Source organism: Marinobacter pelagius (assembly GCF_900114925.1).
GTDB lineage: Bacteria > Pseudomonadota > Gammaproteobacteria > Pseudomonadales > Oleiphilaceae > Marinobacter > Marinobacter pelagius.
In genome coordinates this window covers 112,856-168,954 of the sequence record NZ_FOUR01000008.1, presented here as the reverse complement: position 1 = coordinate 168,954, position 56,099 = coordinate 112,856, and the positions used below count along the sequence as shown (strand labels likewise).

Genomic DNA, 56,099 nt, shown 5'->3' with positions numbered 1-56,099 from the left:
CCATGATCAAACTCTTCAGTTTAAATCATACAAGAATCCGAAGATTCTCTATTCTTGCTCAAGACAAAACTCAATTTCGACGAGTCACTGTCCTGATATTTCGTGTCCGAAATACCTCGGCCAGCGCCCACACGAATTACTTGGTTAACTTTTTAAAGAGCGTTGAGCGTCTGCTCAATCAAGGCCGCGTATTCTACATCGAATCCCGACCCTGTCAACCGTTAATTTTCAGCGTTTTCAAATCTCTCAAATCCGCTAAAAACCGTCCGGCTTACTGCTTCAAACGAGGCGCGCATTCTACACTGAACCGCCACCTTGTCAACCGCTTTCTGAAGAAATCTGAAAACCATTTTCTTCAAAGCTTTCAAGCAGTTACCCCCTCGGGCCGCCCCTGTCTCAGTGGCTTGTCCCTCAGAAGTGGTGCGCATTCTACAGCCCTCAGGAAAACTGTCAACGACCAATTTCGGTTTATTTTCCCGGCCTTCGGTTTCCACCTACTCGGCTGCTCAAATGCCACCCAATCCGGTCAACTAATAACCTTTTTCAGCGTCTTTTGGCCGCTCTCAGCGGAACCAGGGAATGCCAGCCGAACCAATACCCTCTTATGGCAAGCAAAAAGACCACCACCAACCCATAAATCACCATTTCGGTGATATCGCTCCTGGCCTGGAAGATAAAATGCAACCACACCAGAGCAACAGCCGGATAGATCAAACGGTGCAGCGGTTTCCACCGCCGCCCCAACCTGCGCACCATCGCTTTGGTGGAGGTGGCCGCCAGGGGGATCAACAGCAGAAATGCCAGACTTCCGAAGATAATGTAGGGGCGTTTGGTGAACGTCGCCCACAGATCGGTCCACCCCAGGATGAACTGCAAAAACGCCATCAGGTGGAGGGCTGCATAAAAGAACGCAAACAAACCGACCATCCTGCGCACCTTTATCCACCCGGACCAATGGGTCCAGCGGGCCAGGGGAGTCATGAACAGAGTTACGATCAGCAACTGAAGTGCCGACAGGCCGAGCGTCTCGGTCACCGTCTGCCCCGGATCGGGGCCGAGGGAGCCCGTGGCGATATCGAGGAGCAGTAATGCAAGTGGCACACAGGACAGCAGGAAGACCAGTATTCTGAACGGCAACATCGGAATGGTCATGGTTGGTCGTACATTCCCTTAATAGTACTTGGTCAGGTCCATACCCTTGTACAGGTGGGCAACCTGCTCGCCATAACCGTTGAACTTCCGTGTTTCCATCCAGTTGGGGCTTAACAGTCCTGACGGCAACCGGCGCTCACGCTTCTGGCTCCAGCGCGGATGGTCCACCTCCGGGTTCACGTTGGCGTAGAAGCCGTACTCCTGCGGAGCAATCATCTCCCAGGTGGTTTTCGGCCGCTCTTCCTGGAAACGGATCTTCACGATGGATTTGATACTCTTGAAGCCGTATTTCCAGGGCACAACCAGCCGCATGGGCGCACCATTCTGCTTCGGCAGGGTTTTACCGTAGAGTCCGACCGCCATGAAGCTCAGCTCGTTCATGGCTTCATCCATCCTCAGACCTTCCTGGTAGGGCCAGTCGATGGTACTGAACAGTGAACGCTGGGCCCTCATCTGGTCCGGGTCGTGGAGCGTCTCAAAATAGACGTATTTGGCCCGGGAGTTCGGTTCGAAACGCTTGAGCATGTCCGCCAGGGGGATCCCGATCCAGGGAATCACCATGGACCAGGCTTCAACACAGCGCAGCCGATAGATGCGTTCCTGGTAGTCATGGGGACGGACCAGATCTTCCAGGGCATAGGTTCCGGGCCTGTCGCACTCCCCCTCGACGATCACCGACCATGGATCCACGGACATCTCGTCCGCGTACTGGGCGGGATCGCCCTTCCCGGTTCCAAACTCGTAGAAGTTGTTGTAGCGGGTTACATCTTCATACGGGGTTTTCTCCTCGTCAGTGGAGAAGCCCGGCATGGCTGTAAATTCGAGGGATTCGCCCTGTATCGGCAAGGCTGCGGCGTCCACAAGGCGAGGCACTCCGGCGCCAGCAAGGGCAGCCGCAACCATGCCACCCATGAAACGGCGGCGGTCGAGGTAGACCGATTCGGGCGTGACGTCAGAATGGGAAAGTGCCCAGGACGGGCGTTTCTTGATAAGCATCGGGAATCTCCGGTTAACCAGAAGCCTGATTGGTTGACCGGAGTATCCCGTCAGAATTCCCCGGGCGCCGGGCCCGGGGCAATAACTGCAGGGTTGTTACGCCTTATTGACGGCGTGGCTTGCCGCGAAACAGGGCGCGGGCAGGTCCGGACAACGCATAGAGCAGGAACACGGTAAACAATACGGTTGCCGGGTCCAGGGCGATCACCACAAGGATAAGGACCACGAGCAAGATGGCAGCGAACGGCACGCGGCCCCGCATGTCCAGATCCTTGAAGCTCCGATAGAGAATATTGCTGACCATCAGCACCCCGGTACCGCCGACCACGATGACTGTCAGCATGGTCAGCCAGGTGGAGGGCTCGAACTGGTGGAAGCACCAGACCAGACCGGCAACACAGGCGGCCGCGGACGGACTGGCCAGCCCGACAAAGAACTTCTTGTCCACTGAACCGATCTGCGTATTGAAGCGGGCCAACCGCAAGGCAGCGCCGGCAACATAGATGAACGTGATGGCCCAGCCGAACTTGCCAAGGCCGTTCAGGGACCAGAAAAAGGCCACCAGCCCCGGCGCCACGCCGAAGGCCACCATGTCTGCGAGACTGTCGTACTCCTCGCCGAACTTGCTCTGGGTGTTGGTCATCCGTGCGACACGGCCATCCAGGCCGTCGAGGATCATGGAAACAAAGATCGCAATCGCCGCGTTATCAAAGACACCGTTGGCGGCCGAGACAATCGCATAAAACCCCGAAAACAAGGACGCGGTAGTCAGCGCGTTCGGCAGCAGATAAATACCCTTGCGACGGACGGGCGCTCCTTCGACCAGCTCCTCTTCCACGACCTCACCGGAATCGATCTCAGGGTCCTGGGTCTCTGGCTGTTCATTCTTGAAGGTGGCTTCTGCGTCGACAGATTTTTTCTCTTCAGTCATTCCTGGAACTCCGGAAAGCATTTGGGCGGAGTATATACGAAAAACGCGGCCACCCGGGCCGCGTTTTCGAAAACTGTGCCGGGAATCCGGATCAGTTCTTGTCTTTGTCCACGATCTTGTTGGCAGTGATCCACGGCATCATGGAACGCAGCTTCTCACCAACCACTTCGATCTGGTGGGCGGCGTTATCACGACGGCGCGCGGTCATGGACGGGTAGTTCAGGCTGCCTTCGGAAATGAACATCTTGGCGTACTCACCGCTCTGGATGCGCTTCAGAGCATTGCGCATGGCTTCGCGGGACTGCTCGTTGATGATCTCCGGGCCAGTCACGTACTCGCCGTACTCCGCGTTGTTGGAGATGGAGTAGTTCATGTTGGCGATGCCGCCCTCGTACATCAGGTCCACGATCAGCTTCAGCTCGTGCAGACACTCGAAGTAGGCCATTTCCGGTGCATAACCGGCTTCAACCAGGGTCTCGAAACCGGCCTTGACCAGCTCAACGGTACCGCCACACAGAACGGCCTGCTCGCCGAACAGGTCGGTTTCGGTCTCGTCCTTGAAGCTGGTTTCGATGATGCCGGTACGGCCGCCACCGATGCCGCTGGCGTAGGACAGGGCCAGGTTCTTGGCGTTGCCGGAAGCGTCCTGGAAGATGGCGATCAGGTCAGGGATACCGCCACCGTTGGCAAATTCGGTGCGAACAGTGTGGCCCGGAGCCTTCGGAGCCACCATGATCACGTCCAGATCCTTGCGCGGAACGATCTGGTTGTAGTGGATGGCGAAACCGTGGGCGAAAGCCAGGGTTGCACCCTCTTTCAGGTTCGGCTCGATCTCGGCCTTGTACAGCTGAGACTGGTACTCGTCAGGAGTCAGGACCATGACCACGTCAGCGGCGGCGACGGCAGACGGCACGTCGCTGGTCTTCAGGCCATAAGCTTCGGCCTTGGCGATGGAAGAAGAGCCCGGACGCAGACCGACGGTCACGTCAACACCGGATTCTTTCAGGTTGCACGCATGGGCGTGGCCCTGGGAACCGAAACCGATGATGGCAACTTTCTTGCCCTGGATGATGGAAAGATCACAATCCTTATCGTAATAAACCTGCATGAGAAACCTCTGTTATTTGTGATGGCCCCGCAGGGCCATGATGTTCGAACTTGTCAATTCTGGCCGTTACAGGCTCAGCACCTTCTCGCCGCGGGCAATACCGGACACCCCGGTACGGACCACTTCCAGAACTCCGGAAGTACCGACTGCCTGGATAAAGCCGTCGAGCTTGTCGCTGTCGCCCGCCAGCTGAACCGTGTACACCGAGCTGGTGACGTCCACGATCTGGCCGCGGAAGATATCCACCGTGCGCTTGATCTCGGCGCGCTGGGAACCGGTGGCCTTCAGCTTCACCAGCATCAGCTCGCGCTCGATGTGGGCGCCTTCGGTCAGATCCACCAGCTTCACCACTTCAATCAGCTTGTTCAGCTGTTTGGTGATCTGTTCGATGACCTTGTCAGAACCGGTGGTGGTAACGGTCAGACGGGACAGGGTCTCGTCTTCGGTCGGCGCCACGGTCAGTGTTTCAATGTTGTAGTTGCGCTGGGAAAACAGGCCAACCACCCGTGACAGCGCACCCGGCTCGTTTTCCAGCAAAACAGAAATGATTCGACGCATGATCACACCCTCTCCGTCTTGCTGAGCCACATGTCTTTCATGGAACCGCGGGCTACCTGCATCGGGTAGACATGCTCGAAGCGGTCGACATAGATGTCGACAAACACCAGCTTGTCTTTCATCGCCAGGACTTCCTTGAGCTTGGACTCAAGGTCCTCCTTCTTCTCGATGCGCACGCCCACGTGGCCATAGGCTTCCGCCAGCTTGATGAAGTCCGGCAGGGACTCCATGTAGGACTGGGAGTGACGGGACTCGTAGTTCATGTCCTGCCACTGCTTCACCATGCCCAGGGCCTGGTTGTTCAGGTTGATGATCTTCACCGGCAGGTTGTACTGCTTGCAGGTGGACAGTTCCTGGATGTTCATCTGGATACTGCCCTCACCGGTGATGCACAGCACCTCGTCGTCCGGATGGGTAAGCTTGACACCCATCGCCGCCGGCAGGCCGAAGCCCATGGTGCCGAGGCCACCGGAGTTGATCCAGCGATTGGGCTTGTCGAACTTGTAGTACTGGGCCGCAAACATCTGGTGCTGGCCCACGTCGGAGGTGACAAACGCCTCGCCGTTGGTCAGCTTGCAAAGCAGTTCGATCACTTCCTGCGGCTTGATGACATCCGGGCTGGTTTCGTAACGCATGCCGTGGAACGCCCGCCACTCGTCGATCTGCTTCCACCAGGAAGCCAGCGCGTCGGCATCGGGCTTGTCCTTGCTCTCTTTCACCAGGGCAAGCATCTCCTTGAGCACCGCATCCACGGGGCCGACGATGGGCACATCCGCTTCCACGGTCTTGGAGATGGAGGCCGGATCGATGTCGATGTGGATGATCCGGGCACCCGGACAGAACTTCTCGGTGGCGTTGGTTACCCGGTCGTCAAAACGGGCGCCGACACAGAGAATCAGATCCGAGTGGTGCATGGCCATGTTGGCTTCGTAGGTGCCATGCATGCCCAGCCAGCCCAGATGCTGCTTGTCGGATGCCGGGTAACAGCCGATACCCATCAGGGTATTGGTGAGCGGATAACCCAGCATGCGGGTCAGCTCGGTCAGCTGGTTCGAGGCCTTGCCCAGGATCACACCGCCGCCGGCATAGATAACCGGGCGCTTGGCCGCCAGCAGCATATCGACCGCTTTCTTGATCTGGCCAGCGTGGCCACGAATGGCCGGATTGTAAGAGCGCAGCTTGACCTTCTTCGGATAGGAATACTCATAGCGCTCGTTCGGCGTGGTCATATCCTTGGGGATATCCACCACCACCGGGCCGGGACGGCCGGTCGCGGCAATGTAGTAGGCCTTGCGAATGACTTCAGGAATTTCCTCGGGGTGGCGCACGCTCAGGTTGTGCTTCACCACGGGACGGGAAACACCGATCATGTCGGTTTCCTGGAAGGCATCCTCACCAATGAGGTGGGAGGCAACCTGACCACACAGAACCACCATGGGGATGGAATCCATGAACGCGGTGGCAATGCCGGTAATGGTGTTGGTGGCTCCAGGACCCGAGGTCACCAGTACGGTACCTGGTTTTCCGGTCGCGCGGGCGTAGCCGTCGGCCATATGGACCGCCGCCTGCTCGTGCCGTACCAGAATATGCTTGACTTTGTCCTGCCTGAACAGCGCATCATAAATATGAAGGGCTGCACCACCCGGATAGCCGTATATGTATTCGATACCTTCATCCTGAAGGGACCGGATCAGCATATCGGCGCCAGACAATAACTCCACGATTTTCTACCCTCTTCTACGAGTGAATGAGCCGGGTTTCGCCCCGGTTGCCTGGATTCACGGTCTCCCTGCTTCTTGTGAAAGCGGAACCGGCTTGCTCCTCCACACCTGCAAAATAAGAGGTTGTCTCCTGGCCAGCCGCCCTCCTGAGGGTTGCGGAGAACGACCAATCAACGGGTTGCACGTAAGCAACAACCAGCGCACATCGGGACCCGATGTGTTCAGTGTGGTGATTAACGGGGGATACTCGCTCGGGATTGCCTGCCGAATTAACCCCAGTTTCAGGCAATCGCCAATTCTGACAGCGCGAAACTCCCTGTCAATAGCCGCCGGCCGTTAATCCACCCAATATGACCGAAGGTCTGCCATACTTGGAGAATCCGGGCCCCGAGATTTGAACCAGACGAAAGAAAATCGGCGTTCCGGATGGCATGATAGACTTCACCAATAATTCCAACCGGCAGCGGAATCTGACCGGTAGCAAACCACGGCGAGTAGATCCATGAACAGAAAAATCCTGATGTTGACCCTGTTAATGGCTTTGGTACCGGGCATTGCCCACAGCGGTTCCGTCTACAAATGGACGGACGAAAACGGCGTTACCCATTTTGGTGACCGCCAGCCCACGGGCAGCAAGGCCGAGCAGGTCAGTGTCCGTTCCGGCAAGGGTTCCACCAACGCGTCCAACCGAACCAGCCCCCAGGAGCAGGTGCAGGCCATGGAGCAGGAAGCGGAAAAGCGCGAACTGACCGAGCGTGAACGGGCCGAGATGGAAGCGATCCGCAAGCAGCGCGAGGCCAATTGTGCGACTGCCCAGTCCAACCTGAGAATCATCGACAGCAATGCGCGGATCCAGGTGGAGGAAGACGGCGAGCGGCGGTACCTGTCACCGGAAGAGATTGCCGAGCAGCGGATGCGGTTTGAGGAGATTGCCGAAGAGAATTGTGGGCCGATGGAAGAATGAGGGGTGAAGGTGGGGTCAGATGAAGGCTTTCATCTGACCCCGTCTTAGATGTAACCCCGAGTCAGGCTTGAAAATGGGGTCAGAAGAAAGCTTTCTTCTGACCCCGACTTCAAATCCCGGCTCTGTCCGATACCGATCAGGCCTTCTCGAACACCAGCTGGTGATCCTTCACCGTGCCGCGAATGGTATCCCCGGACACAAACTCTCCCTGCAGCAGCTTCTGCGCCAGCGGATTCTCGATGTTGCGCTGGATCGCCCGCTTCAGCGGCCGTGCACCGTAAACCGGGTCGTAGCCCACTTCCGCCAGCAGATCCATGGCCACGTCGTCCAGCTCCAGCTTCATGTCCTGTTCCTTCAGGCGCTTGCTCAGACCGGCGATCTGGATCTTGGCGATGCCTCGGATCTGGTCTTCCGCCAGCGGATGGAACACCACCACTTCGTCCACGCGGTTGATGAATTCAGGGCGGAAATGGGTGCCTACCACTTCCATCACCGCATTCTTCATGGCCTCGTAGTTCTCCTCACCCGCTTTCTGCTGGATGATGTCGGAGCCCAGGTTCGAGGTCATCACGATAACGGTGTTGCGGAAGTCCACCGTGCGGCCCTGGCCATCGGTGAGGCGACCATCCTCAAGTACCTGCAGGAGGATGTTGAAGACATCCGGGTGCGCCTTCTCCACCTCATCCAGCAGCAGCACTGAATACGGGCGGCGGCGTACCGCTTCGGTCAGGTAACCACCTTCCTCATAACCGACATAGCCGGGAGGCGCACCGATCAGGCGAGCCACGGAGTGCTTCTCCATGAACTCGGACATGTCGATTCGCACCATGGCTTCCTCGGTATCGAACAGGAAGGATGCCAGGGACTTGCACAGCTCGGTCTTGCCCACCCCGGTCGGGCCGAGGAACAGGAACGAACCGTTGGGCCGGTTCGGATCGGACAGGCCAGCGCGTGAACGGCGGACCGCGTTGGAAACAGCTTCCACCGCCTCGTCCTGACCGATTACGCGGCCATGGAGGGCCTCTTCCATGCGCATGAGCTTGTCACGCTCGCCTTCGAGCATCTTGGATACCGGGATGCCGGTCCACTTGGAAACCACCTCCGCGATCTCCTCGTCGGTGACGCGGTTACGCAGCAGCTCCATTTTCTTCATCTCGGCCTGACCAGCCATTTCCAGCTGGCGCTCCAGCTCCGGAATCTTGCCGTACTGCAGCTCGGACATGCGGCCGAGATCGCCGGCACGGCGGGCATTTTCCAGATCGATCCGCGCCTGCTCCAGGTCGCTCTTGATCTTCTGGGAGCCGTGCAGCGCCGCCTTCTCGGAATTCCAGACTTCCTCCAGGTCGGCGTACTCGCGCTCGACACCGGAAATCACGTCAGACAGTTCTGACAACCGCTTTTTGGACGCCTCGTCCTTCTCTTTCTTCAGGGCCTCGCGTTCGATCTTCAGCTGGATCAGCCGACGCTCGAGACGGTCCAGTGCCTCGGGCTTGGAGTCCATCTCCATGCGGATCTGACTGGCGGCTTCGTCCACCAGATCGATTGCCTTGTCCGGGAGCTGCCGGTCGGTGATGTACCGGTGGGACAGCTTCGCTGCCGCGATGATGGCACCGTCGGTGACTTCAACACCGTGGTGAACCTCGTAGCGCTCTTTCAGGCCACGCAGGATAGCGATGGTGTCCTCTTCACTCGGCTCGCTGACCAGGACCTTCTGGAACCGGCGCTCGAGGGCGGCATCCTTCTCGATGTTCTCGCGGTACTCGTCCAGGGTGGTGGCGCCAACGCAATGCAGCTCACCCCGGGCCAGAGCCGGCTTGAGCATGTTACCGGCGTCCATGGAGCCTTCGGCCTTGCCAGCGCCGACCATGGTGTGGATCTCGTCGATGAACAGGATGATCTGCCCTTCCTGCTTGGACAGCTCGTTCAGCAGGGCCTTCAGGCGCTCCTCGAACTCACCGCGGAACTTGGCACCGGCGATCAGTGAGCCCATGTCCAGGGACAGCACCTTCTTGTCCTTCAGGCCATCGGGCACTTCGCCGTTGACGATGCGCTGGGCCAGACCTTCGACAATGGCGGTCTTACCCACGCCCGGCTCACCGATCAGTACCGGGTTGTTCTTGCGCCGGCGCTGCAGCACCTGGATGGTGCGACGGATCTCGTCGTCACGGCCAATCACCGGGTCGAGCTTGCCTTCGGCGGCACGCTCGGTCAGATCGATGGTGTACTTGGACAGGGCCTGGCGGTTTTCCTCGGCACCCGGATCGGTGACGGCCTCACCACCACGAACCTCGTCGATGGCCTTTTCCAGGGCGGCCTTGTCCACGCCCTGCTCCCGCAGTACCCGGCCGAGGGAGCCCCGGTCTTCCAGGGCGGCCAGCAGCATCAGCTCACTGGAGATGAACTGGTCCTTGCGCTTCTGGGACAGTTTGTCAGCCATGTTGAGCAGGCGGCCCATGTCGTTGGACATGGAGACATCGCCGGCAGAGCCTTTCACTTCCGGAAGGTTCTCGATTTCCTGGGCGATGGCCTGGCGGATGCGTGCAGGGTCGGCGCCGGCCTGTTTCAGCAACGGTTTAATGGAGCTGCCTTCCTGGTCGAGCAGTGCCTGCATCAGGTGCAGGGGCTCAATGAAGTTGTGGTCCTTGCCAACCGCGAGCGACTGCGCGTCCGCCAGTGCGGTCTGCAGTTTGCTGGTGAGCTTGTCGATTCTCATGTTTCCGTTTCCCCAAATCAGTTAGCGGATATCTGGCGAACCCTTTGGCGGTTCGGTTATATCCAAATTGCTTTGCATTTAAATGTAGGGGCGGCGGGAGGGACTTCAAGCTGGGGTGGTTTTATTTTGGGCTAAATTGACCACCGTCATGTGTGTTCGGAGCAAGCGATGGGCTGGTGGAGCTTCCCGGAACACGCCGTAAATACATCCATGTAGGCTTGACTGCAGCATCCATGCTGCAGACAGTTCCGGGAAGCTCCACCAGCCCATCGCCCGAACATTCGCGGGTAGACTCGCAGGCGCTAGTTCATCCAGATCAGCGTCGCCATACGCCCTGTCTTACCATCACGCCGATAGGAGAAAAACCAGTCACGGTCGCGAACGGTGCAGAGGCTGCCGCCGGAGACGGAGCGGACGCCGGCACTGGCCAGGCGTTGACGGGCCAGTTGGTAGATGTCGGCCAGGTAGTGACCAGCGCGCGCGCCCTCTTCTTTGAATGCCCTTGCGGCGTCCGGGTCGTGTGATAGGAATGCGTCACGCACTTCCGGGCCGACTTCGAATTGTTTGGGGCCGATGGCCGGGCCGAGCCAGGCGATCAGTTCATCGCCGGGCACGGCCATGGCGCTGATCAGGTTTTCCAGCACGCCGCCGCACAGGCTTCGCCATCCAGCGTGGGCGGCACCGACAACACTCCCGGTTCGGTCGCACAACACCACCGGCAGGCAGTCGGCGGTGAGGATGGCGCAGGCAATTCCCGGTTCCCGGGTAAAGCTGGCATCCGCCTCCGGGACCGTGGCGACGTTGTCGGCGGTGATCTCCACCACTTCGGTGCCGTGGACCTGGTTCAGCCAGGCGATACGGGAGGCGTCCAGGCCGGTGAATTCGGCCAGGCGCTGTCGATTGGACTGAACATGGTCGGGGTTGTCCCCGACATGACTACCCAGGTTAAGAGTGTTCCAGGGTGGCTGGCTGACACCGCCCTGGCGGGTGGTGCACAGCGTCTGGACATTTCTGGGTGCGGACCAGTCGGGGCGAAGGACGAGCTGCTCAGAAATCATGGCTCTCGAGTTCCCGGACGTGTTTGCGCAGGGCTTCGATCAGATGAACCATGTCCTCCGGCAGCGGCACTTCCCAGCTGAGGATTTCACCGGTTTCCGGATGCTCGAGAGTCAGCTGCCGGGCGTGGAGCGCCTGGCGATTGAAGCCGGAGAGCACTTCCCGCAATTCCTCTGTCGAGCCTTTGGGCAGGCGCATGCGGCCACCGTAGAGCTGATCGCCCACCAGGGGATGCTTCACATGGGCCATGTGCACCCGGATCTGGTGGGTTCGGCCGCTTTCAAGCTTGCAGCGGATATGGGTATGGGCGGCGAAGCGCTCTACCAGGCGGTAATGGGTGACGGCCGGTTTGCCGCTGGAGACCACGGCCATTTTCTTGCGCTCGCGGGGGTGTCGGCCAATGGGGGCGTCAACCGTGGCGCCGCCGGTGAGTGTGCCCACCACGACGGCGTCATACTCGCGCCCCATGGTGCGGGTCTGGAGCTGGTCGACCAGCGAGGTGTGAGCAATCAGGCTCCGGGCCACGACCATGATGCCGGAGGTGTCTTTGTCCAGCCGGTGGACGATGCCTGCGCGGGGCAGGTTTTCCACTTCCGGGGCGTAACTGAGGACGGCATTGACCAGGGTACCTGCCGCGTGACCGGCCGCCGGATGCACCACCAGCCCCGCTGGCTTGTTGATCACCAGCAGGTGTTCGTCCTCGTACACGATATCCAGCTGGATATCTTCCGCTTCCCAACTGACCTGCACTTCCGGCTCGGCATCCAGTTCGATGACGTCATCGAGCATGACCTTGTCCCGGGGCTTTCGGGCCTCGCCGTTGACGGTCAGGGTGCCGTCCTTGATCCAGCCCTGCAGGCGGGAACGGGAATGCTCGGGCATCAGTGCGGCAGCAGCCTGGTCGAGCCTGCGGTCGCTCAGATCGGGTGGAACAACAAATCGTGCGGTAATTCGGTTTTCAGATGACATCAAGCCCCCGGGGCCGGTGTGTTACGTTTTGATCAGATTCTGGCAATCGGGCGAGGTAACCTCTGCACATGGGCCGACTTCCCCGCTACAATGGCCGCTGCTCAAAAACTTTTCGACATTATACGGGATTCCGGCATGAGATCAGTTGTTCGTTTGCTGTTGCTGTCCACCCTGGTGGTCATGATCAGCGCCTGCGCCAGTAACAAACAGGAGGAAGTCCTGCCGGAACAGACCTATTACGAGAATGCCCGCCAGGCGATGGACTCCGGCAACTTCAATGAAGCCGAGGAGAGTCTGGATGCCCTGGAGACCTATTACCCGTTCGGCCGGTACGCCGAACAGGCCCAGTTGGACCTGATCTACGCCCGCTACCAGAACCTCGATCTGGAAGGCGCCCGGGCCGCGGCGGACCGTTTCCTGCGGCTGAATCCGCAGAGCGACCATGCCGACTATGCCCTGTATATGCGTGGACTGGCTTCCTACAACCTGGATCTCGGCCTGGCGGCCCGCTACTTCCCCATCGATGTAGCCGCCCGCAACCCCGGTGAACAGACCCAGGCGTTCCGGGATTTCTCGCAACTGCTGAACCGCTACCCGGACAGCCCCTATGCCAGCGACGCCCGCCAGCGCATGATCGCCATCCGCAATCGCATGGCCGAACTGGAGCTGCACGCCGCCAACTATTACATCAAGCGCGAGGCCTATCTGGCGGCCAATAACCGGGCGCGCTATGTGGTCGAGAACTATCCCTCCGCCCCGGCCGTGGAAGAAGCCCTGATCATCATGGCCGAGACCTACCAGTTCCTGGACCTGAAAAAAGGCGCGCGGGACAGCATTGCCCTGCTTCGGGAGAATTTCCCGGACAGTGAGGCGTTCAATGAGGACGGGGAGTTTGTGGCGGACCGGTTGAAAGGGGAGAACCGGTCGTTGATGAATGTGGTGACGTTCGGGTTGATGGGGGACGAGTGAAGTTGGAGCCGGACGCTAAATTGGGGTCAGATGAAGGCTTTCATCAGACCCCTGAGTTGGACCCCGGAGTTGACGCCTGGCTCAGAAGATTGACCTGAAGATGGGGTCAGATGAAAACCTTCATCTGACCCCTGCCTGGCGGCCGGACTCCCGAGCTTGACCCGAACCCGGGGTCTGAAGAACGCTTTCTTCTGACCCCATTTTCAATCACACCGCTACTTCCCACTCTTCCAGCCATTGGTAATCGGATACCGCCGATCCTTACCAAACCCGCGCTCGGTAATCCGCACGCCGATCGGCGCCTGCCGGCGTTTGTACTCGTTGATATCCACCAGCCGAATCACCCTCGCCACATCAGTGGCATCAAACCCCTCCGCTACTATGGCCTCGGCGCTGAAATCCCGCTCGACATAGAGATTGAGAATCTGGTCCAGCACATCGTATCCCGGCAGGCTGTCTTCATCCTTCTGGTCCGGGGCCAGTTCCGCTGAGGGCGGGCGAGTGATGACCCGTTCCGGGATCACCGGGGAAACGGTGTTGCGGTAGCGGGCCAGTCGGAACACCAGAGTCTTGGGCACATCCTTCAGCACATCAAAGCCGCCAGCCATGTCCCCATACAGCGTTGAATATCCCACTGCCATCTCGCTCTTGTTGCCGGTAGTCAGCACCAGGGAGCCAAACTTGTTGGACAGAGACATCAGCAGCACACCGCGCAGTCGCGCCTGCAGGTTCTCCTCGGTGGTGTCCGGCTTTGTGCCCTCGAACGGCTTCGCGAGGGTCGCCATGAAGGCATCGTACATCGGCTCGATGGAGAACACGTCGTACTGCACGCCCAGGGCGTTGGCCTGGGCCTCGGCGTCCTCCAGGCTCATGCTGGAGGTGTAGCGGAACGGCATCATCACGGCTCGCACCCGGTCCTTGCCCAGGGCATCCACCGCGACCGCCAGAGTGACAGCCGAATCGATTCCGCCGGACAGCCCCAGTACCACGGATTTGAACCCGTTCTTGTTCACGTAGTCCCGGACCCCGGTGACCAGGGCACTGTAGACATTAGATTCAAGAGACGGCTCCTCGGGCAAGGACTGGGACACCGGCTGGCAATGGTGATCACAGATAAAGTCGACCGGGTACAGTCCCTCGCTGAACTGCGGCGCTTCGGCCATCAACGCACCGGAGTGGTCGTAGACCATGGAGCCGCCGTCGAACACCAGTTCATCCTGCCCGCCGATCAGGTTCACGTAGACAATACTGACGGTATTCTCCCGAGACTTGCGCTCCAGCAGAGCCTTGCGGCTCGCCTGCTTGTCGATGTCGTAGGGCGACGCATTCAGGTTCAGGATCAGCCGGGCGCCGGCTGCGGCGCAATCCTCCACCGGCCCGTCCTTCCAGATGTCTTCACAGACGGTGATGCCGACCGGAATACCCCGGATATCCAGGGTTAGCACGTCCCTGCCCTCGGCAAAGTAGCGCTTTTCATCAAATACCTGGTAATTGGGCGGGAAGCGCTTGAAGTAGCGGCCGGTGATCTCACCCCTCTCGATCACCACGGCACCGTTGTAGAGCAGCCCGTGGTGGCGCAGAGGTGCTCCAATGACGATCGCCGGCCCCAGGTCCGCGCCCCGGATCTCCTCCAGAGCCTCATCCACCCGCAGGTCCAGGCTCGGGCGCAGCAGCAAATCTTCGGGCGGATAGCCGGTCAGGCAGAGTTCCGGGAACACTACAATGTCCGCCTGGTGCTCGGTAGCCGCCTTACGGGTGGCGTCAATCACCAGCCGGGCATTGCCGGGAATATCCCCTACCAGGAAATCCAGCTGGGCCATGACGACCCGCAGCTTCCGGGCAGGCGATTGGGAGGACGGGGCGTTCCCGGACACGGACATAAATCGGCTCCTGTAACTCATTGCCATGAAAAGGCTATTATAACCCCGCGAGGGCGAGAATTTCTTCCGACCAACAAAGACAAAAGGCAACCATGACAGGCAGTACGTCACCAACCGGCAGCGCACAGGCACTGAACCTGCCGGGCAACTGGCAGCAAGTGAAGCTGTTCCGGATCTACAACCATTACCGGCTGGTGGTCAGTTTGATGCTGGTGGGGTTGCTGTTTATTGATCCGGTCGCCATGGAGCCCCGTTTCCGCTGGCAGGATTACTACCAGGCTGGCGTGGTGTCCTACCTGGCCCTGAATGCCTTTATCGGGATGACATTGTTCGCCGGCTTCCAGCCCAGTCAGCGGCACATCACCCTGTCCATCCTACTGGACATCCTGATCATGCATGGCCTGCTGATAAGCAGTACCGGCATTACCAACGGCCTGGCCAATCTCGTCATCATTTCGGTCGCCGCCGGCAACATCCTGACCCCGAGTCGCATGGGCACCTTCTATGCCGCCCTGGCCGCGCTCTGCTCCCTGGGCATTTCCAGCTGGGCGGTCCTGGTACTGGATGAAAGTGGTGACGATATTGTCCGCGCCGGCTCCCTCGGCATTCTCTATTTCGCGGCTGCGTTTATCCTGCAGAACATCTCCCGGCGGATGATGCGAAGCGAAGCCCTGGCCTCGAGCCGCGCCCGCAGCATCGCCGAATTGGAGCAGATCAACCAGCAGATCATCCAGCGCATGCGCACCGGTATCCTGGTACTGGATCGCACCGGGCAGATCCGCCTGGCCAACGCGGCGGCCGAGGAACTGCTGTTCGGCACGCCAGGTGCGGAGGATTCAGGCCAGGTGCAAAACCGGGTACTGCCCCAGCCCCTCAAGCTCGGCCTGGAAGACTGGCTCAAGGATCCGCGCAAGCGCGTTGCGCCATTCCAGTCCGCTTCCACCTCGCCCCTGCTGCAGGCCAATTTTACCCAACTGGACCAGGAACAGGGGGACCTGATCCTGGTGTTCGTGGACGACATGAGCAAGGTGACCCAGCAGGCGCAGCAGATGAAACTGGCTTCACTCGGCCGACTGACCGCCGGCATCGCCCACGAGATCCGTAATCCCCTGGGCGCCATCAGCCACGCCGCACAGCTGATGGAGGAGTCCCCGTCCCTCGATGAGGGCGACAAGCGCATGCTGGACATCATCCGCCGCCACTCCCGACGGGTAAACGGCATTATCGAGAATGTCCTGGAGTTGTCCCGGCGCAAGGCAGCGAATGCCGAGTTAGTGGATATTCCCGTGTGGCTGCAGGAGTTCCGGCGGGATTTCCTGCAAACCCAGGATGACCAGTCCAGCCCGGTCCGGATCGATCTCGTCATAGACCCGGACGTACCGGCGGCACGGTTCGACAAGAGCCAGATCGAGCAGGTTCTGGTCAACCTGTGTGACAACGGGCTTCGCTACAGCCAGCAGCAATGTGGCGAGAAGCATATAAAACTTAGCGCGGGCACCACGGAGGATGGAGAACGGGCCTATCTGGATGTTCGGGACTACGGCCCAGGCATCTCGAAAGAACACCGCAGCTCGGTGTTTGAGCCGTTCTTCACAACCGACAAAAGTGGCACCGGCCTGGGCCTTTATCTGGCCCGGGAACTGTGCGAGTCTAACCAGGCGCACCTGTCGCTGGTGGAGGATGACCAGCCAGGGTGCTGTTTCCGCATTACCTTTGCCCCACCCGGGCGCATGATCTGATCTAGAAACTTTCTGACCCCGGGGCCCGCACAACGAGATGGAACCAACACGAGACAATGACCACGCATACCGCACTGATCGTTGATGACGAGCCGGATATCCGGGACCTGCTGGAAATCACCCTCACCCGGATGGGCATTGAAACCCTGACCGCGCCGGACCTCACCACCGCCCGGCAGCTGCTGGAAAAACATCAGCCCCAGCTGTGCCTGACCGACATGAACCTGCCGGACGGCAACGGCATTGACCTGGTGCACTGGATCCAGCAGCACGCCCCGGCCACGCCGGTGGCGGTGATTACCGCCTACGGCAACATGGACACCGCCATCGAATCCCTGAAAGCCGGCGCCTTCGATTTTGTCTCCAAACCGGTGGAACTGCCCAGGCTGCGGGAGCTGGTCAACAGCGCACTGAGACTTTCCGAGGCAGAACCCGACGCCGACCCGGATACCGACGAGCCGGGCCTTCTGCTGGGCAACTCGCCCCAGATCCGCAAGCTGCGCAACCAGACCCGCAAACTCGCCCGCAGCCAGGCGCCAGTGTTCATCAGTGGCGAATCCGGCAGCGGCAAGGAACTGGTGGCCCGGATGATCCACCTGCAGGGCCCTCGACGGGAAGGTCCCTTCGTGGCCGTCAACTGCGGCGCCATCCCCTCCGAGCTGATGGAAAGCGAATTCTTCGGCCACAAGAAAGGCAGCTTCACCGGGGCCGTCGAAAACAAGGAAGGCCTGTTCCGCTCCGCCAACGGCGGCACCCTGTTCCTGGACGAAGTAGCCGACCTGCCCCTGGCCATGCAGGTGAAACTGCTGCGGGCCATCCAGGAAAAGGCCGTACGCCCGGTGGGCGACACCAGGGAAGTACCGGTAGACATCCGGGTACTGAGCGCCACCCACAAGAACCTGCCGGAGCTGGTGCAGGAAGGCAACTTCCGCCAGGACCTGTTCTATCGGATCAACGTGATCGAACTGGCAGTTCCGCCACTGCGGGAGCGGGCCGATGACATTCCCCTGCTCGCCAGCCATATCCTCGGGCGCATCGCCCGGGAATACGAATGCGACCCGGCCGCCCTCACCCCGGATGCCATCGAACGGCTCAAGGCCTATGACTTCCCCGGCAACGTGCGGGAGTTGGAGAACATTCTGGAACGGGCCTTTACCCTGTGCGATGAGGACCGCATCAGTGCCGACGACTTGCACCTGGGCAACGGGGTGCAGCCCGCAGGGTCAGCCTCTGGCCCGGCCAATCCCGGCACCGATGCCCCCAGCGTACCGGAGGGGGAGATTGACCTTGAAGGGTTCCTGGAAACCATTGAGCGCCAGGCGATTGAGAAGGCCCTGGAGGCTACCCGCTGGAACAAGACGGCCGCGGCCAAACGGCTGGGGATCAGTTTTCGGGCTTTGCGGTATCGGTTGAAGAAGTTGGGGATGGAGTAAAGCGAAGAGCCGCACATACGCGTAAACCGGAACCCTATACAATTAGATGCGCTCCCTGGCAGGAAGCCGGGGCGTTCATGGATGAACACCTAACAAGGAGAGTTATTCAAAATGCAGGTCGTGCAGCGACCAGCGGGCTTTACTCTGCCCGAACTGGTCATCACCATCGCCATTCTCGCCATTGTTTCAGGTCTGGCCGTCCAAGGCTGGAATACTGTTGTAGAACGTAGCAGACATCGAACCATTATCGATACCTACCATAGCCTGTTTGCCTTTGCCCGCTGGGCTGCGGCCAGCAACCATTCCCTTGTTACGATTTGCCCTCTGTCCGAAAAGAACGAATGCGTGGACGACTGGCAACAGCCAGTATCGGTTTTCGTCGATGTAAATAACGATAAACAGCCTGACAACGGGGAAATTCTACGAGTGCAGGAACCGGTCAGTCACCCCTTCACTATGTACTCAAGAACCGCCGGGAGGGGGTACTTTCAGTTCAATGAAAAAGGCTTTGCTTACGGCTCCCTCGGAAGCCTTGTACTGTGCCCGGCAGAACCGGAAACCGGCACGATGACCTATATGGCGGTTAACATGGTGGGACGATTTCGCGTTCAGTCTGACAAGGACGGGGACGGAACTATCAAGCTGCGCTGGGGTGCCGAAATAACCTGCTGAATAAAAAGCCGGTCATTGGACCGGCTTTCATCAGATCATTTGTTCCAGGTATTCTCACCAGTATCGAAAGAGGTGCTGGCATCGCTGTCCCATCTCCGGGCGCCGGTGGAGTCCAGCTCCAACATCCCGTCACCGGCCTGAGCCCCCTTCGGTGTGGCACGCAGAGTGAATGAAGTCGCATCGGCAGCCTGGATAGTCAGGTCATAATACTTGGTATTACCATCGAGGGGCGCCTCGTCCGCGTAAATGGCCGGCGAACCGGTATCGGCACCGCCACTTGCGGCATCCTCATAGCTATTATTGGTCGCATAATGGCGCTCCATCGCCGCCGCCAAGCCCATGAGAGCCCCCTGAGCATCGGAACGCCGGGTTTTCTCGACATAATCCGTATAACTGGGGTAAGCGATCGCAGCAATAATGCCTATGATCGCCACCACAATCATCAACTCGATAAGGGTAAAACCTCTCTGCTCCTTACCTGGATTCATCTGGATCAGTCCTCATACCAGTAGGTTTCGACGACGCCTTTCACTGTTTCAATGGTTTGACACTCCGTGCCTATGCATATGACATCAGTGTCATCAACCCGCATCCTTTGCGGAGTCGGAGGCAGACCCGCTGTGCTGAGCTCTACGTAACGGTCCTCCCTGGTGAGCTCGCTATCACTGCCTACACCATCGTAATTGCGTACCGCCGTCCCATTGAACGCTGACAGGTGGTACATCCGGGATGTTCCGGTTGGCGGGAAGCAGGGATTGGTACTTGCCTTCGGCTCATAGGTTGTAATGTAGATTTCATTGTTGACCGTAGTGCTTTCGGACAGCACTTTTTCTCCATCATTGGTGAGGCGAATATACCAGCCTTTCTTGCCCGCCAGCTTTGTAGCTTCCTCTGTCCTCACTGTCTCGCTGTCGTCTTGCTGAATCTTGTTATCGGTGGCGTCATAGAGGTCTGATTCAGTCAACGTCTGGTAAAGAACCGTTGTTTCCGTTTCGTCGTCGGGATCGATTGGCGCCGAACTTACAGCCTCAATCTTCATCATGTAGATCCGATCTTCCACCGTAGTATCCAATGGGTGCGCCTGGTAACCAGAGCCCATAACGAGACCCAGATAACGCTTGCCGCCAATCTTCAGGCCAAACAAATCCGGAGTGTGGTAAAAGCGCCGGTTGCTGGCGGCAGTATCTCCGGCCAGGTTCGCGATCCGTCCTCCAGTCACGTGCAAGCTGTCATTTTTACCGGTCACACCAATGTCAAACCGGAAAATCTGTCCTCCCATATCACCGACATATACCTGGTCAGCTGCACCATCGCCGTTCACATCCAGAACTTTAGGTGAGGCAGGAATGCTGTACTGCATTTCTGACAGCTCCAGATCGGCACCACTGTCAGTTGCTCCGGCCCACCAGATCAGGGACCCGTCATTCGCATTAACGATATACAACGCACGTCCCTCATCATCCGCTGTCCGGACCGTTGCATCGTCCTGGTCGACGTCATAGCCGCCTGCAAAAATCAGCACATCAGTAAGCGAGTTACCTTGACGGATCCTCGTTTTTACGGGAGTAGACCAGGTTTGAGCCAATTCCTCGAATCCAGATGTGCCTCCAGATCCCCCGGTAATAGACCACATCAGACTCGGCGAAGTCGGCGTTGTAACGTCCAACGCGTAGTAACTCTTCCCACCACGGCGCATGCCCGAAAAGATGTGGACAAAATCGCTGTCAGAGCTGTTTATAGCACCATCGACATCCTCATCGTGAACCCACTTAACCACGGATCCGTCCATGCCATAAACTTTGCTGGAGGTATCGGTACTGTTCATCATGGCCGGTTGGTTCTTCAACAGTTCCCTGGGAATAAAGGAAAACTGGCTATCACCGGTACGGCCATCAACCGCGTGGATGAATCCCTGATTGTCCCCGTAGTAAATAGTTGTCGCCTGGGGAGTAGCCGTTGCATCGTAGATCACAAGTTGCGGGACAGAGTGCAAAGGATCAGCCAGAAGCTTTCTCGCATCAGTTGTATCCGAATCACCGTCCTCATCGTTCACATCGACGCCACGAGTCCAGTTGACGACTTTTTCGAGCTCGACGCCGGTCAAACTGGTATCGCCGAAGTCTGCACCGGTAACGTTGTCCACGATAACGTGGTTTTTTGAATTGGTGAGGTCAGATCTACGCGAATCCAGGTTCGAGTATACCTTGCGGTTTTCTGTAATCGCAGGTAGCTGAGAAGCGGCTCCACCGAGACTTACGTCAGGTCCATCAGCAACCGGGCTCCACCAGCTTCTTGCTGTTTCCTTGAAAAAGCCGGTGGTGTTGTCGATGGCAGCATTGCCATTGGCGTCTACGATAACCGCAACGTTTTTACCAGCCGAGTCTTTGCGAATCTCAAGCTTATAGCGCTTGAGGTTACCGTCCCAGATTGCCCCTTTATCCGACTGAAAAAGCGCGTAGTACAGCGTATTCAGGTGGTTAAGACGATCAAAGGTATTGATGGCAACACCCGGAGATACGTAGGTCGTGCCCTGGGCACGCACTGCCTCATAGATCTTGTCAAAGGCAGCTTCCAGCCCTTCCTGCTCATCTGCACGATAATAATTTCCCTTACCTGCTTCAGCAGTGTCTGACAATAGCGCTTGCGAAGTAGCAAAACCCACAGTGTTAGTGATCAGGTATTGGTTACCCTCATGGGTGCTGCTAAGGTCTCCGTTTGCCAAAAAGCCCGCCACTTCATCCAGGCAACTATCATTTGGATCGTCGGAGTTTGCGCTACCGCATTTTTCCCCTATGTAATTTCCGATGTCTGTATCGGTATCATCCGCCGTTGGAGCACCATCCGTCAGGAAAACCGCATAATTCCTTTGGCATTGATACTCGACCGGCGACTGATAGGCATCCGATGAAGCAAGCGCCGAATCAATAGGCTCATCATCATAGAAGGGACTATCGCCACGAAAATAACGGGCGAGTTCAGCCAGTGTTTCTGCCAATGGAGTGTTACCCACTGGCTTAAGTTCATCAACCAACTTTTTCAGTTCTACCTTGTTATCATCATCCAACGGTACTGGCGGGGACATGATATGCCCACCACTTTCTGTGGACTCCCAACAGGATCCGTGATAGTTGCAAGATTTCTGTACATTGAACTTCATCAACCCAATATTGACATCTTCCATCCGGTCGATGAGGTTCATGGTCACGGATTTGACGACCTCCATTCGTGTCATGTCGCTGTCGCCCACATCTGTATCCATACTTCCCGAGTTATCAATGATGAACATGATGTTGGGCTTCACGATCTGTGAAGTTCCCGGCGGGGTGAAGAATATCTCGGTATCATCCGCATGGAGAGGACTCGTCGCCGTTGCTCCAAATACGGTCGCCGCAGCCGCCAGAATCAAGCGCAAATTAAGGGATACTCTCATTGCTCACCACCTCCGGATGAAAGGACGCCAGGAAAGGACACCCGATAAGCCATACCGTTTGGCTGGTAAATGTGAATTACACCAGGCACACCATTGAGGTATTTTACTTCCGTACCATCAATCTGACGCTCTCCAGCCTCAATCACCAGATCGGCAGAAGGCAGGATCGTTGAAGATGGACAGCCGGGGCAGCCTTTAGCACGAATTCCCACCACATCACCACTGGCATTCAGAACGAGCTCAATTGCTCTTGCCTCGACAGCTTCATATTGGGTGTCAATCAGCTGGCCAGCGGGCTCTTCAGCCCAAGCAGGCGAGGAAACAATCACGAGGATCAATATCAGCGCTGCTGAAAGCGCTGTCGAGCAATAGGAATAGACTCTACTCATTTCTGCCTCCGGGGACTGAGCCCCCTCTATCAAGATCAGTAATACTCAATACCCTTGAAAACCCGAGCAGCAGCACCTGTATTTGCCACCCCGGCCTCACCTTCAAGCTCGTATCGGAACCCCTTCAACTGATTGGAGCTCTCATCGGCATCCATGGAACTTCCGCTGGTGATAATGACCTCTCCAAGAAAGCGGGCCTGATAACTGCCCGTTACACCGTTATCCTCGTCGACGGTTACCGTCACCCGATCGCTCTCCCTGGAAGTCTCCTGCATTGACTGGCGCAACAAATCCAGGTTGTTTGCATAAACTTCATCCAGCAATGACCTCAATGTGCTTTCTGCCGCCTGAAAAGCCCGATTCGAGTTTTGGGAATTCACGGCCATTCGCTCTTGCATTACCGATGTATTCATACCGGCAACGCCAATCAGCGTCAGCACCAACAAGACGATCAAGGATACGATGAGCGTTGCCCCACGCTCTTTCTTCAATGAAACCACTCTGCTGTGTTTGTTCATCATTCGATCACCAATAGCCGGTCAGTCAGTCACGATTACGAAGCATGACTGTCGTAACAAAGGTCCTTCGCAGACGCTGATCTTCGGGATGTGTAACGGTCCCCCCACCACTCGCCTCGGTTATGGTCTCGCCGGGGAGTGCATAATCTGCTATATCGTTATCATCCCGGACAGGGTCCGCATTGCTGACCAGCATGCCTATGCGCAGAGCAACAACACTTGCCATATTCCCGACTTCGTCTGCAGGGCGGTACCGGACGTTATTGGTTCCCAGCAGTTCACCATATTCGATCTGAAGATTTTCAACGCCTTCAACGATCTCCTGAGGGGATTGCACACTACCGTCCAGATTGTTGGCCTGCCGGTACAATGCAAAGATGTCGTTACCTTGAACATCATCCCGGCCGGTGTCTGCCACAAAATAAACCGACGAAGAAAAACGCATGATGCGTGCAGAATCTGTGTAGGCCTGGCTCAACCGGTTTGAGCTGTTGACATTCTTGGCATGAGCCCAGGTACCCGATGACGGCTCACTGGAGATCCTGAACAGGTCCGCTGCTTCACAGTCGGAAATCATGACGATATCATTCTGCGAAAAACGAACGATATCATCACCCAGAACCTGAATATTGGCGTTATCCGCTTTCATGTTGCCGGTCAGCTCTATTTCCATGGTTTCACCGCGCTGAACGGATATAACATCGCTGCCTACAATCGCGTTCGCTTCAATTTCTTCACCATCAAACTCAGTGCCGTCTGCCCACGTGCCATCACTCACTTCCCAGCCACGCAGTGTCGTCTCAAAAAAATCAGCAGTTGGGGGATTGTTAGCAATGATATTCAACGTCACGTCATCCGGATCGGCACAGCCCTGAAACCCGACCATACGCATGTCGCGAGCCATGATGTCGGTGGCTATTCGAGCTGCTTCCTGAGTTCTGGCAAGTGCAGCACTCATGCGCGAGGTTCGGCTGGAATCCAGATACACCGTGAAAATGCCAAAAATCAACGTGGCACTCAGTGCCAGAGCGATCATCAGCTCAACCAGAGACAGACCTCTTTGGCTCTTACTCAATCTGGCAAGTAACCTCAATTCAGGGGCTCCGTTCATTTTGTACCTCACAATGAAAACTGCACGGAGTAGGAACCATCACCGGAGATTGACTCTCCCGCGTCTCCGTCACGAGTTACCTCGTTCCAGGTGACGGTAATGGTGTATCTGGACGTTGCCGCATCATGCTGGATTGTACCCACGCCGCCCGGCAACAAAGCCATATCGCTTCCCACGCCCTGGATCTGACGCGTCCATTCCACGAGATCCACCTGCGCCTGCCCTGCTGGCGTGCAGCCAGTATCTTCACTTGCGCAATCAGGGAGAGTAGTTGTGGCTCCATCCGTGCTGAAGCCCGCATAATCGGATGCCCGGTCCTTGTTGGCCCGCATCCGATCAGCCATGTCGTATGCAAGGATACTCGCCTGCGTCCGGAGATAGGCTCCCTGGTTATTGCGCATACCTTCAAGGATTAGTCCGGCAAGTCCAAGCAGACCGATAGCCAAGATAAAAACAGTGACCAGAATCTCAATCAGTGTGAATCCACGCTGATTGCTTGCGCGGTACCCTATGCGAAAAACCGGGTGTTTGTGACTATTCACTTTACTCATGTCTTGGCTCACCATCACGGACAGGCAATGTCATTGCTTTTATGATCGTTCAATGTGCCATTGGCATCGGTATCACGTGCCAAATGGGTCTGTCCGGAGACGTTAATGGAGACTGCGCGCGCCTCAGCAGCTCCGCGATCATCACAAATGATAAAAGTCCCTGCGACTTCATCAGTAGCGGAGGCCCTGGGAAACCCTCTGCTATTAAATTGCACATAGCCGCCCCCATCACTGGTCATATCCCGAATTCTCAGCGTATTGCCGCCAGCGAGAGGGCCGCTGACTTTAAGCAACTGATCTGTTCCGCCGAACGCAGCATTCATATCGTCATCACGAAACACGATCAATCCGGTCTCCCAGGCTGCATTACCGCTGCATGAGGTACTGTCCGTAGAAGAACAGATCGTGACAACTCCCTCACGAAGTTTGGATGCCTCACTTCGGGCATAGCTAACGAGACTGGTCACTTCATTTGTTTGCGCGGTAAGGCGATTATTCAGCACCATCTCCCGGAATGAGGGAATCGCATAAGTGGCGATAATTCCGAGAATCGTGATAGTGATCAGAAGTTCAAGAAGGGTAAAACCTGAATTGTACCGGATGCCAGACATAAACTATCCCTACTGCTACGTAGGGACAGATTATTGGGTAGCTAGGCAGCAAGCCAGTGTGATTCGATAAGCGGCAGTGGACAGAGGATAAACGGCAGAAACAAGAAATTAGATGTGACCACCATCACATCAGCAAGTCGAAGTCACTCAACCTCGACCGCATCAATCCGAAGCTCTCTGGGCATGGAGAAAACAATATTCTCCTCCCGCCCGGCAACTTCCTGAGGCTCTTCCCCACCCAGCTCCTTCAGGCGAGAAATCACCTCATTCACCAGCACTTCCGGAGCGGAGGCACCGGCGGTCACACCAATATCGGTCTTGCCTTCTAGCCACTTCGGGTCGATCTGGGAGGCTTCGTCGATCAGGTACGCCGGCGTACCCATGCGCTCGGCCAACTCGCGCAGGCGGTTGGAGTTGGAGCTGTTGGGGGAGCCCACTACCAGCATCAGGTCGCAGTCGCCGGCCAGTTGTTTGACCGCGTCCTGGCGGTTCTGGGTGGCGTAGCAGATGTCGTCCTTGCGGGGGCCCTGAATCTCGGGGAATTTGGCGCGCAGGGCGTCGATGACTCGGGCGGTATCGTCCATGGAGAGGGTGGTCTGGGTGACGTAGGACAGGCGGGACGGGTCTTTCACCTCCAGCTTGGCCACGTCTTCCTCGTTTTCCACCAGGTAGATCTCACCGCCGTTGCTGTGATCATACTGGCCCATGGTGCCCTCCACTTCCGGATGGCCGTGGTGGCCGATCAGGATGCACTCGCGGCCGTCGCGGCTGTAGCGCATGACTTCCATGTGCACCTTGGTGACCAGCGGGCAGGTGGCGTCGAAGACCTTGAGGCCACGGCGGGCGGCCTCGTTCTGCACCGCCTGGGAGACGCCGTGGGCGCTGAAGATCACCAGGGTGTCGTCGGGCACTTCATCCAACTCGTCCACGAACACCGCGCCGCGGTTGCGGAGATTATCCACCACGAACTTGTTGTGGACCACTTCGTGGCGAACGTAGATCGGCGCACCGAACACATCCAGCGCCCGGTTGACGATTTCGATGGCGCGGTCGACGCCGGCGCAGAAGCCACGGGGGTTAGCGAGTCGGATTTGCATAATCAGTGCGTCTGTCCAGCCGGTTCCACATCGAGAATTTCAACTTCGAATTCCAGTGTACGCCCTGCCAGCGGATGGTTGAAGTCCACTTCCACTTCATCCCCTTCCACCCGGCTGATAACCCCCGGTAGCTCCTGCTGACGCGCATCGGCGAAGGACACCACCACGCCCGGCTCCAGCACCATGTCGGCACTGAACTCGTGGCGCTTGAAGGTCTGGAGGTTGTTGGGGTTGTGTTGGCCGAAGCCTTTCTCCGGGGAGACTTCGAAGGTCTGGCGGTCACCGGCTTTCATGCCCATCATCAGCGCCTCGAAGTTTTCCGGCAGGTTTTCGTCACCGATCTCGAGGGTGGCAGGCTCTTTCTCGAAGGTGGAATCCACCACATCGCCGCCCTTGATCTTGAGGGCGAAGTGGAGTTTTACACGGGTTCCCTTGTCTACGGGCAAATCTTTCATGAGTGTGGTTCACTCCTTTTCGGCATCCCCGCCGTCGGCGGGTTTGCGGAATATGTCCAGGATCATCATGCCGGCGCCGATGGTGATGGCGGTGTCGGCCAGGTTGAATGCGGGGAAGTGCCAGTCCTGCCAGTAGAAGTGCAGGAAATCCACCACATAGCCGTGCACCACCCGGTCATAGACGTTACCGAGGGCGCCGCCGAGAATGAGTACGATGGCGACGGCGGTCCAGGTTTCATGGGACTGCAATTTACGCAGCCAACTCACCAGCACCACACTGACCACCAGCGCCAGGGTCACGAAAAACCAGCGCTGCCAGCCATCGGCCTGGGCCAGGAAGCTGAACGCCGCGCCGGTGTTGTGCAGCAGCGTCAGGTTGAACATGGGCATCACCGGCACCGGGTCACCGTAGGTGAGCATGGCGCTGGCCATGGCCTTGGTGCCCAGGTCAATGACAATGACCAGCGCCGCCAGCCACAGCCATTTCAGTTTCGAGCCCATGGCCTTATCCGTCATGGCAGCTTCCATCAGGCAAAGGATCGGCTTTCGCCGGGGCCTTCCACGTTACTGACGCAGCGGCCGCACAGGTCGTCGTACTTGGCGTTGCGACCTACGTCTTCGCGATGGTGCCAGCAGCGCTCGCACTTGGCGTGGGTTGCCGGCGTGACTTTCACCAGCAGGCCCTCATGGCCGGTCTGCTCGGCACCTTCGGCCTCGGCCACCGGCTTGACGGTCGCCTCCGAGGTGATCAGCACGAAACGCAGCTCCTCGCCCAGGTGCTTCAGGCGCTCGGCCAGCTCACCTTCACAGTACAGGGTCACTTCGGCACTCAGGGAGCCCTTGATCTCGCCACGGCCACGGGCCTCTTCCAGGCACTTGTTGACCGCTTCCTTCACGCTGTAGATCTCGCGCCAGTAGTCACGGCCCAGCTCGAAGTCGTCCGGCAACTCGGTCAGGCCTTCGTACCAGGTTTCGTAGAACACGGTCTCACCGCGCTCGCCCGGCAGATGCTGCCAGATCTCGTCGGCGGTGAAGCTCAGGATCGGGGCGATCCAGCGCACCAGGGCCTCGGCCACGTGGTAGAGCGCGGTCTGGCAGGAGCGCCGCGCCAGGCTGTCGGCCTGGGTGGTGTACTGGCGGTCCTTGATGATGTCCAGGTAGAAGCCGCCCAGCGTCGCCTCACAGAAGTTGTAAACCTTCTGGTAAATGCGCAGGAAGGCGTAGTTGCCGTAGTCCTCATCCAGCTCCTTCTGCAGCTGCAGGGCCTTGTCCACCATCCAGCGGTCCAGGGCGATCATGTCCTCCGGCGCCACCATGTGCTGGGCCGGATCAAAGCCGTTCAGGTTGCTGAGCAGGAAGCGCGCGGTGTTCCGGATGCGGCGGTAGCCATCGGCGGTCTGGCGCAGGATGTCCTTGGAAACGGTCATCTCGCCACTGTAATCGGTGGCAGCCACCCAAAGGCGCAAGATATCCGCACCCAGCTCGTTCATGACCTCCTGGGGCGCAATCACGTTGCCCAGGGACTTGGACATCTTGCGACCCTTGCCATCGACGGTGAAGCCGTGGGTCAGCACCTGCTTGTAAGGTGCTACACCATTCATGGCGATGGAGGTCTTCAGGGACGACTGGAACCAGCCACGGTGCTGATCGGAGCCTTCCAGATACATGTCCGCCGGGAACTGGCCCAGCTCCTCGCGTACACGGAGGACCGAGTCGTGGGTCACGCCGGAATCGAACCAGACATCCAGGGTATCGAGCACCTTTTCGTACTGATCAGCATCGCTGCCCAGCAGTTCGTTCTGGTCCAGCTCGTACCAGGCATCGATGCCGCCGGTCTCGACAGCCTGGGCGACCTTCTCGATCAGGCCCTGGGTGTCCGGGTGTAGCTCCTGGGTTTCCTTGTGGATGAACAGGGTAATCGGCACACCCCAAGTGCGCTGACGGGAGATACACCAGTCCGGGCTCTGCTCGAACATCGCTTCGATGCGGTTCTGGCCCCAGCCCGGCACCCAGCGCACACCCTTGATGGCTTCCAGAGCGTCGGCGCGCAGGTTGTGCTTGTCCATGCTGATGAACCACTGGGGCGTGGCCCGGTAGATCAGCGGGGTCTTGGTCCGCCAGCAGTGCGGGTAGCTGTGCTGGAACTTCTCTGAGCGTACCAGTTTGCCTTCGCGCTCCAGAGCGGAACACACCGGTTCATCGGCTTTGTAAACGTGCACACCGGCAAACTCGCCGGCGGCTTCGGTGTAGGTGCCATCGGCTTTCACCAGGTTCAGGGTGCCGATGCCGTATTCCTTACCCACCTCGAAGTCTTCCATACCGTGATCCGGGGCGGTGTGAACCGCACCGGTACCGGCATCGGTGGAGACGTGATCACCCAGGATCACCGGTACCTGCTTGTCGTAGATCGGGTGGTGCAGTTCCAGCTTTTCCAGTGCCGAACCGGCAACGGTCGCCAGCACCTGGTAATCTTCCACACCCCAGCGAGCCATGATGCCCTCGACCATTTCATTGGCCAGAATCAGGCGCTCCGGTCCCTGACCAACATCCACCTGCACCAGGGCATACTCCAGGTCCGCACCCAGGGATACCGCCTGGTTGGCGGGAATGGTCCAGGGAGTGGTGGTCCAGATCACCACGGAAACATCGCCCTCGCCTTTGTCCGTGCCGAACAGCTCCAGCGCGCGGGCCGGATCAACCGCAGTGAAACGCACATCAATCTGGGTTGAAGTCTTGTCCTGGTACTCGACCTCCGCCTCTGCCAGTGCGGACTGACCTACCACACTCCAGTAAACGGGCTTGTAACCACGCACCAGGTGGCCCTTGGCCACGATCTTGCCCAGGGCACGGACGATGCCGGCTTCCACCTTGGGATCCATGGTGAGGTAGGGCTTGTCCCACTCACCCATCACGCCCAGGCGGATGAAGTCGGCCTTCTGGCCCTCGATCTGCTTGGTGGCGTAATCCCGGCAGGCCTGGCGGAAAGTCTTGTAGTCCACCTTGACGCCGGCCTTGCCGATCTCCTGCTCCACCTTGTGTTCGATAGGCAGGCCGTGGCAATCCCAGCCCGGCACGTAAGGCGCGTCATAGCCCTTGAAGCTGTGGGACTTGACGATCATGTCCTTGAGAATCTTGTTGACCGCATGACCGATGTGAATGCTGCCGTTGGCGTAGGGAGGGCCGTCGTGCAGGATGAACTTGTCCCGGCCTTCACGCTGCTTGCGCAGGGTGCCGTAGACATCGAGGTCCTGCCAGCGCTTGAGCATGTCCGGCTCGCGCTTGGCCAGGTTACCGCGCATGGGGAAGGCGGTTTCCGGCAGATTCAGGGTATGCTTGTAGTCGCTCATGGTTTCTGTGCGTACTCTTCTGGTCAGTGTTGGTCAGTAAACTTTTGGGGTTCGCGCCCGCGCTTTCAATGCGTGCTGCGAGCCGAACCGTGGGCCCGGATCCAGGCCCGGGCGTTGTCCATGTCCCGCGCGATCTGGTCTTTCAGGGCCTCGACGGAATCAAATTTCTCTTCGTCCCGCAGACCGTGGCGGAAGACGACTTCCAGATGCTGGCCATAAAGTGTGCCAGCAAAGTCAAACAGGTGCACTTCCAGTGATGGCCGTTTGCCGTCCACCGTTGGCCGGACGCCGATATTAGCCACGCCATCGTAAACGCTGCCATCGTCTAGCCTGCCGCTCACCACGTAAACGCCGCGCAAGGCGGGCATGCGGTGCAACAGGATGTTGGCGGTGGGCGCGCCTATCTGTCGGCCCAGTTGGCGCCCGTAAACCACCCGACCCCGGATACGGTAGGGATGACCGAGCAGCACTTCCGCTTTTTCCAGGCCATTGACGGTGAGCTGGTCCCGCACCCGGGTACTGCTCACCCGTTTGCCATCCAGGGTCACGGTCCGGGTGTTCTCGACGGTGAAGCTTTCGTCCTTCCCGACCTTTTCCAACAATTCAAAGTCGCCGGCGCGATCGCAACCAAAACGGAAGTCGTCTCCAACCACCAGGTGGCGAACCCCGAGGCCTTCGATCAGGACGTCCTCGATAAAGCCCATGGCGGAATAACTGCGAAAGGCCTGATTGAACCGAAGGCACAGGACGATATCGATACCTTCGGCCAACAGGGCCTCGAACTTCTGGCGAAACCCCATCAAACGCGGGGGCGCCTCGTCGCCCTGGAAAAACTCGCGGGGCTGCGGTTCGAACACCATCACCAATGAAGGCACACCCAGCTCCCGGGCCTTGCTCCGGACCTGATCGATAATGGTCTTGTGGCCGAGGTGGACACCATCGAAGTTACCAATGGTTGCCACGCACCCCTGCGCCAACGGCGAATCCGCCCGGCGCGAGAGCAGCTTCAGGTTGGTCAGGCCTCGAATCAGACGCATGCAATGCGAACCTTCAGTTGCCAGCTGGCTTTCAACACTCCTGCGCGACAGGAGCACTGGTGAGAAAACGCGCGATTATACCTTACCTCTGGCGGAAATGTCTTACCCGGACACCCGCCACCGCCAGCGCGACGAAATACACCCCAACACCGGAACCTACGAGAATGGCCATGTCCCGCGCACGCACGAGGCCTCCGGCGGCGAGCCAGTCTGCCACCGGCGCCTTGAGCCAGAGGATCACGGCCGCCAACGCGACGTTGGCGAACAGCAGCCGGGCCAGGAACACCGGCCACCCCGGCTGGCTCTGCCAGGCGCCTTCCTTGCGCAGGCCACGCCAGAGCAGATAGCCATTGAGCCAGGCAGACAGCGAGGTCGCCAGCGCCAGCCCGGCGTGGGCCAGGGGCACGATCAACGCCAGGTTGAAGGCCATGTTGGCCACCATGGCGATGACCCCGATTTTCACCGGTGTGGCGGTGTCTTCCCGGGCGAAGAACCCCGGCGCCAGCACCTTGATCAGCATGAACGCCAGCAGGCCCGCTGAATAGGCCCGCAGGCTCTGGGCGGACATGGCGACATCCCGATCGGTCACCTCGCCGTAATGGAACAGGGTGGCAATCAGGGGTTCGGCCAGAAGCGCCAGGGCCAGGGCCGCCGGCAGGCCGATCAGCAGGACCGCCCGCACCGCCCAATCCAGGGTCGCCGCAAACTGGTCCGCGGAGGCGGCGGCGTGCTTGCGAGAAAGACTCGGCAGGATGACGGTGGCAATGGCGATCCCGAAAACGCCCAGGGGCAACTCGGACAGCCGGTCCGAGTAATAAAGCCAGGACACGCTGCCGGTCTGCAGGAACGACGCCAGTACGGTATCGAGCAGCAGGTTGATCTGGCTGACCGAAACCCCAAACAGAGCCGGCGCCATCAGCTTGAGAATCCGCCGCACCCCCTCGTGCCGGTAATCCACCTTCGGGCGGGGCATCAGCCCAAGCTGCATCAGGAAGGGCAACTGGAAGAACAGCTGCAGGGCACCGGCGATGAACACGCCCCAGGCCAGCGCCATGACCGGCTCGGACATTACCGGGGATAGCCAGATTGCCGCGCCGATCATCGCCAGGTTCAGGAGCACTGGCGTGAAGGCCGGCACCGCGAAGCGGTCGTAGCTGTTGAGGATGCCGCCTGCAAAGGCCGTTAACGAAATAAGCAGCAGATAAGGAAAGGTGATGCGGAGCATGTCGCTGGTCAGCGCGAACTTCACATCATCGTCATAGAAGCCCGGAGCAAACACCGCCGTCAGTACCGGCGAACCGAGCATGGCCACCAGGGTGACCCCCAGCAAAACCAGCCCAAGGGAACCGGAGACGGCATTGACCAGCCACTTCACCTCGGAAATGTCCTGAGTCTCCCGGTACGACGACAGCACCGGCACAAAGGCCTGGGAGAAGGCTCCCTCGGCAAACAGACGCCGCAGGAAATTGGGAATCTTGAACGCGACGAAGAAGGCATCTGCGCCGGCGCCCGCCCCAAAGTAACGGGCAATCACCATATCCCGGACCAGCCCCAGCACCCGGGACAGCATGGTCATTACCCCGACCACACCGGAGGAACGGAGCAATCCGGGGGCGGTGGATTCAGGGGTTTTCGGGGCAGAGGAATCCGGTTCCGACGACATTCTGGCTCTGTTCAGCTAAAGGGTCCGTTTATACCGGAAATTACGCACACGGGCGTAACGCCTGTACAGCTCCGGTCAGCGAGCGGCGAGTTTAGCACAGGGCCGCGACAACAGCGCATGAAATGGGTTTTAGTCTTGACATTTCGGGAGTTCAGCGGCATAGTTCCGCGTCATTTATTTCGACGCGCTGGTTGTTGGCGCGCCTGCGATGTACGAATTCATCATGAATTCACTCGAGTTCATTCAGTAACGAATTTCAGATTTTCAGGAGTTTTACGGTGGCAAATTCCCCGCAAGCCAAAAAGCGCGCTCGTCAGAACGAGAAGAACCGCAAGCACAACGCCAGCCTGCGTTCCATGGCGCGTACCTACATGAAAAAGGTCCAGGCCAAGATTGAAGCTGGCAACTACGAAGAAGCCCAGGCCGCTTTCCAGCAGGCACAGCCTGTTATGGACAGCATGGTCAACAAAGGCATCTTCGCCAAGAGCAAGGTAGCCCGTCACAAGGCCCGCCTGAATGCCAAGATCAAGGCCCTGAAGAGCGCGTAAGCGTTTTCCAGAGTTAAAAAAACCGGCTTTCGAGCCGGTTTTTTTGTGTCTGAATGAAAGCCAACGACTATAAAAATCAGATAATGACCAGATTGTCCCGGTGGATCATCTCCTCATCGGAGATGTAGCCAAGCACTTCGGTGATCCGCTGACTGGGACGGCCGGCAATAGCGCGCGCCTCGTCGGCGTCGTAATTCACCAGACCCCGAGCAACCTCCCGGCCGCTCTCATCGACACAGGACACCATCTCACCCCGCCGAAACTGACCACTGACACTCTTCACACCCACTGGCAGAAGGCTGCGACCGCCCAAACACAACACCCGGACCGCGCCCTCGTCAAGGGTCAGTTTGCCCCGGGTCTGCAGGTGCCCGGCAATCCACTGCTTGCGCGCGGCCACCCTGCCCTGCTCAGGTAACAGCAAAGTGCCAATCACATCGCCCTGGCGCAGACGGGTCATCACCCCCTCGATACGGCCGCCGACTATCACCGTGAAGGCACCGGAACGGGCTGCCAGCCGCGCGGCCCGCAGCTTGGTCTGCATACCGCCCCGGCCCAGAGCGCCGGCGCCACCACCGGCCATGGCATCCAGCTCATGGTCACTGGCTTTGCGCTCGGTGACCAGGCTGGCGTCCGCATGTTTGCGGGGATCCTTGTCGAAAAGGCCCAATTGGTCAGTGAGGATGATCAGGCCGTCCGCCTCGATCAGGTTTGCCACCAGGGCGCCGAGGTTGTCGTTGTCACCGAAACGGATTTCATCAGTGACCACGGTGTCGTTCTCGTTGACGACCGGAATAACGCCGACATCCAGTAAAGCCCGGAGTGTGCTGCGGCCGTTCAGGTACCGTTTGCGATCGGAGAGATCGTCGTGGGTAAGAAGGATCTGGGCAGTGTGGATATCGTGCCGCTTGAACTGTGCTTCCCAGGACTGCACCAGCCCCATTTGCCCGACCGCGGCAGCGGCTTGCAGCTCGTGCAGCTGATCCGGGCGTTTTACCCAGCCCAGCCGGCTCATACCCACCGCCACCGCGCCGGACGAAACAATAACCACCTCGACACCATCGGCAATCAGACCAGCGATCTGATCCACCCAGAGCTCCAGGGCCACCTCATCAAGCCCCTTGCCGTCATTGGTCAGCAGGGCACTTCCGATCTTGATGACCAGGCGGCGGGCCTGGCGCAACTGGGCACGTTCACTCATGATGCGTGAGTCAGTCTCTTGATGGTGTTATCGGTTTATTCCGGTGCGTACACGATTTCAACGTCGTAATCATCGTCGTCAAAATCGTCGTCATCGTCTTCGTCCTGCCTGGCGGCACGGCGAGCCTTGCGGTCCGCCTCAATCTTGGCCCGGGCCTCCTCATCCATCCGCTGACGGCGAGCAGCCTCTTCTTCGGCAAACTCCGGATTCTCTGCCTCTTCCTGGGCCTGATCCTCAATCCAGCGCATCACTGCCTGAACCAGGGGCTTGGTGCCCTCTCCGGTGATCGCCGAGATCCGGAACACAGGACCGTCCCAGCCAAGTTCGTCGATAATGGCCTGGCAATGGGCATCACGATCCTCTTCCGCGACCATGTCCACCTTGTTCAACACCAGCCAGCGCGGGCGATTGGCCAGGGTTTCACTGAACTTCTCCAGTTCGTGGGCGATGGCCCGGACTGCATCCGCCGGCGACGACCCGTCATAGGGGGCCACATCCACCAGGTGCAGTAACAGACGGGTGCGCACCAGGTGTTTCAGGAAGCGGATACCTAAGCCTGCCCCTTCTGCGGCACCTTCGATCAGCCCCGGAATATCCGCGATAACGAAGCTTTGATGGGCCTGAACACTGACCACCCCCAGATTCGGCACCAGCGTGGTAAACGGATAATCCGCCACTTTGGGCCGGGCAGCCGAAACCGAACGGATGAACGTGGACTTGCCGGCATTGGGCATCCCCAGCAGCCCGACATCCGCCAGCACCTTGAGCTCCAGGCGCAGATTACGAGCCTCGCCCTCGGAACCCTTGGTGGTCTGGCGCGGAGCGCGGTTGACCGAGGATTTGAACCGGGTGTTACCCAGGCCGTGGAAGCCAGCCTGAGCCACTTTCAGGCGCTGACCTTCATGGGTCAGATCACCCAGGACCTCATGGGTATCCATGTCCACAACGGTGGTACCTACCGGCACCGGCAGCACCAGGTCTTCACCCTTGGTGCCGGTACAGTTGCGACCGGATCCGGGCTCGCCGTTCTGGGCCTTGTATTTACGCTGGAAACGGTAATCGATCAGAGTGTTCAGTGATCCGTCCGCCTCCAGATAGACGGAGCCACCGTCCCCGCCGTCACCGCCGTCGGGGCCACCCTTGGGAACGTATTTCTCGCGCCGGAAGCTCAGGCAACCATGCCCGCCCTTGCCGGCCTCCACAATGATGGTGGCTTCATCTACAAATTTCATGATCAACCCTTTGCGCGTTGCGCATAAACTAAAAAGCCCCGCAGCCTCAAGGAAGCTTTGCGGGGCTCCGGATGGCTCTGACTTCTGACTATATCAGGAAATCAGAACCACCCAAGGTTCTGCAGAACCGGATCGCCGCTGCTTACGCAGCCGGAACGATGCTCACGAACTTGCGGCTCTGCGGGCCTTTGGTTTCGAACTTCACCTGACCTTCTGCTTTCGCAAACAGGGTGTGGTCCTTGCCAATGCCTACGTTGGAACCAGCGTGGAAACGGGTGCCACGCTGACGAACGATGATGCTGCCTGCAGATACGGTCTCACCGCCGAAGCGCTTCACACCAAGTCGTTTCGACTCGGAATCGCGACCGTTACGGGTACTACCTGCTGCCTTTTTATGAGCCATTACCAGCCTCCTTCTCTAGGGGGTAATTCGAGGGCTTAGCCCTGGATACCCGTGATCTTTACTTCAGTAAACCACTGACGGTGGCCCTGACGCTTCATGTGATGCTTACGACGACGGAACTTGATGATCTGAACCTTGTCGTGACGGCCGTGGCTGACCACTTCAGCGGTAACCTTGGCGCCGTCTACTACCGGAGCGCCAACTTTAACGTTGTCGCCGTCGGCTACCAGCAGAACACGATCGAAATCGACTGTGCCGCCGGTTTCAACTTCCAGCTTTTCCAGCTTCAGAGTTTCGCCTTCCTTTACACGGTGCTGCTTACCACCGCTAACAATAACTGCGTACATTCACTAGTCTCCGCGATTGACCCATCCCTGCTCTTATCCACCTGGTTCTAAGGGAAGCGCTCTGGCAACCCTATAGCAGGGAGCGCAGGTTGGGATGAGTTGGGCGCGTGATTGTACGGGAAGATGGGGATAGAGGCAAGTTGAACATGGGGTCAGATGAAGGCTTTCATCAGACCCCTGAGTCTGGCGCGGGATCGGATTGAAAGTGGGGTCAGAAGAAAGCTTTCTTCTGACCCCGTCTTCACCGCGTTAACGTTGACACCATACGCGGCAATACCTAGCATTGCGGCGACCTGCCCGAAATATCAACAGAAACACCAGCAAGGGACCCTCAAGCCCCATGACAGCCCAGCGTATCTACGACACCGTGGCGGATGACTTCAGCCGCGTCAATGACCTGATCATCCAGCGGCTTGCCTCGGACGTCCCCCTGGTGGAGAAAATCGCCCAATACATCATTGAAAGCGGCGGCAAACGGCTCAGGCCCCTACTGGTCCTGCTCTCCAGCCGCGCGCTGGGCTATGGCGCGGACGATCACCTCAAGCTCGCCGCCGTGATCGAGTTCCTGCATACCGCCACCCTGCTCCACGATGACGTGGTGGATACCTCTGACCTGCGCCGGGGCCGCAGCACCGCCAACGCCAAATGGGGCAATGCGCCGAGCGTTCTGGTCGGTGATTTCCTCTATGCCCGCGCGTTCGAGATGATGGTGGAGCTCAAAAGCCTCGCCATTATGGATGTGCTGTCCCACGCCACGGCGGTGATTGCCGAGGGCGAGGTGATGCAGCTGATGAACGTGAAAAACCCGGACCTGACCGAAGAGCAGTACATGAAGGTCATCCACAACAAGACCGCCATGCTGTTCGAGGCCGCCTCCCACACCGGCGCATTGCTGGCCGGCGCGGACGAACACCGTGAGAAGGCGCTCCGGGATTATGGCAAGCACCTGGGCCTGGCCTTCCAGCTGGTGGACGATGTGCTCGATTACCAGGGCGATGCCGAGGCCATGGGAAAGAATGTCGGCGACGACCTGGCCGAGGGCAAGACTACCCTGCCTCTGATTTATGCGATGGCCGATGGCAGTGATGAAGATCGGCAGCTGATTCGTCAGGCAATCCGTAAGGGCGGGCTGGATGATCTGCCGGCGATTCTCAAGATCGTGCGGGAGTCCGGTGCGATTGAGTACACCATGGCGAAGGCGCGGGAGCAGGCGGAGTTGGCGAGGGCTTGCCTGGATGGTCTGGAGGAGTCCGGGCACCGGGAGGCGCTGGAACTGTTGACCGAGGTTGCTGTTGCTCGGGTGAATTGATCTGAAGAAGGGGTCAGTGAACATGGGGTCAGATGAAGGCTTTCATCAGACCCCGGAGGTTAGACCCCTGGGGATCGGCATGAAATTGGGGTCAGATGAAAGCCTTCATCTGACCCCGTCTTAGGCCTCACTCTCCGAACTTATCCCGCCCGTGAGGCGCATCAAAGTCCAGCGCCGGCCCTACCGGCACAATCTGCGTCGGATTGATGGTGCGCTGGCTCACGTAGTAGTGCTGCTTGATCTGCCCGATATCTACCGTCTCCGCCACACCCGGAACCTGGTACAGGTCCCTCAGGTAACCGGAGAGGTTCGGGAATTCCCGGATCGGCTGACGATTACACTTGAAGTGGCTGTAATACACCGCATCAAACCGGATCAGGGTGGTGAACAGTCGCCAATCGGCTTCGGTCAACTGCTCCCCGACCAGGTAACGCTGCCGTGACAGTCGCTCCTCCAGCCAATCAAGGGATTCGAACAAGGCCCGGTAGGCCTCTTCGTACTTGTCCTGGGCAGTCGCAAAACCAGCCTTGTACACGCCGTTGTTGACGGTGTGATAAACCCTCTCGTTCACTTCATCAATTTCCGGCCGCAGTGATTCGGGGTAGAAATCCAGCTCCGCATCCACTCCCTCAAGACCGTTGAAGGCGGAATTGAACATCCGGATGATCTCGGCGGATTCGTTGCTGGCGATGGTTTCCCGCTCCTTGTCCCACAAGGTGGGCACGGTCACCCGACCGGTGTAATCCGGGGCTGCCTTGGTGTAGACCTCGTGCATGAACCGGAAGTTATACAGGTGATCCTTGTGCTGATCATCATCGGGCCGGAACTCCCAGCCGTTCTCCACCATATCCGGGTGAACCACGGACACGGAGATGTGCTTCTCCAGCCCCTTGAGCTTGCGGAAGATCAGGGTCCGGTGCGCCCAGGGGCAAGCCATCGAGACATAGAGGTGATACCGGCCGCTCTCTGCCTTGAAACCACCATCACCACTGGGACCGGGTGATCCGTCTGCCGTCACCCAGTTCCGGAACCGGGCCGCTTCACGCTCGAATTTTCCGCCGGTCTTGGCGGTGTCGTACCACTTGTCCTGCCATTTGCCGTCAACCAGAAGACCCATCGTCAACTCCTTCACAATAATTTGTAAGGAAGAATAAAGCCCCGCCTGCTACCCTCTCAAACAAGCATTTCTGGCCAACAACCTCAGATATTTCGAACATGCATACAGCCATCACCATAGACGCCCTGAAAGTTCTTGATGCCATTGACCGCAAGGGCAGTTTTGCCGGTGCCGCAGCGGAACTGTTCCGGGTACCGTCGGCGATCAGCTACACGGTCCAGAAACTGGAAGAGGACCTGGACGTTGATATCTACGACCGCAGCGGTCATCGGGCCATTCTGACCCCGGCCGGCCGCTACCTGCTCGAGGAAGGCCGCGCCCTGCTGGAAGCCGCCGAGAACCTCGCCCACACCACCAAGCAGGTGGCCCAGGGCTGGGAAACCCGGCTTAAGATCGGCTTCAATTCGTTGCTGCCGGCACAGTGCCTGTTTTCGGCTATCCGGGACTTCCATGCGCTGGACGTTCCTGTGGACGTCCAGGTTGTCGAGGAAGTCTTTGCCGGTGCCTGGGATGCGCTACAGAGTCGTCGGGTGGATCTGGTGGTGGGGGCCGATCATTTCAGCAAACCGGCAGGCAACTTTACCACCATGATTCTGGGCGAGATGGAGTTCGTGTTCGCCGTGGCCGCCAGCCACCCGCTAGCAGGCGCCACAGAACCACTGTCGGAAGAGGACATTTCCGATTACCCGGCCGCTGTGGCCGCCGACACATCCCGGTCCTTGCCTCCCGGCCACGCCGGTATATTCCACCGCCAGCGCACGCTGACAGTGGCCAATATCGACCAGAAGATTGCCATCCAGGAGTCCGGGCTCGGAGTGGGCTGGTTACCCAAGGCCCGTATCCATAGCCAGCTTGAGGCCGGCACCCTGGTCGAGAAGGTTGTTCACGAACCTCGCCAGCCGATCGTGCTGCACCTGGCCCGCCATGCCGAGGACCAGGGCAAGGCGCTGATGTGGTTCTGGGACCGATTGCAGGACGACGCGGACATTCAGTCCTGGCTCAGGGAGTGAATGAGGGGTCAGAAGAAGGCTTTCTTCAGGCCCCGGGGTGGCCGCGGGGATGGGAATTAAGAAGGGGTCAGAAGAAGGTTTTCTTCAGACCCCGAGGGGTGGCCCCGAGACGGGCGAGCGACAGACTCCCCAGTCAACCGGATTGATCGCCCATTCGTTTATACTGCGGGAAAACACGCTGAAGGGAGTCCCATGATGCGGCAGCTGTCGGAACTTGATGCCTCGTTCCTGTACCTGGAATCGGAAACTGCACCCATGCACATTGGCGGGGTCTACCTGTTCGATGCCAGCAACCGGAACGAGCCGCTGCCGTTCAGCACCTTTGTCGCCTATCTGCGCAGCCGCCTGCATGTGGTTCCTGTCTTCCGCCAACGTCTGAAGGAGATTCCGCTGCGGCTCGGTCGGCCCTACTGGATCGATGATCCGGATTTCAGCATCGAGCGTCACCTGGCCTATGTGAACCTGGCGGAGCATAGTCATCAGTCGGATTTGATGGCGCTGGCTTCGAAGATTCTGGAGGAGCCGCTGAAGCGGGATCGGCCGCTTTGGCATATTACTTTTGTGGATGGGTTTACCCTTGGAGAAGAACGAGGGGGCAGGGATGAAAATGGGGTCAGAAGAACAAGTTCTTCAGACCCCGGGGGCGACCGCGAGGGCGAGAGTGGACTAGGGGTCAGAAGAACGAGTTCTTCAGATCCCGTGGGAGATGACCGCGAGGGCGAGGGTGAACATGGGGTCAGAAGAAAGCTTTCTTCTGACCCCGGCTTGGAGGGCGGGCACCAGGGCTCGGGCGGAAACAGGGGCTTTGCCCTGATCGTCAAGCTCCACCACGCCGCCATTGACGCGTTCAGCGGCGAGGAGATCATCGGCAAGCTGCTGGAATATACGCCGGAACCCCGGCCCATAACGCCGCCGCGGCCCTGGCAGCCGTGCCCGGAGCCGTCGGAGGAGCGGGTCATGCTGCAGGCGGGGGCTAATCTGCTGCGCACCCCGCTGCAGGTAACCTCCCTGGCGATGACGGCCGCCGAAGCGACCGCGCGGGGCGTGATCCAGAAGCAATTACGCAAACTGCCTTTACCCTTGCCCCTGTTTTCCGCACCCCACAGCCCGTTCAATCGCCAGATCACCGCCAACCGGCAGATTGTGGCCACCACGGTTGATCTCTCCAGGCTGAAGGCCATCAAGGCCACCCTGGGAGACGTCACCCTGAACGACGTGGTGCTGGGGCTGTGCGCGGAGACTCTGCGCCGGTACCTGGTCACCCAGCAGGCGGATACTGACCGCTCCCTGGTAGCCATGACGCCGATCTCGGTCCGCTCCAGCAGTCTGCGCCGGGCCACCGGCAACCAGATGTCTGCCATGTTGCTGGATCTGGCCACCAACGAGCCGGATCCGGCCAAACGCATCCGCCAGATCCACTGGAACGCGGTCGCGTCCGAACCTTACCGTGAGGCCATTGCCGCCGACCGGCTCACCGAACTCCTCCCCTCAACGATGCTAGCCCTGTCCGCCCGACTGTACTCGGAACTGCAGATCGCCCAGCGCTATCAACCGGTGTTCAACCTGCCGATCACCAATGTCCCCGGCCCCCAGGTCCCGCTTTATCTGCAGGGGGCGCGGCTGGTGCGCCAGTACAACACGGCGCCACTGTTCGACAGCATGGGACTGGTCATCGTGGCCGTGAGTTACCAGGGCAAACTGACCCTGAATTTCACCCTGTGCCCGGACGTGGTGGCGGACGGCATGTCATTCCCGGATCTGGTCGAGGAGAGTCTGGCGAGTATCGAGTCAAATGCCCCGAATGTGGAGCCGGCAGAAAGCGGGGATGCACCCCGGGAGGTGGCGGGTCAGAGCCTGACAGATGAGGCCCTGACCCTTCTGGAAGGTGTCTTGCGCAAGACCCTCAAGCGATTCCGGGCCTGACCGGTCTTGCGCGGAGGGCAGTTTATTCGAACGCCCAGCGCAGGAAAGCGCGCTTCTCTTCCTCACTGGCCGTGGCCCAGACCGACTTGAGCTGCTCCAGCGCCGTGCCGGTGGCGGCAGCGCCGGAACCTTCGGCGCTCGCGCCCGTGACCGGAGTGCGGGCTGCCACACTCTGCCGGGGATCCCAGTCACTGGAGCTTGCCACTTCCTGGCCGCTATCACTGACAATCACCGCCGAGAAGGTCTCGATCATCTGCTCGGCCTCCGCACGGGTGGCGGGCTTTTCAAAATCAAAACGATAGACCGCCCCGGGATTGGCATCAAAACGGACAACCTGAGGTTCGCTCTCGACGACGTGAACCTTGGATTCACCATTCTCGACCACATCGGACCGCGCCCAGATGGTCTTGTAGGTAAACACAACCTCGTTCTGGCCCGGCAGCAGGGCAAAATCGAGGGCCAGATCGTCCATCATGAAATTGGTGACTGACTTGCCGTTCACCCTGCTGACCTGGATTTCCCCCGGCGCCTTGAGGGTGGCGGCCTCAGCGGCGTTCGCAGGCTCCCCGTCCCAGGTTTCCACCCGACTGATGCTGGAGGCACATCCGGCCAGGGCAAGCACAAGCATGCCAGCCAACAAAGACTTGCACACGGCAGTTACACGACTGATTCTCATGAAATCTCCTTGATATCACAGGCAAAGGAAGGGCGCTGAGGTCCGCACTCGACGCCCTGCATTCTGCCCCTCAGCCATTGCAAGCGCAAGACAGTCTCAAGGTGAGCAACCGGGCCTGGAAATCCAGTTTTGGGACCGGCCCCGTAAAAATGTAAAAAAATGTTGAATTTGGTCCGGATTGGATTAATTTTAAACCATCGGCTGAATCCATACGGCGCCCGAAAGAATAAAACCAGAAACGGGCTCAGGAGACATCAATGGACACTCAATGCAGGTCCGGAGAAGAAGGGCCCGTGCCCTTCCGCAGCAGTCGCTTCTTCTGCGTCGGAAGCAAGTGGTACTTCACCACCCGGGAAGGATTTGACAGTGGCCCCTTCAGTTCTCGGGAGAGGGCTGAAATTGGCCTGAAGCGGTTTTTGCACGTCGTCCGGATGCTTCCGGAAGAGCAGAAACTGCACTGACCCGCGCCTGGCCTTTGCCTGTCAGATAATGATGGGCATAAGCCAGCGGTCAATGGCGTAGAGGCAGCCGAGGGCCATAAAGCCGGCCACCACGTCATCAACCATAATGCCCAGACCGCCTGGCAGGCGTTCGTCCAGCCAGCCGATGGGCCACGGCTTGACGACGTCGAACAGCCGGAACAGGGCAAAGGCCATGAGCACGCCGTAGATCTGGTCCGGGAACAGGCCCAGCGCAATCCACATGCCGACGAACTCATCCCAGACAATGCCGCCATGGTCGTGAACCTTCAGGTCCTCCGCCGTTTTTCCGCATAGCCAGATCCCGACGAGAAAGGCCAGCGCAACCACAGCCCAGTAGACCGCTCCGGGAAGCCAGGCAATCCCGTACCACAGCGGGATGGCAGCCAGGCTGCCCCAGGTTCCGGGAGCCCGGGCCGCTGCGCCGCTGCCGAACCCGAACGCCAGCAGGTGCACCGGATTCTTCAGGAATCCCGGCGGCAGGAGCGCCTGGGTCAGTTCCGGTTCTCCAAGATCCTGCTCACGACTCATGAATTACTCCCGAAATGATCGAAGCCCTGCGGGCCCGAATTCGCAACCGCACCACCGTCAAAGCGGATGCCCTCTCCACCGTCGATACGCCCGATCACCGTCAACTGGTTCTTTATCCCCTCGGGCAGACTGGCCCAGCGTTCCTCACTGACAGTAACACACAGCTCGTAATCGTCGCCGGAGGACAATGCCAGGCGTGGAGCACGCTCACCGGTACACCTCGTCAGTGGCCCGGATAACGGCAGCAAAGACGTATTGAGTGTCGCGCCCACACCGGAGCGCTCAAGGATGTGACCAAGATCGGCACGCAGGCCATCGGAGATATCAATGCAGGCGGAGGCGAACCCTCGCAGGGCCAGGCCCAGTTCTAACCTGGGCAGAGGGTGATGGTACCGCTCCAGCAGGGCACGCTCGTCGTCATCCGGCTCCGGTACGTCAAGATAGTCCAGGGCGGCGCCGGCATCGCCCAGGGTTCCGGAAACCGCCACCAGATCATTGACCTTCGCGCCGGAGCGCATCAGCCCCTGCCCTTTCGGAACCGTTCCGTGAACCTGTATGGAAATGGTCAGCGGGCCGCGGGTGGTATCGCCACCAGCCAGGGCCAGCCCGAACCGGGAGGCGGCCTGCGCCAGGCCTCTGCCAAATCCTTCGAGCCAGCTTTCATTGGCCTCCGGCAGGGTCAGGGCGAGGGTAAAACAGACCGGGGTCGCGCCCATGGCCGCGAGATCACTGGCGGCCGCCGCCAGCGCCCGCCAGGCGGTGTACTCGGGCTGGTAGTCTCGCGGGAAGTGAACGCCTTCCACCTGGGTGTCCACCGAGAACACTAGGTCCTGATCCGCCGGAACGCGCTGGATTGCGCAATCATCTCCCAGAGCCAGCAGCAGGTCCGGATGTCCCTGCTGTTCAGCGACCGGCAGGAAATAACGACGGATCAGGTCAAACTCACCCATTTCTCAGCGCGGACGCGTCTCGGCCAGGCGAAGACGGCGGCTAAGCTTGTCGAGGATGCTGTTAACAAATTTGTGACCTTCGGTGCCACCGAAGCGTTTGGCCAGCTCGATCCCTTCATTGATCACGACCCGGTAGGGAACGTCCAGCCGGTTCTTGAGCTCGTAGGCACCCAGACGGACGATGGCCAGTTCAATGGGGTCCACCTCGGCCAGGGGACGGTCCAGGAACGGTTCCAGCAAACCGTCGAGCTCACCCTGCTCACGGTGCACGCCACGGAGCAGGTCCCGGAAATACAGCAGGTCGACCTTGCTCATGTCGTTGTCGACCATGAACTCGGCTTCGATGTCGGAGATCGAACTCTTGCTGAAGTGACGCTGATACAGACCCTGCATTGCCAGCACCCGGGCTCGACGGCGATCGCCGGCCTTGGGTTGCCCGGAGGCAGGCTGCTGAGGGGTGGTGCCGTCAGTTTCGCTCATTACTCACCCAGCTTCTTGAACAGGCTGACCATTTCCAGCGCGGTGATGGCCGCTTCAGCACCCTTGTTGCCGGCCTTGGTGCCGGAGCGCTCGATGGCCTGCTCGATGGAATCGACGGTCAGAACACCAAAGGTTACCGGTACATCGGTATCCAGGCTGACCGCGCCCAGACCACTGGAGGCCTCACCGGCCACGTATTCGAAGTGCGGAGTGCCACCGCGGATGACCGCGCCCAGGGCGATGATGGCGTCGTACTCGCTGGTCTCGGCCACGCGCTTGACTGCCAGCGGCATTTCATAGGCACCTGGCACCCGGATAATGGCGATGTCGTCGTTGGAGATACCGTGCCGGCGCAGGGTATCGATCGCACCCTCAACCAGGCTTTCCACAACGAAACCGTTAAAACGACCCACCACCAGGGCGTAACGGCCGCTGCACTGGGTAAAATCACCTTCAATTACTTTGATATCTGCCATCGATGGCTCCTTCACTGGCCGTCCAGGCTGTTGGACGGCCGGGTTTCTCATTCGGGGGTGTAGGGAACGTACTCCACCACTTCCAGATCAAAGCCGGAAATGGCAGAAAACTTGATGGGCGGGCTCAGCAGGCGCATTTTGCCAACGCCGATGTCACGCAGGATCTGCGACCCGGTTCCCACGGTAAAATACACGCCGGAACTGCCCTTGCCGGCAGATTTCTGGCCTTCGTCGAAGAACTCGTGAATCCGGTCCTCGAGGTTGTAACTGTCTTCCGCACTGTTGAGCAGTACCACGACACCACGGCCCTCACTGGCGACCTTCTCCAGGGCATGGTGCAACGGCCAGCTCCGGGAGTCCTTCCGGCGCGCACCCAGCAGGTCACGCAGGGTGTCAGTAATGTGGACCCGAACAAAGGCCGGCTCTTCCGGGGTGATATCCCCCATGACCATGGCCAGGTGAGTGGCACCCTGGATGTTGTCCCGGTAGGTGCGCAGGTTGAACACACCGTATTCGGTATCGAGCTCGTTTTCCTCAACGCACTCGATGGTCCGCTCGTTCATGGTGCGGTAATGGATCAGGTCGGCGATGGTGCCGATCTTGAGATCGTGCTCCTCAGCGAAGCGCTCCAGATCTTCCCGGCGGGCCATGGAGCCGTCGTCGTTCATGATCTCGCAGATCACACCGGCCGGCTCGCATCCGGCCAGCGCGGCCAGGTCACAGGAGGCTTCGGTGTGGCCGGCACGGCTGAGCACACCACCGGGATCGGACATGAGCGGAAAAATATGTCCCGGCTGGACCAGGTCCGACGCCTTGGCGTTCCGCGCCACCGCAGCCTGCACGGTACGGGCGCGATCGGCAGCGGAAATGCCGGTGGTCACACCTTCCCGGGCTTCAATAGACAGGGTGAACTTGGTACCGAACCCGGAAGCATTCTGCTGCACCATGAGGGGCAGGCCCAGCTGCTCGCAGCGATCCCGGGTCATGGGCATACAGATCAGGCCACGGCCGAACCGGGCCATGAAGTTGATGGCTTCCGGCGTGCAGTGCTCGGCCGCCATCACCAGGTCACCCTCGTTTTCCCGGTCCTCATCATCCATCAGGATGACCATCTTGCCCTGACGGATATCTTCGATGATTTCTTCAATGCTGTTCAGTGCCATACGGTGTCGCACCCTTTTGGCTTCCCGGCAGACATCCACCCTGCCCGGGCCATGAATTTAGTGAATTAGCGTGGAGCCAGGATCAGGCGCTGATCCTCTCCAACCTGGCGCCTGTCCAGTACGTTCCATTGTACCTTGTCCGCCATCGTTTCCAGTGGCAGGTTTGCCGTCGGTCGCCCGGTACTACCGAGAAATACCGGTGCCTGGTAAAGCCAGAGTTCATCCACCAGGTTTTCGCTGATGAACGTTCCGGCCAGGGTCGGCCCGGCCTCCACCAGCAGCTCGTTGATCCCCAGTTCGCCCAGGGAATCCAGCAGCTCGGCCACGTCCACACCGTTGTCCTTCCAAGCCACACCGGTAAGGCTGATCCCCAGTGCCGCGAGATCCTGGGCCGGCGCTGACGGCAGGGCCGACGAGGCGCAAAACAGCTGGACATTGCCACCCCGCAGGATGGTGGCCGAAGGCGGTGTACGGGCATCCCGGTCCGCGATCACCCGAAGCGGCTGACGCGAGGGCTCGGTGGCATCACCGATGTCGCCCAATTCCTCCCGACGCACGGTCATGGAAGGATCATCCGCCAGCACCGTACCGACACCGGTCAGGATGGCATCGCTCATGGCCCGCAGGCGCTGGACATCACGCCTTGACTCCGGGCCGGTGATCCACTGGCTCTCGCCAGAGGCCATGGCAGTTCGGCCGTCGAGACTGGCCGCCATCTTCAGGCGCACCCAGGGGCGACCGGTATTCATTCGTTTCATGAAGCCCGGATTCAACCGGACGGCTTCATCCGCCAGCAAACCCTCAATCACCTTGATACCGGCCTCCCGGAGCATGTCCAGACCGCGCCCGGAAACCGACGGGTTGGGATCCTTGGTCGCCGCAAATACCCGGGTTACCCCCGCTTCAATCAGCGCACGGGCACAGGGTGGCGTCCGGCCGAAGTGACTGCACGGCTCCAGGGTCACGTAAGCCGTTGCATCCCGTGCCTCGGCACCGGCCTGGCTCAGTGCCCGGATCTCGGCGTGGGCCTCGCCGGCACGCTCGTGCCAGCCCTCACCCACGATACGGTCACCCTGGGCAATGACACAGCCAACGCGCGGGTTCGGGTGGGTGGAGTAACGCCCCCGCCAGGCCAGCTGGACGGCGCGGGCCATCATCGCCCTGTCACGGACGTCGATCATGACTTGCCTTTCCGGGAATGGTTGTCCGCCAGTGCCTTGGCCACGTCCACGGCATTCTCGCCGTTGTTGGCAGACAACCGCTCGATCTCTTCCTTGAACTCGTTGATGTCCTGAAAACTCCGGTAGACCGAGGCAAAGCGGACATAGGCCACCTTGTCCAGCTGACGCAGCTCGGTCATCACTTCTTCGCCCAGCTGCATGGACTTCACTTCCCGCTCGCCGGTGGCCCGCAGGCGGTACTTGATCCGGTTCAGGGCCGCATCAATCTCCTCGATACTGACCGGGCGCTTCTCCAGCGCCTTCATGAGTCCGGCCCGCAACTTGTCCTCGTCAAAGGGCTGACGGGTGCCGTCCTGCTTGACCACGCGGGGCATGACCAGCTCCGCGGTTTCAAAGGTTGTGAAGCGCTCATGGCAGGACAGGCACTCCCTGCGGCGGCGCACCTGATCCCCCTCGGCCACCAGCCGAGAGTCAATCACCTTGGTATCTGCTTCACCACAGAAAGGACAATGCATAATCGGGAACTCCGGAGAGGAGCCGGACCGGCAATCAGTTGACCGGTCCGGCGGGGTCTTGCCTGAAGTTTAGCCGTAGACCGGGAAGCGGGCACACAGGGCTTCGACCTGCTCGCGCACCCGGGCGTTGACGGCCTCGTCTTCCAGATTGTCGAGGATGTCGCACATCCAGCCGGCCAGATCACGGCACTCGGACTCACCGAAACCACGGGTGGTCACGGCCGGGGTGCCGATCCGCAGACCGGAAGTGACGAACGGGGAACGCGGATCGTTCGGGACCGCGTTCTTGTTGACGGTGATATGGGCACGGCCCAGGGCCGCATCCGCGTCCTTACCGGTGATGTCCTGCTTGATCAGGCTGACCAGGAACAGGTGGTTTTTGGTACCACCGGACACCACGTCATAGCCACGCTCGATAAACACCTCGGCCATGGCAGCGGCGTTCTTGACCACCTGCTGCTGGTAGGCCTTGAACTCGTCACTCATGGCTTCCTTGAAGCACACGGCCTTGGCGGCAATCACGTGCATCAGCGGGCCACCCTGGCCGCCCGGGAATACGGCAGAGTTCAGCTTCTTCTGCAGGTCTTCGTCGTCACAGGCGAGGATCAGGCCACCACGGGGACCGCGCAGGGTCTTGTGGGTAGTAGTTGCCACCACGTGGGCGTGGGGTACCGGGTCCGGGTAAACACCAGCGGCAACCAGACCGGCCACGTGGGCCATGTCCACGAACAGGTAGGCACCGACCTTGTCCGCGATGGCGCGGAAGCGGGCAAAATCCAGCTCCTGGGAGTAGGCAGAGAAGCCGGCGATGATCATCTTCGGCTTGTGCTCGACGGCCAGTTTCTCGACTTCGTCGTAGTCGATCAGGCCGGTTTCGTTGTTGATACCGTACTGAACGGCGTTGTAGATCTTGCCGGAGAAGTTGACGCTGGCACCGTGGGTCAGGTGACCACCGTGAGCCAGGCTCATTCCCAGCACGGTATCGCCCGGCTTGAGCAGGGCCATAAACACTGCGGAGTTGGCCTGGGAGCCGGAGTGCGGCTGCACGTTGGCGTAGGCGGCACCGAACAGCTCTTTTGCACGCTCGATGGCCAGCACCTCGGCCTTGTCGACAAACTCGCAGCCACCGTAGTAGCGCTTGCCGGGATAGCCTTCAGCGTATTTGTTGGTCAGCACACTGCCTTGGGCTTCCATCACCCGCGGGCTGGTATAGTTCTCGGATGCGATCAGCTCGATGTGCGCTTCCTGACGCTTGCGCTCCTCTTCCATCGCGGTCCAGAGTTCGTCGTCGTAGCCGGCGATTTTCATATCACGATTAAACATGGATGTGCTGCCTCTGTGTGCTTTGCTGGCCCGGCGCCCTGCCCGAGAAGACAAAACGCCGGTGGCCCGGAAAAATTGGGCCGCTATTCTATCTTGAAATCGGGTGAAAAATCATCCTTTAAACCGTCCGCAGATACCGTCACATCGCAATCTTCGGTTTTCCGTCAATTGCCATAGCGGGCCTGTTTCGCTACCTTACGTGGCTAATCTGCACGTTGCTTTTTATTACCTCCGAATTTAACAGAGGACACAGCCAGTTATGGCCCAGTACGTATACACCATGAACCGCGTGGGCAAGGTGGTTCCGCCCAAGCGTGAAATCCTCAAGGACATCTCCCTGAGCTTCTTCCCGGGCGCCAAGATCGGCGTACTGGGTCTGAACGGTGCCGGTAAATCCACCCTGCTGCGTATTATGGCCGGCGTGGATCAGGATTACATCGGCGAAGCCCGCCCCCAGCCGGGCATCAACGTCGGCTACCTGCCCCAGGAGCCGGAGCTGGACGAAGACAAGACCGTCAAGGAAATCGTCGATGAAGCGGTTTCCGGCGTCCATGACGCCCTGGCGGAACTGGACCAGGTGTACGCCGCCTATGCCGAGCCGGATGCCGACTTCGACGCCCTGGCCAAGAAACAGGGCGAACTGGAGGCTTACATCCAGGCCACCGACGGCCACGACATCGAGCGCAAGATGGAAGTCGCCGCCGATGCGTTGCGTCTCCCGCCCTGGGATCAGAAAGTGAGCGTTCTTTCCGGTGGTGAGCGCCGCCGCGTGGCCCTGTGCCGCCTGTTGCTGTCCGGCCCGAACATGCTGCTGCTGGACGAGCCCACCAACCACCTGGATGCCGAATCGGTCGCCTGGCTGGAGCGCTTCCTGCACGACTACGAAGGCACCGTGGTTGCCATCACCCACGACCGCTATTTCCTGGATAACGTTGCAGGCTGGATCCTGGAACTGGACCGTGGCCACGGCATCCCGTTCGAGGGCAACTACAGCCAGTGGCTGGAGAACAAGGAGAAGCGTCTGGAGATGGAAGCCAAGCAGGAGGCTTCCCACCAGAAGGCCATCAAGCAGGAGCTGGAGTGGGTCCGCAGTAATGCCAAGGGCCGCCAGTCCAAGAGCAAGGCCCGTCTGGCCCGCTTCGAGGAGATGAGCTCCCAGGAATTCCAGAAGCGCAACGAGACCAACGAGCTGTACATTCCGCCCGGACCACGGCTGGGCAACAAGGTGATCGAGGTGGAGGGCATCAGCAAGTCCTTCGGCGACCGCCTGCTGTACGAAGATGTCTCCTTCAGCGTTCCGCCGGGAGCCATTGTCGGCATTATCGGTGGTAACGGTGCCGGTAAGTCCACGCTGTTCAAGATGATTGCGGGTTCTGACAAACCCGATTCCGGCGACATTACTCTCGGTGAGACAGTGGACATCGCCTACGTCGACCAGATGCGTGACCTGGACGGCAGCAAGACCGTCTGGGAAGAGCTCTCCGACGGCCAGGACATCATCAAGGTCGGTAACTACGAAACCCCGTCCCGCGCCTATGTGGGCCGCTTCAACTTCAAGGGCAGCGACCAGCAGAAGCGGGTCGGCGACCTGTCCGGTGGTGAGCGTAACCGCCTGCACCTGGCCAAGCTGCTGAAACAGGGCGGCAACGTGCTGCTGCTGGACGAGCCCACCAACGACCTGGACGTGGAAACCCTCCGCGCCCTGGAAGAAGCCCTGCTGAACTTCCCGGGCTCCGCCCTGGTTATCTCGCACGACCGCTGGTTCCTGGACCGGGTGGCCACCCATATCCTCGCCTTCGAGGATGATGGTGAGGTGGTCTACTTCGAAGGCAACTTCAGCGAGTACGACGAGGACTTCAAGAAGCGCAAGGGCGATTCCGCGATGCAGCCCAAGCGGATGAAGTACAAGAAGTTGGCGTAATGGCCAAAGCAAAAACCGCCTACGTCTGCACCGAGTGCGGCGCCGACTATTCAAAGTGGCAGGGCCAGTGCACCGCGTGCCAGGCCTGGAACACCATCAGCGAAGTGCGCGGCGTGAGCAGCAATGCCAAGGGAGCCCGGGGCGCCCGGTTCGAGGGTTTTGCCGGCAGCCTGTCGGAGGTCCAGAGCCTGGACGAGGTCAGCCTGGCCGAGCAGCCTCGCATCAGCTCCGGCATGCAGGAGTTTGATCGGGTCCTTGGCGGCGGCCTGGTGGAGGGCTCGGCGGTACTCATGGGCGGCCACCCCGGCGCCGGCAAGAGTACCTTGCTGCTGCAGGCGGTCTGTCACCTGGCCGAGAGCGTTCCAGCGCTCTACGTCACCGGCGAGGAATCCCTGCAGCAGGTAGCCATGCGTGCCAAGCGCCTGGGCCTACCCACCCGGGATCTGAAGATGCTGTCGGAAACCAGCGTCGAGCGGGTCATGCAGGTGGCCGAGGCGGAAAAGCCGAAAATCCTGGTGGTGGACAGTATCCAGGTCATGCATGTTGCCGACATCGAGTCGGCCCCGGGCTCGGTGTCACAGGTCCGGGAGAGCGCCGCATTCCTGACCCGCTTTGCCAAGCAGACCGGCACCATCCTGTTCCTCGTGGGGCACGTCACCAAGGACGGCAGCCTGGCAGGCCCCAAGGTTCTCGAGCACATGATTGACTGCTCGATCCTGCTGGAAGGCTCCAGCGACAGCCGGTATCGCACCCTGCGCGGAATCAAGAACCGCTTCGGCGCGGTGAACGAGCTGGGCGTGTTCGCCATGCTCGAACAGGGCCTGAAAGAGGTGAAGAACCCCAGCGCCATCTTCCTGAACCGGGGCGAGGAGGCCGCGCCCGGCAGTGTGGTCATGGTGGTCTGGGAAGGCACCCGGCCGATGCTGGTGGAAATTCAGGCACTGGTGGACATGGCCCAGGGCGGCTATCCCCGAAGGGTTGCGGTGGGCCTGGATCAGAACCGGCTGGCCATGTTGTTGGCTGTGCTCCATCGGCACGGAGGCATGCATGTGTCGGATCAGGATGTATTCGTCAACGTGGTGGGCGGCGTTAAGGTCAACGAGACCAGTGCCGACCTGGCGCTTCTGGCAGCCATTGTCTCCTCCTTCCGCGACCGCGCCCTGCCCCAGGATCTGGTGATCTTCGGGGAGGTCGGGCTCTCCGGCGAGATTCGGCCGGTGCCCAGCGGGCAGGAACGGATTTACGAGGCGGCCAAGCATGGTTTCACCCGGGCGCTGGTACCCAAGGCCAATGTGCCGCGCAAGCCGGTTGAGGGGATGAAGGTGGTGCCGGTGGCCAAGCTGAGTGATGCGTTGGCAGCTTTGGAGGAGTTTTAGGTGTGAAGCAGGGGTCAGAAGAAAGCCTTCTTCTGACCCCGGAGTTAGATTTCAAAGCTGGGATGTGACTTGAAGATGGGGTCAGATGAAGGTTTTCATCAGACCCCTGAGTTAGGTGTCCAAGCTTTGGTGCATGAGGGTGGGGTCAGATTAAAGCTTTCATCTGACCCCGTTTTTGGGCCACGTTTTTACTTATCCACCAACCTGGCGAATTCCCGCTGCAGCAGCGCCGGATCCCCAAGATTCAATTCCACCAGGCGCTTGAGGTGGGTGGCGCTCTCCAGGTCAATGTACTGACAGCTGAACCCCAGCCGCTGCTCATCCACATGCTTCAGCTCCACCGCCATGACGATGGCGGCCGAGTGATCGTCCAGGTGAATCACCACCTCGCAGGGCTGCCGGAGCGGCGCTGACCAGCCTTCCGGCCGCTTCACCAGTACTCCCCTCATGGAGATATCCAGAACCTCGGTGCGCCAGACGTTATCCTGCCAGTGCAGCTCACAGGGCGCGTCGAATTCGATGCGCTGAAAACGGCGTTTGTCTTGGACGTGTGCGGACAAGCGGTTGCTCCTGTTGTCGGTTTTTTATATGACCATAGTCCGGACAGGATAAACCGGCCAGTAATCAGGGGGAAATGGGGGAGTTCGGCCTGGTTTGACGGGGTGAACATGGGGTCAGATGAAAGCTTTCATCTGCCCCCTTTTTCTATGACCAGACAGTCAGGCTCTTACCGGTGATATTCCGGACTCAGCTCAACAACCGCCTCGATAAAGGCACCGGCATGCTCCGGATCCACATCCGGCGTAATACCATGACCAAGGTTGAAGATATGGCCGGGACCGGAACCATAGCGGCGCAGGATGTCCGCCACTTCCTGACGGATACGCTCTTTCGGGGCATACAGCATGGCCGGGTCCATATTGCCCTGCAGGGCAACGCGGTCACCAATCCGGGCCCGGGCGTTGCCGATATCGGTGGTCCAGTCCAGGCCCACAGCATCACAACCGGAATCGGCAATGGTTTCCAGCCACTGGCCACCATTCTTGGTGAACAGGATCACCGGCACCCGCCGGCCTTCACTCTCACGAATCAGGCCGTCGACAATCTTCTTCATGTAACGGAGGGAGAATTCCTCGTAAGCCCAGCTGCTCAGCACGCCACCCCAGGTGTCAAAGATCTGCACCGCCTGGGCGCCGGCCTTGATCTGACCGTTGAGGTAGTCAATCACGGCGTTCGCCAGATGATCCAGCAGACGATGCATCACCTCCGGCTGGCCATACATGAGCTTCTTGGCCTCGCGGAAATCCTTCGATGAGCCTCCCTCGATCATGTAGGTCGCCAGGGTCCAGGGGCTTCCCGAAAACCCGATCAGCGGTACCCGCCCGCCGAGCGCAGAGCGAATCGTGGACACGGCGTTCATGACGTAGTCCAGGTCCACTTCCGGGTTCATCGCCGGCAGCGCATCCACATCCGCCGCCGAACGGATGGTGTGCTTGAACTTGGGCCCTTCACCGGTCTCGAAATACAGCCCCAGTCCGAGTGCATCCGGAATGGTCAGGATGTCGGAGAACAGAATGGCGGCATCCAGCGGGAAGCGCTCCAGGGGCTGCAGAGTGACCTCACAAGCCAGCTCGGTGTTCTTGCACAGACTGAGAAAATCACCGGCCTTGGCCCGGGTGGCACGGTACTCCGGCAGATAGCGGCCGGCCTGGCGCATCATCCACACCGGGGTACGGTCTACGGGCTGGCGCATCAGGGCACGCAGGAAACGGTCATTTTTCAGCTCGGTCATGGGAACTCCTGGCCTGGGTATCAAATTTTCTGGGGTGCAATGATACGCGGTTTGGGGGAATTGGGAAGGCGTGAACAAGGGGGCAGAACGAGGGGTCTGAAGAAAGCTTTCTTCTGACCCCGTCTTGGACTCTGGTTTCGGGGCTTGTCGCTAACTCGGGGTCAGAAGAAGGCTTTCTTCAGACCCCTTGGGCTAACGCCTCAGACGTCCAGGTAGTCGAGGATGCCCTCAGCTGCCTGGCGCCCTTCCCAGATGGCGGTGACCACCAGGTCGGAACCGCGGACCATGTCGCCGCCGGCGAAGATCTTCGGGTTGCTGGTCTGGAAGGCAAACTCGGCCTGTTCCGGTGCGGCCACGCGGCCGGAGTCGTCGGTGTCGATCTTCTGCTCATCGAACCAGTCCGCCGGGCTCGGGCGGAAGCCGAAGGCGACGAGGACCGCGTCAGCCGGAATGACTTCCTCACTGCCGGGAACCACTTCCGGGCGGCGACGGCCATTCTCATCCGGCTCGCCGAGCTGGGTCTGGACCACTTTCACGCCTTCCACACGATCTTCACCAATAATCGCGATGGGCTGACGGTTGAACAGGAACTTCACGCCCTCTTCCTTGGCGTTGGCCACCTCGCGGCGGGAGCCAGGCATGTTGGCTTCGTCCCGGCGATAGGCGCAGGTCACGCTCTCCGCCTGCTGACGGATGGAGGTGCGGTTACAATCCATGGCGGTGTCACCACCACCGAGCACGACAACTCGCTTGCCCTTCATGTCGATGAAGTCCGCCGGATCCTTCTCGAAACCGAGGCGGCGGTTCACGTTGGAGACCAGGAACGGCAGGGCATCGTAAACACCCGGCAGGTTCTCGCCCGGGAAACCACCCTTCATGTAGGTGTAGGTGCCCATACCCATGAACACGGCATCGAATTCATCGATGATGTCCTTGAGCTGCACGTCCTTGCCCACTTCGGTGGCCAGGCGGAATTCCACGCCCATTTCCTGGAAGACTTCCCGGCGACGGGACATCACGGACTTCTCGAGCTTGAATTCGGGGATACCGAAGGTCAGCAGGCCACCAATTTCCGG

The 56,099-nt window shown here is 59.5% G+C and carries 52 protein-coding genes (1 of these 52 cut by a window edge); 12 read left to right on the top strand and 40 right to left on the bottom strand.

Annotation, left to right across the window (positions count from 1 at the left end; translation table 11 throughout):
- Positions 1 to 543 precede the first annotated feature (543 nt).
- From BM254_RS15610 to BM254_RS15585, 6 genes are all read right to left on the bottom strand, one after another.
- A complete protein-coding gene (locus tag BM254_RS15610) occupies positions 544 to 1,152 on the bottom strand; it encodes a protein-methionine-sulfoxide reductase heme-binding subunit MsrQ (protein ID WP_245777457.1) in 609 nt (202 codons plus the stop codon).
- An 18-nt stretch (positions 1,153 to 1,170) separates the two neighbouring features.
- Positions 1,171 to 2,148: a protein-methionine-sulfoxide reductase catalytic subunit MsrP gene (gene msrP, locus BM254_RS15605; protein WP_092005811.1), complete on the bottom strand. Its 978-nt coding sequence runs from the start codon at positions 2,146 to 2,148 to the stop codon at positions 1,171 to 1,173.
- A 103-nt stretch (positions 2,149 to 2,251) separates the two neighbouring features.
- Positions 2,252 to 3,079: a CDP-diacylglycerol--serine O-phosphatidyltransferase gene (gene pssA, locus BM254_RS15600; protein ID WP_092005809.1), complete on the bottom strand. Its 828-nt coding sequence runs from the start codon at positions 3,077 to 3,079 to the stop codon at positions 2,252 to 2,254.
- Positions 3,080 to 3,170: 91 nt separating this feature from the next.
- Positions 3,171 to 4,187 (bottom strand): ketol-acid reductoisomerase, encoded by a 1,017-nt coding sequence (ilvC, locus tag BM254_RS15595; protein ID WP_092005806.1) that lies wholly within the window; start codon positions 4,185 to 4,187, stop codon positions 3,171 to 3,173.
- A 66-nt stretch (positions 4,188 to 4,253) separates the two neighbouring features.
- Positions 4,254 to 4,745 (bottom strand): acetolactate synthase small subunit, encoded by a 492-nt coding sequence (gene ilvN / locus BM254_RS15590; protein ID WP_092005803.1) that lies wholly within the window; start codon positions 4,743 to 4,745, stop codon positions 4,254 to 4,256.
- A gap of 2 nt (positions 4,746 to 4,747) precedes the next feature.
- Positions 4,748 to 6,466, bottom strand: a complete 1,719-nt coding sequence (locus tag BM254_RS15585; RefSeq protein WP_092005800.1) for an acetolactate synthase 3 large subunit — start codon at positions 6,464 to 6,466, stop codon at positions 4,748 to 4,750.
- Between the two features lie 502 nt (positions 6,467 to 6,968).
- On the opposite strand from BM254_RS15585, the gene BM254_RS15580 reads away from it, so the two are divergent.
- Positions 6,969 to 7,430 (top strand): DUF4124 domain-containing protein, encoded by a 462-nt coding sequence (locus tag BM254_RS15580; protein ID WP_092005798.1) that lies wholly within the window; start codon positions 6,969 to 6,971, stop codon positions 7,428 to 7,430.
- A 136-nt stretch (positions 7,431 to 7,566) separates the two neighbouring features.
- Here the strand turns inward: BM254_RS15580 and clpB are convergent, their stop codons facing one another.
- The 3 genes from clpB to rluD all read right to left on the bottom strand — a co-directional run bounded on the left by clpB (position 7,567) and on the right by rluD (position 12,168).
- A complete protein-coding gene (clpB, locus tag BM254_RS15575) occupies positions 7,567 to 10,143 on the bottom strand; it encodes an ATP-dependent chaperone ClpB (RefSeq protein ID WP_092005795.1) in 2,577 nt (858 codons plus the stop codon).
- A 302-nt stretch (positions 10,144 to 10,445) separates the two neighbouring features.
- On the bottom strand, positions 10,446 to 11,201 hold the full coding sequence (gene pgeF, locus BM254_RS15570; RefSeq protein WP_092005792.1) for a peptidoglycan editing factor PgeF: 756 nt from the start codon (positions 11,199 to 11,201) through the stop codon (positions 10,446 to 10,448).
- Positions 11,191 to 12,168, bottom strand: coding sequence for a 23S rRNA pseudouridine(1911/1915/1917) synthase RluD (rluD, locus tag BM254_RS15565; protein ID WP_092005789.1), 978 nt, complete (start codon positions 12,166 to 12,168; stop codon positions 11,191 to 11,193). The genes pgeF and rluD overlap by 11 nt, the downstream gene beginning before the upstream one ends.
- A gap of 135 nt (positions 12,169 to 12,303) precedes the next feature.
- Here rluD and BM254_RS15560 point away from each other — a divergent pair, with 135 nt between their 5' ends.
- Complete coding sequence (locus BM254_RS15560; RefSeq protein WP_092005786.1) at positions 12,304 to 13,137, top strand: outer membrane protein assembly factor BamD; 834 nt, start codon at positions 12,304 to 12,306, stop codon at positions 13,135 to 13,137.
- Positions 13,138 to 13,352: 215 nt separating this feature from the next.
- Here BM254_RS15560 and BM254_RS15555 read toward each other — a convergent pair whose 3' ends face one another.
- Positions 13,353 to 15,017 carry an NAD+ synthase gene (locus tag BM254_RS15555; RefSeq protein WP_092005783.1) on the bottom strand — a complete coding sequence of 555 codons (1,665 nt, stop codon included), beginning with the start codon at positions 15,015 to 15,017 and terminating at the stop codon, positions 13,353 to 13,355.
- Positions 15,018 to 15,109: 92 nt separating this feature from the next.
- On the opposite strand from BM254_RS15555, the gene BM254_RS15550 reads away from it, so the two are divergent.
- The 3 genes from BM254_RS15550 (at position 15,110) to BM254_RS15540 (ending at position 18,861) form a co-directional block, all read left to right on the top strand.
- Positions 15,110 to 16,756, top strand: coding sequence for a sensor histidine kinase (locus BM254_RS15550; RefSeq protein ID WP_092005780.1), 1,647 nt, complete (start codon positions 15,110 to 15,112; stop codon positions 16,754 to 16,756).
- 56 nt (positions 16,757 to 16,812) lie between these two features.
- Positions 16,813 to 18,189: a sigma-54-dependent transcriptional regulator gene (locus BM254_RS15545; RefSeq protein WP_092005776.1), complete on the top strand. Its 1,377-nt coding sequence runs from the start codon at positions 16,813 to 16,815 to the stop codon at positions 18,187 to 18,189.
- A 111-nt stretch (positions 18,190 to 18,300) separates the two neighbouring features.
- Positions 18,301 to 18,861: a GspH/FimT family pseudopilin gene (locus BM254_RS15540; RefSeq protein ID WP_092005773.1), complete on the top strand. Its 561-nt coding sequence runs from the start codon at positions 18,301 to 18,303 to the stop codon at positions 18,859 to 18,861.
- Positions 18,862 to 18,896: 35 nt separating this feature from the next.
- Here the strand turns inward: BM254_RS15540 and BM254_RS15535 are convergent, their stop codons facing one another.
- The 13 genes from BM254_RS15535 to murJ form a co-directional block, all read right to left on the bottom strand.
- Entirely contained in the window at positions 18,897 to 19,349 is a 453-nt protein-coding gene (locus BM254_RS15535; protein ID WP_092005770.1) for a type IV pilin protein, read from the bottom strand.
- Between the two features lie 5 nt (positions 19,350 to 19,354).
- Positions 19,355 to 22,291, bottom strand: a complete 2,937-nt coding sequence (locus BM254_RS15530) for a PilC/PilY family type IV pilus protein (RefSeq protein WP_092005767.1) — start codon at positions 22,289 to 22,291, stop codon at positions 19,355 to 19,357.
- Positions 22,288 to 22,680: a hypothetical protein gene (locus BM254_RS15525; protein WP_092005764.1), complete on the bottom strand. Its 393-nt coding sequence runs from the start codon at positions 22,678 to 22,680 to the stop codon at positions 22,288 to 22,290. The genes BM254_RS15530 and BM254_RS15525 overlap by 4 nt, the downstream gene beginning before the upstream one ends.
- A gap of 35 nt (positions 22,681 to 22,715) precedes the next feature.
- On the bottom strand, positions 22,716 to 23,201 hold the full coding sequence (locus BM254_RS15520) for a pilus assembly PilX family protein (protein ID WP_245777456.1): 486 nt from the start codon (positions 23,199 to 23,201) through the stop codon (positions 22,716 to 22,718).
- A gap of 22 nt (positions 23,202 to 23,223) precedes the next feature.
- The gene (locus BM254_RS15515) at positions 23,224 to 24,309 is read right to left on the bottom strand and encodes a PilW family protein (RefSeq protein ID WP_092005851.1); all 1,086 of its coding nucleotides are present in this window, start codon (positions 24,307 to 24,309) and stop codon (positions 23,224 to 23,226) included.
- A gap of 8 nt (positions 24,310 to 24,317) precedes the next feature.
- Positions 24,318 to 24,860, bottom strand: coding sequence for a type IV pilus modification protein PilV (pilV, locus tag BM254_RS15510; protein WP_092005848.1), 543 nt, complete (start codon positions 24,858 to 24,860; stop codon positions 24,318 to 24,320).
- A 14-nt stretch (positions 24,861 to 24,874) separates the two neighbouring features.
- The gene (locus BM254_RS15505; protein WP_092005761.1) at positions 24,875 to 25,471 is read right to left on the bottom strand and encodes a GspH/FimT family pseudopilin; all 597 of its coding nucleotides are present in this window, start codon (positions 25,469 to 25,471) and stop codon (positions 24,875 to 24,877) included.
- 143 nt (positions 25,472 to 25,614) lie between these two features.
- Positions 25,615 to 26,568: a 4-hydroxy-3-methylbut-2-enyl diphosphate reductase gene (gene ispH / locus BM254_RS15500; protein WP_092005758.1), complete on the bottom strand. Its 954-nt coding sequence runs from the start codon at positions 26,566 to 26,568 to the stop codon at positions 25,615 to 25,617.
- A 2-nt stretch (positions 26,569 to 26,570) separates the two neighbouring features.
- Positions 26,571 to 27,023, bottom strand: a complete 453-nt coding sequence (gene fkpB / locus BM254_RS15495) for an FKBP-type peptidyl-prolyl cis-trans isomerase (RefSeq protein ID WP_092005755.1) — start codon at positions 27,021 to 27,023, stop codon at positions 26,571 to 26,573.
- Positions 27,024 to 27,032: 9 nt separating this feature from the next.
- A complete protein-coding gene (gene lspA, locus BM254_RS15490) occupies positions 27,033 to 27,551 on the bottom strand; it encodes a signal peptidase II (protein WP_092005752.1) in 519 nt (172 codons plus the stop codon).
- A complete protein-coding gene (gene ileS / locus BM254_RS15485; RefSeq protein WP_092005750.1) occupies positions 27,551 to 30,370 on the bottom strand; it encodes an isoleucine--tRNA ligase in 2,820 nt (939 codons plus the stop codon). The genes lspA and ileS overlap by 1 nt, the downstream gene beginning before the upstream one ends.
- A 65-nt stretch (positions 30,371 to 30,435) precedes the next feature.
- A complete protein-coding gene (gene ribF, locus BM254_RS15480) occupies positions 30,436 to 31,407 on the bottom strand; it encodes a bifunctional riboflavin kinase/FAD synthetase (protein ID WP_092005747.1) in 972 nt (323 codons plus the stop codon).
- A gap of 82 nt (positions 31,408 to 31,489) precedes the next feature.
- Complete coding sequence (gene murJ / locus BM254_RS15475) at positions 31,490 to 33,070, bottom strand: murein biosynthesis integral membrane protein MurJ (protein WP_092005744.1); 1,581 nt, start codon at positions 33,068 to 33,070, stop codon at positions 31,490 to 31,492.
- A gap of 278 nt (positions 33,071 to 33,348) precedes the next feature.
- Here murJ and rpsT point away from each other — a divergent pair, with 278 nt between their 5' ends.
- A complete protein-coding gene (rpsT, locus tag BM254_RS15470) occupies positions 33,349 to 33,618 on the top strand; it encodes a 30S ribosomal protein S20 (protein WP_092005741.1) in 270 nt (89 codons plus the stop codon).
- 76 nt (positions 33,619 to 33,694) lie between these two features.
- Here rpsT and proB read toward each other — a convergent pair whose 3' ends face one another.
- From proB to rplU, 4 genes are all read right to left on the bottom strand, one after another.
- Entirely contained in the window at positions 33,695 to 34,819 is a 1,125-nt protein-coding gene (gene proB / locus BM254_RS15465) for a glutamate 5-kinase (RefSeq protein WP_092005739.1), read from the bottom strand.
- Between the two features lie 35 nt (positions 34,820 to 34,854).
- A complete protein-coding gene (gene cgtA, locus BM254_RS15460; RefSeq protein ID WP_092005736.1) occupies positions 34,855 to 36,051 on the bottom strand; it encodes an Obg family GTPase CgtA in 1,197 nt (398 codons plus the stop codon).
- Between the two features lie 142 nt (positions 36,052 to 36,193).
- Positions 36,194 to 36,454, bottom strand: a complete 261-nt coding sequence (rpmA, locus tag BM254_RS15455) for a 50S ribosomal protein L27 (RefSeq protein ID WP_092005733.1) — start codon at positions 36,452 to 36,454, stop codon at positions 36,194 to 36,196.
- Positions 36,455 to 36,489: 35 nt separating this feature from the next.
- A complete protein-coding gene (gene rplU / locus BM254_RS15450; protein ID WP_092005730.1) occupies positions 36,490 to 36,801 on the bottom strand; it encodes a 50S ribosomal protein L21 in 312 nt (103 codons plus the stop codon).
- Positions 36,802 to 37,141: 340 nt separating this feature from the next.
- On the opposite strand from rplU, the gene ispB reads away from it, so the two are divergent.
- Complete coding sequence (ispB, locus tag BM254_RS15445) at positions 37,142 to 38,110, top strand: octaprenyl diphosphate synthase (protein WP_092005727.1); 969 nt, start codon at positions 37,142 to 37,144, stop codon at positions 38,108 to 38,110.
- A gap of 127 nt (positions 38,111 to 38,237) precedes the next feature.
- Here the strand turns inward: ispB and BM254_RS15440 are convergent, their stop codons facing one another.
- On the bottom strand, positions 38,238 to 39,227 hold the full coding sequence (locus BM254_RS15440; RefSeq protein WP_092005724.1) for a glutathione S-transferase family protein: 990 nt from the start codon (positions 39,225 to 39,227) through the stop codon (positions 38,238 to 38,240).
- Between the two features lie 98 nt (positions 39,228 to 39,325).
- Here BM254_RS15440 and BM254_RS15435 point away from each other — a divergent pair, with 98 nt between their 5' ends.
- Positions 39,326 to 40,237 carry a LysR substrate-binding domain-containing protein gene (locus tag BM254_RS15435; protein ID WP_092005721.1) on the top strand — a complete coding sequence of 304 codons (912 nt, stop codon included), beginning with the start codon at positions 39,326 to 39,328 and terminating at the stop codon, positions 40,235 to 40,237.
- 195 nt (positions 40,238 to 40,432) lie between these two features.
- The gene (locus BM254_RS17915) at positions 40,433 to 42,160 is read left to right on the top strand and encodes a wax ester/triacylglycerol synthase domain-containing protein (protein WP_245777458.1); all 1,728 of its coding nucleotides are present in this window, start codon (positions 40,433 to 40,435) and stop codon (positions 42,158 to 42,160) included.
- A 22-nt stretch (positions 42,161 to 42,182) separates the two neighbouring features.
- Here the strand turns inward: BM254_RS17915 and BM254_RS15420 are convergent, their stop codons facing one another.
- A complete protein-coding gene (locus tag BM254_RS15420) occupies positions 42,183 to 42,836 on the bottom strand; it encodes a DUF2057 family protein (RefSeq protein ID WP_175497286.1) in 654 nt (217 codons plus the stop codon).
- Positions 42,837 to 43,093: 257 nt separating this feature from the next.
- On the opposite strand from BM254_RS15420, the gene BM254_RS17910 reads away from it, so the two are divergent.
- Positions 43,094 to 43,297 (top strand): DUF6316 family protein, encoded by a 204-nt coding sequence (locus tag BM254_RS17910; protein ID WP_092005718.1) that lies wholly within the window; start codon positions 43,094 to 43,096, stop codon positions 43,295 to 43,297.
- 21 nt (positions 43,298 to 43,318) lie between these two features.
- On the opposite strand, the gene BM254_RS15410 is transcribed toward BM254_RS17910, so the two are convergent.
- From BM254_RS15410 to glyA, 8 genes are all read right to left on the bottom strand, one after another.
- Positions 43,319 to 43,846 carry a phosphatidylglycerophosphatase A family protein gene (locus BM254_RS15410; protein WP_092005715.1) on the bottom strand — a complete coding sequence of 176 codons (528 nt, stop codon included), beginning with the start codon at positions 43,844 to 43,846 and terminating at the stop codon, positions 43,319 to 43,321.
- On the bottom strand, positions 43,843 to 44,796 hold the full coding sequence (gene thiL, locus BM254_RS15405) for a thiamine-phosphate kinase (protein WP_092005712.1): 954 nt from the start codon (positions 44,794 to 44,796) through the stop codon (positions 43,843 to 43,845). Before thiL ends, BM254_RS15410 begins: the two co-directional genes overlap by 4 nt.
- Positions 44,797 to 44,799: 3 nt before the next feature.
- Positions 44,800 to 45,276 (bottom strand): transcription antitermination factor NusB, encoded by a 477-nt coding sequence (gene nusB / locus BM254_RS15400; protein WP_092005708.1) that lies wholly within the window; start codon positions 45,274 to 45,276, stop codon positions 44,800 to 44,802.
- A complete protein-coding gene (gene ribH / locus BM254_RS15395; RefSeq protein WP_092005706.1) occupies positions 45,276 to 45,752 on the bottom strand; it encodes a 6,7-dimethyl-8-ribityllumazine synthase in 477 nt (158 codons plus the stop codon). Before ribH ends, nusB begins: the two co-directional genes overlap by 1 nt.
- Before the next feature lie 47 nt (positions 45,753 to 45,799).
- Positions 45,800 to 46,915 carry a bifunctional 3,4-dihydroxy-2-butanone-4-phosphate synthase/GTP cyclohydrolase II gene (gene ribBA, locus BM254_RS15390; protein ID WP_092005702.1) on the bottom strand — a complete coding sequence of 372 codons (1,116 nt, stop codon included), beginning with the start codon at positions 46,913 to 46,915 and terminating at the stop codon, positions 45,800 to 45,802.
- Positions 46,916 to 46,980: 65 nt separating this feature from the next.
- Positions 46,981 to 48,096 carry a bifunctional diaminohydroxyphosphoribosylaminopyrimidine deaminase/5-amino-6-(5-phosphoribosylamino)uracil reductase RibD gene (gene ribD / locus BM254_RS15385; RefSeq protein WP_092005699.1) on the bottom strand — a complete coding sequence of 372 codons (1,116 nt, stop codon included), beginning with the start codon at positions 48,094 to 48,096 and terminating at the stop codon, positions 46,981 to 46,983.
- Positions 48,093 to 48,611 carry a transcriptional regulator NrdR gene (gene nrdR / locus BM254_RS15380; protein ID WP_092005696.1) on the bottom strand — a complete coding sequence of 173 codons (519 nt, stop codon included), beginning with the start codon at positions 48,609 to 48,611 and terminating at the stop codon, positions 48,093 to 48,095. The genes ribD and nrdR overlap by 4 nt, the downstream gene beginning before the upstream one ends.
- Positions 48,612 to 48,680: 69 nt before the next feature.
- Complete coding sequence (gene glyA, locus BM254_RS15375; RefSeq protein ID WP_092005693.1) at positions 48,681 to 49,934, bottom strand: serine hydroxymethyltransferase; 1,254 nt, start codon at positions 49,932 to 49,934, stop codon at positions 48,681 to 48,683.
- A gap of 259 nt (positions 49,935 to 50,193) precedes the next feature.
- Between glyA and ettA the strand changes: the two genes are divergently transcribed.
- Positions 50,194 to 51,855: an energy-dependent translational throttle protein EttA gene (gene ettA / locus BM254_RS15370; protein WP_092005690.1), complete on the top strand. Its 1,662-nt coding sequence runs from the start codon at positions 50,194 to 50,196 to the stop codon at positions 51,853 to 51,855.
- Complete coding sequence (gene radA, locus BM254_RS15365; protein ID WP_092005687.1) at positions 51,855 to 53,231, top strand: DNA repair protein RadA; 1,377 nt, start codon at positions 51,855 to 51,857, stop codon at positions 53,229 to 53,231. Before ettA ends, radA begins: the two co-directional genes overlap by 1 nt.
- A 188-nt stretch (positions 53,232 to 53,419) precedes the next feature.
- Here radA and BM254_RS15360 read toward each other — a convergent pair whose 3' ends face one another.
- The 3 genes from BM254_RS15360 to BM254_RS15350 form a co-directional block, all read right to left on the bottom strand.
- On the bottom strand, positions 53,420 to 53,791 hold the full coding sequence (locus tag BM254_RS15360; protein ID WP_092005684.1) for a PilZ domain-containing protein: 372 nt from the start codon (positions 53,789 to 53,791) through the stop codon (positions 53,420 to 53,422).
- 167 nt (positions 53,792 to 53,958) lie between these two features.
- Positions 53,959 to 55,023, bottom strand: a complete 1,065-nt coding sequence (gene hemE, locus BM254_RS15355; protein WP_092005682.1) for a uroporphyrinogen decarboxylase — start codon at positions 55,021 to 55,023, stop codon at positions 53,959 to 53,961.
- Positions 55,024 to 55,223: 200 nt separating this feature from the next.
- On the bottom strand, positions 55,224 to 56,099 hold the 3' portion of the coding sequence (locus BM254_RS15350) for an FAD-dependent oxidoreductase (protein ID WP_092005842.1). 543 nt of this gene lie beyond the right edge of the window; the window shows 876 of its 1,419 coding nt (coding positions 544–1,419); the start codon falls outside the window, past its right edge; its stop codon occupies positions 55,224 to 55,226.

Excerpts from the sequence above, each read along its gene's own strand:
- BM254_RS15610 (WP_245777457.1), bottom strand. The coding sequence starts at position 1,152 with ATGACCATTCCGATGTTGCCGTTCAGAATACTGGTCTTCCTGCTGTCC.
- msrP (WP_092005811.1), bottom strand. The coding sequence starts at position 2,148 with ATGCTTATCAAGAAACGCCCGTCCTGGGCACTTTCCCATTCTGACGTC.
- pssA (WP_092005809.1), bottom strand. The coding sequence starts at position 3,079 with ATGACTGAAGAGAAAAAATCTGTCGACGCAGAAGCCACCTTCAAGAAT.
- ilvC (WP_092005806.1), bottom strand. The coding sequence starts at position 4,187 with ATGCAGGTTTATTACGATAAGGATTGTGATCTTTCCATCATCCAGGGC.
- ilvN (WP_092005803.1), bottom strand. The coding sequence starts at position 4,745 with ATGCGTCGAATCATTTCTGTTTTGCTGGAAAACGAGCCGGGTGCGCTG.
- BM254_RS15580 (WP_092005798.1), top strand. The coding sequence starts at position 6,969 with ATGAACAGAAAAATCCTGATGTTGACCCTGTTAATGGCTTTGGTACCG.
- clpB (WP_092005795.1), bottom strand. The coding sequence starts at position 10,143 with ATGAGAATCGACAAGCTCACCAGCAAACTGCAGACCGCACTGGCGGAC.
- pgeF (WP_092005792.1), bottom strand. The coding sequence starts at position 11,201 with ATGATTTCTGAGCAGCTCGTCCTTCGCCCCGACTGGTCCGCACCCAGA.
- rluD (WP_092005789.1), bottom strand. The coding sequence starts at position 12,168 with ATGTCATCTGAAAACCGAATTACCGCACGATTTGTTGTTCCACCCGAT.
- BM254_RS15560 (WP_092005786.1), top strand. The coding sequence starts at position 12,304 with ATGAGATCAGTTGTTCGTTTGCTGTTGCTGTCCACCCTGGTGGTCATG.
- BM254_RS15555 (WP_092005783.1), bottom strand. The coding sequence starts at position 15,017 with ATGTCCGTGTCCGGGAACGCCCCGTCCTCCCAATCGCCTGCCCGGAAG.
- BM254_RS15550 (WP_092005780.1), top strand. The coding sequence starts at position 15,110 with ATGACAGGCAGTACGTCACCAACCGGCAGCGCACAGGCACTGAACCTG.
- BM254_RS15545 (WP_092005776.1), top strand. The coding sequence starts at position 16,813 with ATGACCACGCATACCGCACTGATCGTTGATGACGAGCCGGATATCCGG.
- BM254_RS15540 (WP_092005773.1), top strand. The coding sequence starts at position 18,301 with ATGCAGGTCGTGCAGCGACCAGCGGGCTTTACTCTGCCCGAACTGGTC.
- BM254_RS15535 (WP_092005770.1), bottom strand. The coding sequence starts at position 19,349 with ATGAATCCAGGTAAGGAGCAGAGAGGTTTTACCCTTATCGAGTTGATG.
- BM254_RS15530 (WP_092005767.1), bottom strand. The coding sequence starts at position 22,291 with ATGAGAGTATCCCTTAATTTGCGCTTGATTCTGGCGGCTGCGGCGACC.
- BM254_RS15525 (WP_092005764.1), bottom strand. The coding sequence starts at position 22,680 with ATGAGTAGAGTCTATTCCTATTGCTCGACAGCGCTTTCAGCAGCGCTG.
- BM254_RS15520 (WP_245777456.1), bottom strand. The coding sequence starts at position 23,201 with ATGATGAACAAACACAGCAGAGTGGTTTCATTGAAGAAAGAGCGTGGG.
- BM254_RS15515 (WP_092005851.1), bottom strand. The coding sequence starts at position 24,309 with ATGAACGGAGCCCCTGAATTGAGGTTACTTGCCAGATTGAGTAAGAGC.
- pilV (WP_092005848.1), bottom strand. The coding sequence starts at position 24,860 with ATGAGTAAAGTGAATAGTCACAAACACCCGGTTTTTCGCATAGGGTAC.
- BM254_RS15505 (WP_092005761.1), bottom strand. The coding sequence starts at position 25,471 with ATGTCTGGCATCCGGTACAATTCAGGTTTTACCCTTCTTGAACTTCTG.
- ispH (WP_092005758.1), bottom strand. The coding sequence starts at position 26,568 with ATGCAAATCCGACTCGCTAACCCCCGTGGCTTCTGCGCCGGCGTCGAC.
- fkpB (WP_092005755.1), bottom strand. The coding sequence starts at position 27,023 with ATGAAAGATTTGCCCGTAGACAAGGGAACCCGTGTAAAACTCCACTTC.
- lspA (WP_092005752.1), bottom strand. The coding sequence starts at position 27,551 with ATGGAAGCTGCCATGACGGATAAGGCCATGGGCTCGAAACTGAAATGG.
- ileS (WP_092005750.1), bottom strand. The coding sequence starts at position 30,370 with ATGAGCGACTACAAGCATACCCTGAATCTGCCGGAAACCGCCTTCCCC.
- ribF (WP_092005747.1), bottom strand. The coding sequence starts at position 31,407 with ATGCGTCTGATTCGAGGCCTGACCAACCTGAAGCTGCTCTCGCGCCGG.
- murJ (WP_092005744.1), bottom strand. The coding sequence starts at position 33,070 with ATGTCGTCGGAACCGGATTCCTCTGCCCCGAAAACCCCTGAATCCACC.
- proB (WP_092005739.1), bottom strand. The coding sequence starts at position 34,819 with ATGAGTGAACGTGCCCAGTTGCGCCAGGCCCGCCGCCTGGTCATCAAG.
- cgtA (WP_092005736.1), bottom strand. The coding sequence starts at position 36,051 with ATGAAATTTGTAGATGAAGCCACCATCATTGTGGAGGCCGGCAAGGGC.
- rpmA (WP_092005733.1), bottom strand. The coding sequence starts at position 36,454 with ATGGCTCATAAAAAGGCAGCAGGTAGTACCCGTAACGGTCGCGATTCC.
- rplU (WP_092005730.1), bottom strand. The coding sequence starts at position 36,801 with ATGTACGCAGTTATTGTTAGCGGTGGTAAGCAGCACCGTGTAAAGGAA.
- ispB (WP_092005727.1), top strand. The coding sequence starts at position 37,142 with ATGACAGCCCAGCGTATCTACGACACCGTGGCGGATGACTTCAGCCGC.
- BM254_RS15440 (WP_092005724.1), bottom strand. The coding sequence starts at position 39,227 with ATGGGTCTTCTGGTTGACGGCAAATGGCAGGACAAGTGGTACGACACC.
- BM254_RS15435 (WP_092005721.1), top strand. The coding sequence starts at position 39,326 with ATGCATACAGCCATCACCATAGACGCCCTGAAAGTTCTTGATGCCATT.
- BM254_RS17915 (WP_245777458.1), top strand. The coding sequence starts at position 40,433 with ATGCGGCAGCTGTCGGAACTTGATGCCTCGTTCCTGTACCTGGAATCG.
- BM254_RS15420 (WP_175497286.1), bottom strand. The coding sequence starts at position 42,836 with ATGAGAATCAGTCGTGTAACTGCCGTGTGCAAGTCTTTGTTGGCTGGC.
- BM254_RS17910 (WP_092005718.1), top strand. The coding sequence starts at position 43,094 with ATGGACACTCAATGCAGGTCCGGAGAAGAAGGGCCCGTGCCCTTCCGC.
- BM254_RS15410 (WP_092005715.1), bottom strand. The coding sequence starts at position 43,846 with ATGAGTCGTGAGCAGGATCTTGGAGAACCGGAACTGACCCAGGCGCTC.
- thiL (WP_092005712.1), bottom strand. The coding sequence starts at position 44,796 with ATGGGTGAGTTTGACCTGATCCGTCGTTATTTCCTGCCGGTCGCTGAA.
- nusB (WP_092005708.1), bottom strand. The coding sequence starts at position 45,276 with ATGAGCGAAACTGACGGCACCACCCCTCAGCAGCCTGCCTCCGGGCAA.
- ribH (WP_092005706.1), bottom strand. The coding sequence starts at position 45,752 with ATGGCAGATATCAAAGTAATTGAAGGTGATTTTACCCAGTGCAGCGGC.
- ribBA (WP_092005702.1), bottom strand. The coding sequence starts at position 46,915 with ATGGCACTGAACAGCATTGAAGAAATCATCGAAGATATCCGTCAGGGC.
- ribD (WP_092005699.1), bottom strand. The coding sequence starts at position 48,096 with ATGATCGACGTCCGTGACAGGGCGATGATGGCCCGCGCCGTCCAGCTG.
- nrdR (WP_092005696.1), bottom strand. The coding sequence starts at position 48,611 with ATGCATTGTCCTTTCTGTGGTGAAGCAGATACCAAGGTGATTGACTCT.
- glyA (WP_092005693.1), bottom strand. The coding sequence starts at position 49,934 with ATGTTTAATCGTGATATGAAAATCGCCGGCTACGACGACGAACTCTGG.
- ettA (WP_092005690.1), top strand. The coding sequence starts at position 50,194 with ATGGCCCAGTACGTATACACCATGAACCGCGTGGGCAAGGTGGTTCCG.
- radA (WP_092005687.1), top strand. The coding sequence starts at position 51,855 with ATGGCCAAAGCAAAAACCGCCTACGTCTGCACCGAGTGCGGCGCCGAC.
- hemE (WP_092005682.1), bottom strand. The coding sequence starts at position 55,023 with ATGACCGAGCTGAAAAATGACCGTTTCCTGCGTGCCCTGATGCGCCAG.